Here is a 57,671-nt window from a genome sequence, read left to right on the forward strand (position 1 = left end):
CCGCTTCGCGATCGAGTACCCGCTCCACACCTCGAACCCACGCTGCGCCGACGCGATCGCCGCGTCGATCTCGGCCTGGTCGGCCAACGCGACCTCGGCCCGGACGGCACCGGTAGCGGGGTTGAACACCGGCGCGGTGCGACCCGACGTGGACACGCTCGGCGCGCCGTCGATCCAGTGGGAGATGACGGTGAGGCCCTCGCGGACCTCGCCCCTGGGGGCTTCAGTGACGTTGGTCATGGTGTTTCCTTCGGTTGGGGTCTGTCGGGGTCGGGGTCGGTCAGTCGCCGTGCACGAGCCGCGCGGCCGCGTCCACGGCACGTTCGACATCGCCGTCGTGCGGATAGAGGAGCGTCCGGCCGACGACGAGGCCGTGGACGCCCGGGAGCGCGAGGGCGCCCTGCCAGGATGCGAACGTCGCGTCGGGGTCGCCGTCGGCGTCCCCTCCGAGCAGGAGCGTGGGAAGCGTCGCCGCTTCCATCACGCGTTCCATCTCTGGCACGACCGGAAGCTTCAGCCAGGAGTACGCGGAACTCGCACCGAGCCCCGAAGCGATCGCCACGGAGGTGATCACGGCATCGGCGGTCAGGTCGTTCACGATCCGCCCGTCGACCCAGCTGCTCATGAAGGGCTCGAGCATGATGGGCAGTTCGGCCGCGGCCGCGGCGGTCACCGCACGCGCGGTCTCCTCGAGCGTCCGGGCCGTCCCCGCGTCGCCGAGGTTCACGCGGACGAGCAGCTTCGCCGCGTCCAAGCGGGATCGCACCATCGCATCGACGTCGTACCCGGTGTACCGGTCGTCCATCTCGAACACCGAGCCGCGGAGGCCTCCACGGTTCATCGACCCAACGGCGACCTTGCCGTCGAGGGCACCGAGGACGGCGAGGTCCTCGATGATGTCCGGCGTGCCGAGCACGCCGTCCACGCCGGGATTGGCGAGGGCCGTGGCAAGACGTTCGAGCAGGTCGTATCGGCTCGCCATCGCCATCGACTCGGGTCCGACGCCGAGCGCGCCGCGGGCCGGGTGGTCGGCGGCAACGATGAACAGCCGACCGTCGCCCTGCACGAGGGGGCGTCGGCGTCGCTCCGCGAGCGTCGCCGGAATGGTCGCCGGCGCCTCGTGGCGCACCCGGCGCAGCCGCTCGAAGTCCGCGGCGGCCAGTGCGCGCGCCACGCGCTCCATCTCAGGCGTGGACATCGGCGGTCTCCTCGAGGATCGCCTCGACCTCGGCGGTCGAGGGCATCGCCGTCGAGCACTCGCGGCGGGTGGCGACGATGGCCCCGGCGATGTTCGCGAAGCGGAGCACGCGCTCGAGGGGCCAGTCCTGGAGCAGCCCGTAGCAGAGCGCGCCTCCGAAGCCGTCGCCGGCACCGAGCCCGTTGACCACGTCGACGGGATACGGAGGCACCTCCACGGTCTCGTCGCGGGTCTTGGCCAGGACGCCCTTGGGGCCCTGCTTCACGATCGCGAGTTCGACGCCGCGCTCGAGCAGGGCATCGGCCGCGCGCTGCGGCTCGGTCTCGCCGACCGCGATCTCGCACTCCTCCCGGTTGCCCACGGCGACGGTCACGCGCTCGAGCGCGCGGTCGACCTCCGTCGTCGCAGCCTCGGGCGACGACCAGAACATCGGACGGTAGTCGAGGTCGAGGATGGTCAGCGGAGCGCGACCGCGCGCCTGCCAAGCGGTGTGGTGCGCGGAACGGCTCGGCTCCACGGAAAGCCCCGTCACCGTCGACCAGTAGATCGAGGCGCGGCTGATCGCGTCGAGGTCGAGCCGCCCGCCGGCCAGGACGAGGTCCGGGGCGATCGGCGCCCGGTAGAAGTACAGCGGGAAGTCGTCGGGCGGGAAGATCTCGCAGAACGTGACGGGCGTATTCAGGCCGGGCACCGTGCCGACGTAACGGTCGTCGACCCCGAGCCGCTGGAGCTCGGAATGGGCATAGCGGCCGAAGGGGTCATCGCCCGTGGCGGTGATCACCGCGGTCCGGAGCCCGTGCCGGGCGGCCGCGATCGCGACGTTCGTCGGGCTTCCGCCGAGGAACTTCCCGAAGGTCTCGACCTGCTCCAGCCCGACGCCGTCCTGCAGCGGGTAGATGTCGATGCCGATGCGCCCGATCGTCAGTACGTCGAATCGGCTGTCGCGGGATTCCGTCATTTCGCGCTTCCTCGAGTGAGAGTTTGTTAGGACATTCTAACATATTCCGCCGGGCTGCGCCGAAACGCAACGCAGCCCGGCTGCCGACCATGTCAGGGCGTCGTCTGCACCGGCCCGGTGAGCTCCGCGAGCTCGGCCTCGAGCTCGGCCATGGCCTCGCCACCGGCCATCAGGTCGGTGATCTGCTCGCGTGTGCGCTCGCCCTTGCGGAAGTCGTCCGCTTTCTTGCCGTGGATGAGCACGGCGAAGCGGTCGCCGACCGCCATCGCGTGGGTCACGTTGTGCGTGACGAAGACGACCGCGATGCCCTGGGCGCGCGCATGCATGATGATGCGGAGCACGTGCGTGGACTGCTTCACGCCGAGCGCCGAGGTGGGCTCGTCGAGGATCAGGACGCGTGCGCCGAAGTACACCGCCCGGGCGATCGCCAGCGACTGGCGCTCGCCGCCCGAGAGGGCGCCGGTGAGCCGGCTGCCGTCGGTGACGCGCGTGATGCCGAGCTTCTGCATCTCGCGGACCGTGATCTCGCCGGCGGCCTTCTTGTCGAAGTACTTGAACGGCCACACGCCCTTGGTGGGCTCGTGCCCCACGAAGAAGCAGCGGGCGACCGACATCAGCGGGAAGGTTCCGCCGTATTGGTGGACGGTCGCGATGCCGACGTCACTGGCGGCCTTCGGGCTGTCGAAGACGACCGGCTTGCCCTCGACCTCGACGGTCCCGGATGAGGGCTTGTGCACGCCCGACAGGATCTTGATCAGGGTCGACTTCCCGGCACCGTTGTCGCCGAGGAGGCACAGCACCTCTCCGGGGTTCACCTCGAGCGAGATGTCGGAGAGCGCCTGGTTGGTGCCGAAGTTCTTCGACACGTCGGACAGGGTGAGCAGTGGGGTGGTCATCTCAGGCTCCCTTCGCAGCCGATGCCGCCTTCCGGCCGCCGCCGCTGAGGGCGAGCCGTCGGAAGGTGTTGTTCATGAGCACGGCGACCAGGAGGAGGATGCCGAGGATCAGCTGGGCCCAGTCGGAGTTCCAGCCGGTGTAGTAGATGCCCTGGTTCACGATCGCGAACGTGAGGCAGCCGAGGATGACGCCGGGGACCGAGCCGTACCCTCCAGTGAGGAGCACACCACCGACGACGACCGCGACGATCGAGTTGAAGACGAACGACTGGCCACTGCCGGTCTGCGCGCCGTTGTAGAGCATGGTCTGGATGATGCCGACGAGCGAGGCACCGATCGCGGTGGACATGAAGAGGGCGATCTTGACCTTGGGAACCGGGATGCCCGCTGCGCGGGCGCTCTGCGAGTCGCCGCCGATGGCGAAGATCCAGTTTCCGGCACGGGTCATCTGCAGGATCCAGACGACCACGACCGCTGCGCCGATCGCCCAGAAGATGGCGACCTCGAACTGGCCGTTGATCAGGGTCCCGAAGAGCGCCTTGAACACGGGGTCCGGCGTGAGCGGGACGCTCGTGCTGCCGGCGATCACGCGAGCGAGGCCGAGCGTCAGGCCGGCCAGGGCGAACTGCATCGCCAGGGTCACGATGAACGAGGGGACGTTCGTCCGGGCGACGATGATCCCGTTGACGAACCCGGTGAGGGCGCCGACCGCGAGGGCGGCGATGATGCCGATGATCTGCGGCATTCCATAGACGCCGGAGACCACGGCGAGGGTCACGGAGCTGCTCGCGACCACCGACCCGACCGAGAGGTCGAACTCGCCCGCGATCATGAGGAGCGCGACGGGGAGTGCGATGAGGGCGAGCTCCGAGGCGATGTTGAGCCAGCTCGCGACGCCGCCGGTGGTGAGGAACTGTGCGCCGCCGAAGATCGCGAAGAAGATGAAGACCGTGACGGTGCCGACGAGGGCCCCGGTCTCCGGACGGCGGAAGAGGTCACCGACGGTCCGCTGGGAGCGGACACCTGTGAGGACCATGTTCGACTCGGTCTTGTTGAGGGACTGCTTGCCGCCCGATGGCGGGGCGCCCTGGGGTGCGTGCGTGGTCATGTCCTGCTCTTTCCTTCTGCTTCGTTGCGATGGAGGTGACCCGGGGCGGCCCGGAGGCCGCCCCGGGTCGGGGCTCAGCGGACTCCGAGCTTGACGCCCGCCTCCGCCGTCTCGACGTTGCTCGCGTCGATCAGCGCCGGACCGGTCAGGAGCGGGTCGACCGCGAGCTGGATGCCGTACGCGGCGAGCTGGAACGCCGCGGAGACGCCGTAGTAGCCCTGCGAGTACCCCTGCTGGTCGATGGCGAACAGCTGGGTGCCGTTCTTGATGCGGTCGAGCGACTCGGTGTCGAAGTTCTGGCCGCCGAGGAAGACCTTTCCGGTCGCGCCGGCCTGGTCGATGCCGCTCGCCGCCGCGTTGGTGTCGGACTGGCCGGGCGTGAAGATCGCGTCGATCGTCGGGTCCTGGATGATCGCGCCCTTGATCGCCTGGGCCACCGCGGACGGGTCGCCGAACTGCGAGGTCGGGAGCGCAAGCTCCTCGTACTCCGCTCCGCCCGGCTCCGCGCCCTCCTGGACGCCGCGGCAGCGTGCGTCGGCGTTCGTCGTTCCGGGCAGCGTGTTCACGCACACCACGTGCTTGGCACCCTCGGCGGCGAAGGTCTCGCCGGCGAGCTTGCCCGAGGTGTAGTCGTCCGATCCGATATAGCCCTGGGCGCCGACGGCCTCGACCTGGTCGATTCCGGTGTTGTAGAGGAAGACCGGGATGCCCTTGCCCGTGATGATCGAGATGTTCTCGTTCTGCGCGTCGGGCGCCCAGTCCGGGATGACGGCGGCGCTCGGGTTGAGCGACTCGATGTTGGAGACGAGCTTCGCGGCGTCGGCGTTGAAGTTGTCGTAGTTCGGCATCGCGAGGAAGGTGACGGAGCCGCCGGCGGCTTCGACGGCCTTGGCGGCCGCCTCTCCGCCGCGCTTCACCGTCGACCAGAACGGGTCGTCGGTCGCGCCGCCCATGACGACGATCGAGATGCCCTCGCCGCCGCCGGCGGTGTCGCCGGAGGACGAGTCGCTCGACGCGGTGCCTTCGCCCCCGGCCGAACAGCCGGCCAGGGCGACGACGGCTGCGGAGACGAGCGCGGAGGAGATGAGGAGGCGTCGGCTGGGGCGGCCGGCGCGGACGTTGAGCAGCGAGGACTTCATCCCGCGACTCCCTTCATTGTTGAGCCGCGTTTCGCGGCGGGGATCGTCTGTGATCAGCGTGAGCCGCGTGGGTGCGGGATCGACCTTGATCACCACCGATAGTCCTCCATGTCAGTACATACTGACAATAGGTTGTTTCCTCTCGTTACCTAACCGTAACATTTGGCCCCTTGGGGGTCGAGGTTGACCGCAGCGAATTGTTCGGACATTCTGTCGAATACTCCCCCTTCCACAGACGAAAGGAGCGCCCGTGACGATCCGTGTGGGCCTCGTCGGATACGGCGTCGGCGGACGCCTCTTCCACTCTCCCTACATCCGCGCATCCCGCGAGTGCCGACTCGTCGGCATCGTCGCGCGCTCCCCGGAGCGGGTCGCGAAGGCCCGACGCGACCACCCCGACGTTCGGGTGTTCGCGAGCCTGGGCGACCTCATGGACGCGGGTGTCGATGCAGTCGTCGTCTCGACTCCCCCGCACACGCGGCGCGAACTCGTGCTGGAGTCGATCGGTCGAGGCGTCCACGTCGTCGCCGACAAGCCCTTCGCGCCAACCGCGCAGGATGGCCGGGAACTGGCGGATGCCGCCGAGCGGGCAGGCGTCGTCCTCAACGTATTCCACAACCGACGGTGGGATACCGACATCGTCACTGCACGATCGATCATCGTCTCCGGGGCGTTGGGTCGCATCACGCGGCTCGACCTTCGGTGCGACCAGGACGACCCGGCGACCCTCGAGGGCGGACCCGAGGGTGGCCTCCTGCGCGACCTCGGCAGCCACGTCGTCGATCAAGCGCTTCACCTGCTCGGCCCTGCGCGATTCGTGTCCGCGCAGCTCGACTGGCGGGACCTGCTTGCGGGCCGCACAGACACCGGTTTCACGATCACGATCGAGCACGAGTCCGGCGCGCACTCGCACGTCTCCGCCAGCAAGGTCAACCGGCTATCGTCGCGGGAACTCCGCGTGCACGGCGACCGAGGCTCGTACCGATCCGATTTCGCCGACGTCCAGTTCGAGGCGCTGCGGCGAGGCGAATCTCCGATCGGCGGTCGTGACACCTGGGGGTACGAGTCCGAGGAGCGGTGGGGGGTGCTCGCCGTCGAGAGCGGCACCCGGCGCATCCCCTCCCTCCAGGGCGACTACGCAGCCTTCTACGACGCCTTCGCCGAGGCGGTGCAGGCCGGCGGACCCGGGCCGGTACCGGCGCGCGAGGGCATCGAGGTGCTGGCGGCCCTGGACGCGGCGCGCGCGAGCGCAGCGGAGCACCGGACCGTGCCGGTGGGCTAGCGAGCGGGCCCGGTGGTGCCTCGGACGACGAGCGATGGCTGCAGCGTGCGCGCGACGCCGACCGGCTCTCGACCGGCCATCCGCGCGATGAGCAGGCGGCCGGCCTCCCGGCCCACGCCGAAGCCGCTGTCGTCCACCGTCGTGAGGTGGATGAGGTGCGTCCGCGCGAGCGGGGTGTTGTCGTAGCCGACGATCGAGAGCCCCGCGGGGACGGGAATCCCGAGATCCCGGGCAGCCCCGAGCGCACCGATCGCCATCACGTCGTTCGCGGCGAAGATCGCCGAGATGCCGGCATGGTCCCGGAGCAGACTGCCCGCGGCATCGAATCCGGCGGCCTCGGTCGCGGGACCCGTGTAGTCGGTGGCGACGACCTCGGAGCCCGCTTCGACCGCCGTGGCGATGAAGCTCGCCGCCCGTGCGCGCGCCGCGCCGCCGCCGGCGGCGAGGTGGCCGATCCGCCGATGCCCGAGGCCGATGACATGCAGCGCGGCGAGCCGCGCCCCCGCGCCGTCGTCGTTCGCGACGACGTCGACGCCCACCGGTGCGTCTGTCCGGGTGCCGGCGATGACGATGGGCGATGCGGCCGAGTCCACGAGGGCGCGCGGCACGTCCCTCGCGACGACGATGCCGTCGGCGTGCATCGAGAGCACCCCTTCGACCGGGTCTTCAGCGGTCGCCGCGTTCGCACTGTCCACGACCGTGACCCGGTACCCCGCTGGCGCGAGCACCTGGCCGAGGCCGCGAACCAGTTCGACGAACCACGGGTTGGCGAAGTCGTCGATCAGCACGGCCACGAGCCGCGTGCGACCCGCCGCGAGGTCGGTGGCCGCACGACTCGGCCGGTAGCCGAGGTCGCGGATCGCCGACTCGACCGCCGCCCGCGAGGCCTCGCTGACGCGATCGGATCCACGCAGGACGAGGGACACGAGCGACTTCGACACACCGGCCGCTCGGGCGACGTCATAGATCGTCGGACGTGGTGCGGACATCGACCCACCTTTCCCCAGACACATCCTATTGACAGGACATACTGACACGACTAGTCTCGCCGTTGGAGCGCTCCACATGGAGTCTCTCACCGCACCGGCGCCGTGAGGGGTCGGAACCGTCCCTGTCTGGAGGACCCGTTGTCCATGTCTCCACTCGGTGTCGCCGTCATCGGCGCCGGCATGGCGGGCAAGGCTCACGCCGCCGCCTACCGCAATGCACCGGCCCTGTACGAGAGCATCCTTCCCGAGATCCGGCTGGTGTCGATCGCCGACGCCTACGAGCCTGCCGGCGAGGCCGCGGCGCGCCGATTCGGCTACTCGCGCCACGACACGTCGTGGCAGGCGATCGCCGAGGCGGACGACATCGACGTCGTGAGCGTCGTCGTCGCCAACCACCTGCACCGCGAGATCGTCGAAGGCCTGCTCTCCGCCGGCAAGCACGTGCTGTGCGAGAAGCCGCTCTCGGACACGCTCGAGGACGCGCGGGCGATGGCCGCGGCCGCCGACCGCGCCCCGACCCTCGCCCGCATCGGCCTCACCTTCCGTCGGGCACCGGGCATCGCCTACATCCGCGAGCTCATCCAGTCGGGCCAGCTCGGCCGGGTCCTGCACGTGAGCATCCGGTACTGGACCGACTACGCCGCCGACCCGAAGACCGCCATCAGCTGGCGCTTCAAGGGTCCGTCGGGCTCCGGTGCGCTCGCCGACGTCGGCAGCCACGCCAGCTACCTGGCCGAGTTCCTCGCCGGCGAGGCGACGGAGGTCGGCGGCGGCCGCTTCAGCACCGTGATCGCCGAGCGCCCGAAGCCCCTCGGCGCGGTGAGCGGTCACGGCCACAGCGCGGTCTCCGACGAACTCGACACCGTCGAGAACGACGACTACGCGACCTTCTCGCTCGGCTTCGCCTCCGGCGCCGCCGGCACCATCGAGGTCTCCCGCGTGGCCGCCGGGCACCCCAACGATCTCCAGATCGAGGTCTTCGCCGAGCGCGGCGCCGCGAAGTTCAGCCAGGCCCGCCCGTCGGAGATCCAGCTCTTCCTCTCCGAGGGCCCGGCCGCCCAGCAGGGCTATCGCCGCATCCCCCTCGGCAACCCCCACCCGTACATCGCCGGCGGCATGCCGATCGACGTCTCGGGCGTCGGGTTCGGGCAGAACGAGGGCTTCCTGTACCAGGCGCGTGCCTTCCTCGAGGAGGTCGCTGGACTCGACGAGTCGGCATCGCTCCCCCGGAACGCAGGCTTCGACGAGGGGGTCCACAACATGGAGCTGCTCGCCGCCGTGGCCGAGTCCGAGCGCTTGGGCGGCGCGGTCGTCCGACTCGCGGGCTGACCCCGCAGGTCGCCGAACCTCAGCCCACCAGAACTCCCAGAACTCCGACCGACAAAGGAGAACGATAGATGCGACTCGGACTGTACAACGCGATCCTGCACGACCGGCCGCTTCCGGAGGCCATCGCCGTGGTCGCCGACCTCGGCCTCACCGGACTCGAGATCAACACCGGCGGCTTCCTGCCCGCCGTCCACGTCCCGACGTTCGACGACATCCTCGTCAGCGACGCGGCCCGCGACGACTTCCTCGGGATCTTCGAGGGCACCGGCGTCGAGATCGCCGGCCTCAACTGCAACGGCAATCCGTTGCACCCGAACCCGGTCATCGGCGACGCGCACTCGGAGGACGTCAGGCGCGCCATCCGCCTCGCGGAGCGACTCGGGCAGCACCGGGTCGTGACGATGTCCGGCCTGCCCGGGGGCGAGCCCGGCACGGTCCACCCGAACTGGGTCGTCAACGCGTGGAACTCGGGCGCGCTCGACGTGCTCGACTACCAGTGGGGCATCGCCGCCGACTTCTGGCGCGAGACCGACCGCCTCGCTCGCGAGCACGACGTCAAGGTCGCCCTCGAGCTGCACCCGCAGAACCTCGTGTTCAACTCGGCCGACGTGCACAAGCTCGTCGAGCTGACCGGCGCCACCAACGTCGGCGTCGAGCTCGACGCCTCGCACCTGTTCTGGCAGCAGATGGACCCGGTCGCGGTGGTCCGCCACCTCGGCGCCCTGGTGTTCCACGCCGCTGCGAAGGACGTGCGGATCAATCCGCAGTGGGCGGCGCTGAACGGCGTGCTCGACAACAGCTTCCGCCGGCTCTCGCCCGACGAGCCGCGCGTGAACCTCGGCGGCGACGAGTGGGCCAACGAGTGGCCGAAGGAGTCCGCATGGGACTTCGTCGCGCTCGGCAAGGGCCACGACGTCGCCTACTGGACCGAGTTCCTGCGCGCGCTGCACGAGGTGGACCCCGAGATGATGGTGAACATCGAGCACGAGGACACCGAACTCGGTCGCATCGAGGGCATCGCGGTCGCCGCGGAGGTGCTCCGTGCGGCCGACGCCGCCCTCACCGAGTCGCTGCTCGCCGGCTGACTACGGCCACGACGAGGCGCCCGCCGCAGCCGATCGGCTGCGGCGGGCGCTTCGTCGTGGGGGCAGGGATTCAGGCGTGGGGGCAGGGATTCAGGCGTGGGGGCAGGGATTCAGGGCCGAGGAAGACGGTCGCGCTCGTACGTGATGTCGGAGTATCCGTGCGGCACGGGACGTCCATGATCGTCGACACCGACGAAGACGATCCGGTCGATGGCGAGGATGCGCTCGCGGGTGACCATGTTCCGCACCTCGGCGCGCATGGTCAGCGACGTCCGACCGAAGCCCGTGGCCCGGATCCCGAGTTCGATCAGGTCGCCCTGCCGCGCCGAGCTCGCGAAGTCGATCTCGGACATGTACTTCGTGACCGCCCGGGGATTGCCGAGCTGGAGGATGGCGTAGATCGCCGCCTCCTCGTCGATCCACCGCAGCAGGCTGCCGCCGAAGAGCGTGCCGTGCGCGTTCAGGTCCTCCGGCTTCACCCAGCGGCGCGACCGGAAGGTGACGTCCCCGTCGGTCGTGGGTGTCATACCGGCGGCAGGAGGATGTCTCGGACGACGCGATCGAGCTGCTCGTCGGCCTCGAGGAACTGCCGGAGCGTGCGCACCGTCGCCCCGAAGCGATCGAATTCCTCCGGCGTCATGCCGTCGACCTCGTACGCCCGCCGGAACTCGGAGAGCTCCATGAGTGCGTCGAGGATCTCCGGGTCGACGGGAACGTCGATGCGGTCCTCTGCGACGATGCCGTTCTCGTTGATGCGAAGCTGCCAGTCGAACGGCGGGGAGACCACGAGGTCGCCGCCCTGGAGCTCGGACCAGTGCATGTGGTTCCGGAAGGCGGCGGAGAGCACCCTCGACCGGAATCCGCGCTCGGTGAAGGTCCTGTGCGCGTGCTTCAGCGCGGCGACTCCCGCCCACTCCAGGATGCCCGGGTCGACCAGGATCCGCTGCTTCTGCGTCCAGGCCTTCAGCCAGTCGTCGAGTCGGCCGCCCATGATGGTGACGACGGACCCGAACTCGTGGTCGGGCAGGCCCTCGGCGGCCCGGCGGTCGAGTCCACGCTCGATCGCCTCCGCTGCGGCCACGGCCTGGGGGACGGTGAACGACACCGTCACGTTGATGCTGACGCCGCGATACGTCGCCTCCTCGATGGCCCGGAGTCCGACCGAGGTCGCCGGGATCTTGACGATGATGTTGCGGGCGAGGCCGCTGAAGCGCACCGCCTGCGCGACGAGGGCGTCGGCGTCTCGATGGAGCCGGGGGTCGGTCTGCACCGACAGTCGGCCGTTGCGGCCGCCGCTGGCGTCGAACGCAGGTTCGAGGAACTTCGCTGCTTCGATGGAGAGCTCCTCGACGACCTTCCACCCGAGTTCGGACTCGGAGGCCGTCGGGTACAGTTCGGCGAGCTCGCCGATGCGTGGTCCCCAGACGTCGAGGTGCGCCTTCACCGCGGCGAGCGCGATCACCGGGTTGCACGTGGCACCGACGGCGCCGAACTCGATGGACTTCGCCAGCTCGTCCGGGTCCGCCGAGTCGTTCCAGAGCACGGTCGGGAATCGGTCGGCCGCCTGGCGCAGCGGCAGTGGTTCGGCCAGCACGGTGGTCGCGGACATGAGCCCTCCTGACATCTTTGTTCGGACATAGTGACATTAGCGCATGACACGCCCAGCTGCAACGAGGCGATCGGGCAGGAGAGTGCAATAATTGTCCGGACAATCGACCAATCTGTGTTTCTTGGGGGCTCGCGATGGCGCAGGCGGAGACGGTGCTTCCGTCGGACTTCTTCCTCGACCTCGACCGGTCGAGCCCGGTGCCGCTCTACTACCAGATCGCCACCCGCCTCGAACGCGCCATCCGCGACGAGGACCTGCCGGCGGGTTCCCGCCTCGAGAACGAGATCTCGCTCGGCCAGCGGTTCGGCTTCTCCCGGCCGACCGTCCGCCGAGCCATCCAGGAGCTCGTCGACAAGGGACTGCTCGTCCGCCGGCGCGGCATCGGCACCCAGGTCGTGCACGGGCAGGTGACGCGCAACGTCGAGCTGACGAGCCTCTACGAGGACCTGACCCAGACCGGGCAGGGGCCGACGACCGAGGTCGTCTCACGCGAGGTGCTCACCGCCGACGAGAACGCCGCACGCGAACTCGGCGTCGCGGTCGGCGACCGCGTGCTGCGCATCGTCCGCCTCCGCTATGCGGACGGAGTGCCCCTCGCAGTCCTCGACAACACCCTGCCGAGCGAGTTCGCCGACTTCACCGAGGAAGAACTCGCCGAACGCGGCCTGTACCAGCTTCTCCGCGCGCGCGGCATCACGATCCGGGTGGCGAAGCAGCGAATCGGCGCGCGCAACGCGACCGCCAAGGAGCGCGAGCTGCTCGCGCTGCCGAAGGGATCGGCGGTGCTCACCATGTCGCGCACCGCGTTCGACAGCTCCGGGCGCGCGGTCGAGTTCGGGCAGCACTGCTACTCGCCCGACCTGTACTCCTTCGAGATGACGCTCGTCGACAAGTAGTCGTCCCGTCCCGTCGAAGGGAGCACCGGTGCCCCACTTCACCGGACTCGAGTGGAGCATGCTCGCCCTCGCCGCCTTCGCGGTCGGCGCGGCCAAGAGCGGCATGCCCGCGCTCGGTCCGATCCCGGCCGCGCTCTTCGCCTCGGTCCTCCCCGCGAAGGCCTCGACCGGCGCCGTCCTCGGGCTCCTGCTCGTCGGCGACCTCATCGCGGTGCGGATGTACCACGCCCACGCCGACTGGAAGATCCTCCGCCGCCTCCTGCCGTCGGTGCTCGTCGGCATCCTGGTGGGCGTCGTCGTCCTCTGGGCGGCGAACGACATCGTCGTGCGCCGGATCATCGGCGCGACGCTGCTCGTGCTCGTCGCGCTCAGCGTCCTCCTGATGCTCCGGCGTCGAGCCGACGCTGCCGCCGGGCGGGAGGCACGACCGGTCCCCCGCGCGCTCTCGTGGCTGTTCGGCCCGCTCGGCGGGTTCACGACGATGATCGCGAACGCCGCCGGCCCGGTGATGTCGCTCTACTTCGTGGCCTCCCGACTGCCGGTGCAGGCGATCCTCGGCACCGCGGCCTGGTTCTTCCTCATCGTCAACACGATGAAACTGCCGTTCTCGGTGGGCCTCGGGCTCATCACCCCGGAGTCGCTGCTCCTGAACCTGCTGCTCGTGCCGGCGCTCATACTGGGTGCGTTGGGCGGGCGGATGGCGGCCAGGCGCATCTCGCAGGAGTGGTTCGAGCGCGTCGTGCTGGTGCTGACCTTCGCGTCGGGCGTGTACCTGCTCTGGTGAGCACTCCACCGTCGGGCCGGCAACCGGTCAGCAGCTCACATGACGACGCAGTGGCCCCAGGGATTCCCCGCCCAACGAGCGACGCCTCGGCCCCATCGGGCCGAGGCGTCGCCTTCTCGTGGATGGCTATCCACAGGTCCACTGCTTGATGCTGGAGGTCGCTTCGCAGGCTGAGCGCGATGTCCCATTCCGACTCGGGCGCGGCCAAGCACAGTCCCGGGTCGGCGATGCTGCTGACCGTGAGGCGCAAGTGGACGTCTTACTTCTCCTTCTTGCCGATCGAGAATTCGAGCACCGTGGTGTCACCAAGCGAGTTGGTCGCCTCGATGACGTTGATGCCGCGCACGACCCCCGGGTAGTCGGGCGTCAGCTGGTCGAGATCGAACGACGTACCCGTCGCGGGCCCCTGTTCGACCCCGTTGAGCAGGATGCTCGTGAGTTCGCATGCGGACGTCTCGATCACGTACGACGCCTTGCGGTACACGCCGTCCCCGCCGACGGTCCACTTGGCTCCGTCCTTGACGGTGATCGTCGGGGCGACCGGGACGATCATCCATTCCTGGGTGCCGTCATCCGCACCGAGACGCAAGGCCACGTCGCCGTCGGCCGTGCCGGTCAGGTACAGGTCATCGCTGCCGGTCGCGAGGAACCGTACATGGCCGTCGTCGGCGTCCTGGATGGTCCAGCGGCCGCCGTCGTTCTCGTCGACCCACTGGGCGATGTCCTGTCCGTCGTACGCGCCTCCGCCCCACATCGCCACGGAGCGACCACCGGAACGGTTGAGGAGCTCGACCGTGCCGTCACCCTCGTCGATGACATGCCAGTTCTGCGTGTCCTCACGTTCGGAGCACTGGTCTTCGAGCTGGACGTCGGGCACCCACTTCGGGAAGTCGAACTCGGCGTCGCTGATATTGCCGCCGGTGCCGAGCACCTTCCCGGTGGCACGGTTGACGACCTGGTAGTAGTCACCTTGCGAGTGCCCGAGGTCGACCTCGCCGTAGCGGATGACCGCCCCGGTGAAGGGGCCGCCCCAGGTGCCCTGGAGGATGACGATGCGGCCGGTGCCCTCGACGTACTGGAGGTTGCGGCTGTAGCCGGAGCCCATCGTGGTGTTGTACTGCTGCCAGAGGCCGTCGCTCGCGCCGGACTCGTTGACCCAGACGTCGCCATTGCCGGCGGCGTTGTACACCAGGCGGCCGTCGGGCAGCGCGATCACGACCGGGCTGCCGCCCCACGAGAGTCCTTGGGCGCCGGGGTAGAAGGGCAGGCCCTCCGCCATGTCCTCGTTCCAGCGACTGATCTGCTCGCCGGTGTCGTCACCGTCGGAGAAGAAGTCGAGCGGATCCGCCGAGAGTTCGAAGCGTACGTTCGCCTCTGCCGGCCAGCCCCAGGTCTCGGAGCCGAAGTACTCGTAGGTGAGCACGTAGAGCCCGTCGGTCGTGGGCACGATATTCGTCATGCCGGGTCGACCGTGCCCGATCTGGGGCGAGCCGTTGAAGTCGACCGTCTCGCCGGCCACGTCCACCACGGGTTCGCTCCACTCCCCCTCGCCGTCCCATGTCCGGTGGACCAGGATCTGACGGCCGGAGTCGGGACCGGTCTCGTTGTCGGGCGTGAGCTCGGGTACGCCGGTCACCGGGTCATAGCCGACGTAGTCGTTCTCGTCGGAGTAGTACGTGACGAGGAGACCGTCGTGGACGTGCAGGTGCGGTTCCCAGAGCGGATCGATCTGCGCGTGCTCGTTGGCCTCGGCGATGGCCGAGCCGATGTTGCCGGCGCTGCCACCCTGCCATCCACCGGTCGCGATGATGTCGACCACGTCCCAGCTCTCGGCCTGGTCGGTGCTGGCGAAGAGCGCGATGGCCATGTCGCGGCGGTCGCCGTCGTTGGTGGGCACCCACTCCGGGTCGGCGGCCTTCTGTTCGCGATAGAACTCGTCCTCGCCGGACACGACCGTGGCGAGCAGCAGCGTTCCGGCCTCGAGGTCGCCGACGTCCTCGGGGAGCACGTACAGGTACGGGTTCGTCCAGTTACTGGTGTACGGATCGAACTCGGGGTCGTCGGAGAGGAACGCCGGCGCCTGCACTTCCGAAAGGGGCTGCCAGCTGGACCCGAGGTCGTCGCTCGCGTAGATCGGCATGGTCTGGCCGATCGCACCAGTGGTGTCGTCCTCGTACTCGACGACGGTGGACCGCTCGAAGGCGGCGACCAGCCTTCCGCTCGGGAGCTGGGCCGACTTGGGGTAGACGGCGCAGTTGCCGAGTCCCTTGAGGCAGTCCTGGTCGCCGACCTCGTACAGGATGCCGCCTTCGGGGTCGTAGGCCTGGGCTGGTGCGAGTGGGGCGATCAGGAGCAAGGATGCGACGGCCCCGGCCGCGATCCCCTTCGTCTTCCACGACGACATGAGTTCTCCTTCGACGAGTGATGTGTGCTTGCCCGGGAACCACGGCTGTTCGAGTCGTCCCCAGTGACGGTGCGGGCCACGCTAGCAGGAATGTTGCCGGAAACATACCCTTCTCTGGACAGTTCGTTGCTTCTGCCTGCGAGGTCGGCTCGGCGCGGGCCAGGGGGCCCGTACTCCCGGGCCCCCTGACCGTTTCAGCCGTGGTCGTGCGAGGACTACGGGATGGTGACGGTCGCGACTGCCGACACGTTCCCTGCCCCGTCGGTCGCCCGGTACTGGACGTCGACGCTCTTCCTGCCGTTGAACTTCACCGGCGCGGTGTACTGGGTCCAGTTGGTGGCGCCCGCGGTGCGGTACTGGATCGAACTCACGCCGGAGGCGTCATCGATGGCCGTGAGGGTGAGGGTTCGTCCGTCGACGGACGCGGAGACGACTGGCGGCGTGGTGTCGGCGGGAGGGGTGATGCCTTCCGCGTACAGCTTCCATTCCTGCGTGCCGTTGTCCGCGTATGTCGCGAGGCTGAGCGGTGCCCCGTTCGAACCGCCGGTGAGGTAGAGCGACGAGTTCGCGGTGGACTGGAAGCGCACGTGGTCCCCCGTCGTCGGCACGATGTTCCAGAGCCCGCCGGCCACGTCGTCGACCCACTGCCCGATCGAGGCGCCGGTGTATGCACTGCCGCCCCAGATCGCGGCCGCGCGGCCGCCCGACTTGTTGAGGAGCGTGGCGGCGCCGTCGTCCTTGGTGACGACGTGCCAGTACTGGGTGTCCGCAACGGACGTGGCACCGAAGGCCTCGAGGCGAACGTCCGCGGCGTCGCCGTTGCCGATGTTTGCGTCGGTGATGTTCCCCCCGGTGCCGATCACCTGGCCGCTGGCGCGGTTCACGACGCTGTAGTACGGCCCTGCGGAGCGACCGAGGTCGACGTGGCCGAAGCGAATGGTCGACGGGGTCGTCGCCCCCTCCCACGCCGCCTGCAGGATGACGATCCGCCCGGTGGCCTGGTCGTACTGGAGGTTGCGCGAGTACCCGCCCGGCATCGTGGTCTGGAATTGCGTCCAGACGCCGTCGCTCGCACCTGACGTGTTGACCCAGATGTCGCCGCTGCCGGCTGCGTTGTAGACGAGCCTGCCGTCCGGCAGAGCCTTGAGCACGGGGCTGCCGCCCCACGTGAGGCCCCGTGATCCTGGCGCGAACGGGAGATCTCCCTGTTGGCCGTTGGCGAGGCTGATCTCCCGGCCGTTCGGGTCGCCGTCGGCGTAGAAGGCGAGCGGGTCGTCGACCATCTTGAATCGGACGCTTGCTCCGCCTCCGAAGTACTCGAAGGTGAGCATCCATTTTCCGTCGGTCGTCGGGGCCACGTAGGCCATGCCGGGCCGACCCCCGCCGATCTGCTGTGCGCCGTTCCAGTTGAACGTGTCGCCCGAGACGTCGACGATCGGTCCGCTCCATGCGGCGCTCGCGCCATCCCACGTCCGGTGCGCGAGGATCTGCGCGCCCGAGTCGGGAGCCGTCGCGTTGTTCGGGTCGAGCGTGGGGACGCCGGTGCCGGCATTCATCCCAAGGTAGTCGTTCTCGTCGGAGTAGTAGGCGATCAGCTGGCCGTCGCGTGCCATCAGGTGGGGTTCCCACACGGGGTCGATCTGCGCGTACTGGTTCGCGTCGGCGATGTTCGTGCCGGTGGCCCCGGCCGAACCGCCTTGCCATCCGCCCTTCGCGATGATGTTCTCCAGCTCCCACGTCGTGCCTTGGTCGGTGCTGGAGTACAGCGCGATGGCGATGTCGGAGCGGTCGCCGTCGTTGTTCGGCACCCAGTTCGGATCGGCGGCCGTGTGCTCGAGGTAGTAGTGGTCGTCGCCGGAAACGACGCTCGCGAGGAGCAGCGTGCCGGCGGCGAGGCTCCCGACGTCCTCGGGGAGCACGTACAGGTTGGGGTTGGTCCAGTTGCTGATGTAGGGGTCGTACTGGGGGTCACTCGAGACGTAGGCGGGCGCTTCGACCTCGGTGAGGTGCTGCCAGCTGTCGCCGTGGTCGTCGCTGACGTAGATCGGCAGCGTCTGGCCGTCCGCACTTCCGGAACTCGGGACGATGGACCGCTCGAACGACGCGACGATGCGGCCGCTGGGAAGCTGGACCGACTTGGGATAGATCGCGCAGTTGCCGAGGCCCTTCAGGCAGTCCGTCCCGCTCGGCAGTTGGTACAGCACACCCGGGGTCGGGGTGTACGCCTGGGCGACGACCGGCGTGAACAGCAGGGCGGATGCGAGTGCTGCGGCCGTGCCTGCCCGGAACCGTTTCATCGTCTTCGATGACATGAGCTCTCCTTCGAGTCCGACTCGTTCGGGCAACGTAGCATTAATGTTGCCGGTAACATAGCGTGTTTCGCCGGAGCATCGTCGCGCTCGAACGAATGAGCCTCGGCCCGGTCGCACGACGTGACGCGGCCCTGCGCGGGCGCGGGTACCGTGGGGTACGAGGACAGCACGGAGGAGCGATGGCCATCGAGGAGCACGGAAGCGAGCCGGAGGCCGTTCCCGGCGGCGAAGCGACCACCGGGCCGCGAGTGGCGCGCTCGACGCTGCGGAGGGTCTCGGCCGGTCGCGCAGGTCGAGCGGCGACCATCTACGACGTCGCCCTCGCCGCCGGAGTCTCGCACCAGACCGTGACGCGGTACCTGAACGGTTTCGCCGGAATCCGGCCCGCCACCCGGGAACGCGTCGAGAAGGCGCTCAAGGAGCTCGACTACCGACCGAACCTCGCGGCGCGAGCCCTGAACTCGGGCCGCTCGCAGCGCGTCGGTGCGATCACCCACGAACTCGACCAGTTCGGCCCGAGCAAGATCCTGCAGGGGGCGACGACCGCGGCTCGGGATGCGGGCTTCGTGCTCGACATCGTGACGGTCGACCTCGCCCGCCCTGACGTGCTGAACGAAGCCATCGAGATGCTGCGTCGCCACGACCTCGCCGGCGTTCTGGTCATGTCATCGACCGACACGATGTCCGAAGCACTGGCGACGGCGGACTTCGGAGTGCCGGTCTATCTCGGCGCTGAGCCGGACGACACGAGCGGCACGGACCCGTCCGAACTGACCCAGTTCGGTTTCCCGGCGCTGTTCGATCACCTGGTGGGTCTCGGACATCACACGTTCCTGCACGTCGCCGGGCCGGCGGAATGGTCTGCCGCGCGAAACCGTTCGCGCGCCTACTCGACCGCGCTCGCCGCCCGCGGGCTCTCGTCGGCCGGCGTGCTCCGGGGCGACTGGTCGGCGCGCTCGGGTTATGAGGCGGTGATGGCTGCTCCCGACCTCGCCGGTGCCACCGCCATCGTCGCAGCGAACGACCAGATGGCGCTGGGCGCGATCCTCGCCCTCACGGAGCGAGGTCTGCGGGTCCCGGAGGATGTCAGCGTCGCCGGCGTCGACGACATCCCTGAGGCGGCGTACTTCTCGCCTCCGCTGACGACGCTCCGCGTCGACTTCGCAGCGCAGGGGCGGGCGGCGTTCTCGACGCTCCTCGACCGGATCAGGGGCGAGGCGCACGCGCTCGAACCCGCCTTGCATGCCGACCTGATCGTGCGTCGGTCGACGGCGCGGGCGCCCGGCCCCGAGTGATCAGAGCGGTCCGGTCGGGCTGGTGTGCGCCTCGCGCACGCCGAGCGCTTCCAGGTACTCGTTCGAGAACACGCCGGTCGGGTCGAGTTCCCGGAAGAGCGAGCGCGCGAGCGGAAGGCGCGGGTACGCAGCCGCGATCCGGTCGGCGTCGAACGCGTGCCACTTGCCCCAGTGCGGGCGGACGTCGAAGGGAGCGAGCACCTGCTCGATGCGCGGAAGCAGGGCGCGGACGGCGTCCTCGTCCCGGGCCCAGGTGAAGTGGATCCCGACGCTGTCGCGCCCCGAGGCGGGACCGAGCCAACTGTCGTCCGCGGCGATCGTGCGCACTTCGGTGATGATCAGGTGGGGGTCGATCTCGGCCGCGAGTCCTCGCACCGCCGCGATCGCCGCCGCCGCGCGCGTGCGAGCCACGAAGTACTCGGACTGGATCTCCTCACCGAACGACGGCGTCTCCTCGAGGCGGAAGTGCGGCATCCGCAGCAGCCACGGCCCCTCACTGCCGTCCTGCGGCGTCCAGCTCCGCTGATCGAACCGCTCGTCGGGCTCGGCCTCCCGCGTCGTCGCCAACACGGAGTCGTCGAACGAGGCGTCGGCGCGCTGCTTCACGAGCACCCGTTCGACCGAGGGCGAGCCCCAGTGGGTGAACAGGCTCACGCTCGTGCCGCTCGCCGTGACCTCGTCGAACCGCTCCGCGAGCACGCCCCAGTCCAGGCCGATGTGAAGCCGTTGACGGACCCGGTACGACGGCTGGACCGCGAGTTCGATCCTCGTGACGATGCCGTAGGCCCCGAGCCCGACGAGGAACCCTCCGAATCGCCAGTCGTCCGATTCGACGCGCTGCAGCGCGCCCGCGGCATCCACGAACTCGATCGCCCGCACGGCGTCTGCGAGCATCGGGAGCCGGTCGCCTGAGCCGTGCGTGCCGGTCGACATCGCCCCGGCGACCGAGATGTGGGGCAGCGAGCCCATGTTGTGCAGGGCCAGCCCGTGCTCCTCGAGCCAGAGCGCGAGCTCCCCGTAGCGGATGCCGGCGCCGACCGAGACGCGGTCACCGCCGCCGAGCACGCGCGGCGCCGGCGGGACGTCGAGGACGGAGACGAGCGTTCCGGCGGAGTCGGCGATCTCGTTGAACGAGTGCCTCGTGCCGAGCGCGCGGACGGGGCCCGGTCGGCTCCGGAGGACTTCCTGCACCTCCGGCACGGACTGCGCCGCGATGAGGCGGCGGGCCCCGAAGCGATGCGTCCCCGACCAGGTCTCGCCGACATCGGTCATCCGTCCGCGTCCGTCGGGACGATCGCGACGCCCTGCGGAGGGAGGACGAGCCCGGGGGCGTTCGAGCCGGAGAGCAGGTCGGTCCCCGCCAAGTTGAGTTCGGCGTCGTCACCGCCGTGGTTGATGATCACGACGTACTCGCCGCGACGGACGACCTCGAGCGCTCCGCCCGTGCCAACCGGGTCGGGGCGTGCGATGCCGGCATCCTCGAGGATGGCGGCGGCCAGGCGTGCCAGCGCGTCCGGCTCGGGCAGCGTCGCGACGTACCATCCAGCACCGCCGCCGGAGGCGCGCCGGGTGACCGCGGGCCAACCGGAGAGCGCCCCCTCGGTGAACGTCGCCCGCGCCTCCGCGTCGTCGAGTCGGACGAACTCCGCCCACGTCGCGCCGAGCACATCGCCGCCGAGCACGTCGCCCGTGATCGGGACGGGCGGGGCGTCGCCCTCCCCGGTCGCTCGCAGGTCGGGCGCAGCGGGTGGCGCGAACTCCTCGATGCGGATGCCGAGCGCTTCGCGAAGCGGCGCGCCGAGGTACCCGCCGAGGCGGATGTGCAGGTGCTCGTCGGTGATCGCCGTGCCGAACCCGGCGACCAGCGTGCCGCCGGATCGCGCGAAGGCGGCGAGGTTCTCGACCTGTGCGTCGGTGGCCACGAAGTGGGCGGGCGCGACGACGAGTCGGTAGCCCGACAGGTCGGCCTCGGCTCGGACGAAGTCGACCGTCACGCCGAGCGAGCTGAGCGCACGGTGCCACGCGAAGAGGACCTCGAGGTACGAGACGGTGGTCGGCGAGGCCGGCTGCTCGATCGCCCACCAGCTGTCCCAGTCCATCGCGATGGCGACCTGGGCCGGCACGCGGCTGCCCTCGAGGCCGACCTGATCCGCGGAGAGCCGCTGGAGCTCGGCGCCCAGTGCTTCGATCTCGCGCCACACGCGGGTGTCAGTGCCGCCGTGCGGGACCATCCCGGAGTGGAACTTCTCGGATCCTGCCTCGGACTGCCGCCACTGGAAGAAGAGCACCCCGTCCGCGCCGCGCGCGACCGCTTGGTACGACCAGGCGCGCATCATGCCGGGCGCCTTCGGCGCGTTCCGTGCCCGCCAGTTCACGGCGCTCGGCGCCTGTTCCATGAGTATCCACGGCGCGCCGCCGCCGAGCGAGCGCATGAGGTCGCGGACCATCGCGGCGTACGCCGCGGAGTTCGGATCGGCCGGATCCGGATAGGTGTCGTCCGAGACGACGTCCACCTTGGGCGCCCACTTCCAGTAGTCGACCGGCTTGAAGAAGCCCATGAAGTTGGTGGTGATCGGCACGTCCGACAAGGCGCGGATGACCTCGACCTCGGCGTCGTAGCAGGCGAGCAGTTCGTCGCTGGAGAACCGGTCGAAGTCGAGCAACTGGGTCGGGTTCCGGAAGGTCGGCGCCGCGCGCGGCGGCTCGATCTCGTCGAACGCGTCGTACCGTTGCGACCAGAAGGCGGTGCCCCAGGCCCGGTTGAGCTCCTCGATGGAGCCGTATCGCGCCTCGAGCCAGGTGCGGAAGGCCGCGGCGGAGACGTCGCAGTAGCACCGGCTCACGTGGCATCCGTACTCGTTGTTGACGTGCCACAGTTCCAGCGCGGGATGGTCGGCGTAGCGTTCAACCATCCGCTCGACCAGCCGCCGCGCGTGCTCGCGGTAGACGGGTGAGCTCGGGCAGTACTGCTGGCGGCTGCCGACCGCCAGGCGCACGCCGTCCTCCGTGACGGGCAGCGTCTCCGGGTGCCGCTTCGCCAGCCACGGCGGCGGCGACGCGGTGGCCGTCGCCAGGTCGACTCGGATACCGCCGGCGTGCAGGGTGTCGAGCACGTCGTCGAGCCATCCGAAGTCGTACTCGCCCGGGCGTGGTTCGAGTCTCGCCCACGAGAACACGGCCACCGTGGCGAGGCTGATGCCGCCGCGCTGCATGAGCTGGACGTCGCTGTCCCAGACGTCGCGAGGCCACTGCTCGGGGTTGTAGTCGCCGCCGTACCAGATCGTCATCGTCGCGTCTCCTCGAATGCAGGTTCCGGTTGTCTTGGGGAAGTCCGCAGCGTCATCCCTTCACGCTCCCTGTGGCGAGCCCGGACTGCCAGTAGCGCTGCAGGAACAGGAACGCGATGATCAGCGGCACGATCGAGATGAACGAGCCGGTGATCACGGTGGAGAACAGCGCCTGAGATCCGCCTCCGGCGTTCGCGGCGGCCTGCAGCTGGGCGAGGCCGACCGTGATCGGGTAGAGATCCGAGCTGTTGAGCATGATCAGGGGCAGGAAGTAGTTGTTCCAGGTCCCCACGAGGGCGAACAGGAAGACGGTCACGAGCGCCGGGCCGAGCAGTCGCAACCCGACCTGCCAGAAGATGCGGAACTCCCCCGCGCCGTCGACGCGGGCCGCCTCGATGAGCTCGTCGGGGATCGCGTCGGCCGAGTACACCCGCATCAGGTAGACGCCGAACGGGCTCACCAGCGAGGGGATGATGATCGCCCACGGGGTGTTGGTCAGTCCTGCCTGCGAGAACAACAGGTAGGTCGGCAGCGCGAGCGCGGTCAGGGGGATCATGATCGCACCGAGCGTCGCGCTGAACAGTGCCTTCCTGCCGGGGAAGTCGTACTTCGCGAACGCGTAGCCCGCCATGGCCGACAGCAGCGTCGCGCCGACCGCCGCAGCACCGGCGTACAGGACGGTATTCAGGAGCCAGCGGGTGAAGATCCCGCCGCGAACCGTGAACAGGGTCTGCAGGTTCTCGAAGAACGAGAAGTCGCCGCCGAACCAGAGCCCGAACGTCGTGAACAGCGCCTGGTTGTCCTTCGTCGACGAGACGAGGAGCCACCAGAGCGGCAGGATGAAGTACGCGACGCCCAGCCAGAGCAGCACCGTGAGCAGCGAGCTCCGACGCTTCTCCGGGTCGAAGGCCTTGGCACGGCGGGCTCGCTTCGGGGCGCCGACGGTGACCGCGGCGCGGGTCTCGAGGGAGGTCATGAGGGGGTCTCCGTCTCGGTCAGTGCCCGTCGTTCGCGTCGCTCGGTTGCCAGCTGGAACGCGTAGGACAGCACGGCGATCACGATTCCGAGGAGGAACGCGATCGAGGCGGCGTAGTTCAGTTCGCGGTTCTGGAAGGCGAGGTTGTAGGCGTAGTAGTTCGGGGTGAACGACCGGGTGATCGCGTCGGGTGCGATCGCGTTGAGCAGGCTGGGCTCGGCGAACAGCTGGAACGTTCCGATGATCGAGAAGATCACGGTGAGGATGATCGCCGGGCGGATCGCGGGGATCTTGATGCTCCACGCGATCCGGAACTGTCCGGCACCGTCGATCTCGGCCGCCTCGTACAGGTCGCTCGGAATCGCCCGGAGGGCGGCGTACATGATGATCATGTTGTAGCCGACGAACTCCCAGGTGACGATGTTCATCATCGAGCCGAGGATGTTCCCTGCGGACAGGAAGTCGGGCGTTCCCCAGCCGACCGCACGCGCGACCTGGGCGAGGGGTCCGAAGTCCGGCCCGTACAGGTAGCCCCACATCAGGGTGGCGACGACCGCGGGCACGGCGTACGGCATGAACACGAGCAGTCGGACGCCCTTCGCGCCGCGCGCGCGGCCGCTGTCGAGCGCGAGCGCGAAGAGGAGTGCGAGGCCGAGCATGATCGGGACCTGGACGATGAAGAACAGGCCCATGCGCAGGAGGCTTCCGATGAACGCGGAGTCCTGGATGGCGCGGATGTAGTTGGCGAACCACGCGAACTGCTCGCCGCCGATCAGCTTGCTCTCGAAGAGGCTCAGGTAGCCGGCGTACATGAGCGGGATGACGAGCATCGTGAGGAAGACGAGGAAGAACGGGAGGATGAACAGGTAGGCCGCGCGGTTCTGCCTGCGCTTGTTCGCGTTGCCTCGTCGAGCTGGAGCTGTTGGGTGGCGCTCGGCGGCGAGCGCCGGTGACTGCGACACGATGGTCCTCACTTCGCTGTGATCGGACCGGCGGTTCCCGCCGGCGGGGTGGGTCGGGGCGCCCGTCGTGGGGGTCGACGGGCGCCCCGCGGGCTCACTCGACCGTGAAGCCCTGGCCTTCCGCGTAGCTGACGAGCTGATCCTGCCACTCGTCGAGCGCGGCTGCGATGTCGCCCTTCTCCGCGACGACCGAACCGATCGTCTCCTCGTAGGTGGAGTAGACGTACTCCATGAACGGCACCCACTGGAAGTCGGTGTCAACCGTCTCGGAGATGTCGGCGAACAGCTTGTTCACCTGCTGGCCGCCGTAGAACTCCGACTCCTGGTCGATGAAGTCCGGGTTCTCGAGCACCGAGAGCTGCGGCGGGTAGAGGAACTGCTCGGTCGCGAGCTTCATCGCCGACTCCTCGTCGTGGTTGATGAACTTCGCGAGCTCGTACGCGGCGATCGGGTTCTCGCTGGTCGCGAGGACCGCGTCGGACGATCCGCCCCAGTTGCCCGAGACCTGCTCGCCCGCGCTCCACTGCGGGAGCGGGGCCGCCCGCCAGAGGCCAGAGGTGCTCTCAGCAGTGCCCTGGAGGAAGATCGGCCCCCAGGCTGCAGTCAGCCAGCCGGCGTACTTGCCGTTCGCGAGGCCCTGGTACCACTGGTCGGAGAAGTCCGTGTCGACGGAGATCAGGTCCTGCTGGATCAGTTCGGTCCAGTAGTTCGCGACCTCCTTCGCCGTGTCGTTGTTCACGTCGATGCCGACCGTCTCGGCGCCGTCGTAGGTGAACGGCTGCACGCCGGCCTGCCACATGAAGCCGATCATCTGACCGGCCTGCGTGGCGCCGAGGTTCGAGATGTAGGAACCGGTCTCGTCCTTGACGGCCTTGGCCGCCGCGGCGTAGTCGTCCCAGGTCTCGGGTGCCTCGGCGATGCCGGCCTCGCTCAGGATGTCCTCTCGGTACAGGTTGCCCATCGGGCCGACGTCCTGCGGAACCGCCCACACTTCCTCGTTCGGCGACACCTGGTTCCACGCCCAGCCGACGTAGTCGTCGGCGATGCCGTCGGCACCGTAGGGGGTGAGGTCGAGCAGGGACTCGGTCAGGACGAACGACGGGATGTACTGGTACTCGACCTGTGCGACATCCGGTGCCCCCTCGCCGGCCTCGAGCGCGCTGCGGAGCTTCTGATAGTGCTCGAGGCCCTGGCCGACGTTCTCGACCGTGACGTTGATCGCGGGGTACTGCTCCTCGAACAGCGCCACCTCGTTCTCGATGTCCGGGACCCAGGTCCAGAACGTGAGGTCGGTCGGCGTGTTGAGGGCCTCCTCGCGCTGCTCATCGGTGATGGCGTCGCTGGTCGTCCCACCGTCACCGCCTCCGCTGGGTGCGCAGCCGGTCAACACGAGACCGACGGTGGCAGCGCCGGTGACCAGCGCCAGTGCTGTCTTACGTGCCTTCTTCATCATTGACTCTTTCTGTGGTTGGAGGATCGCACGATCCCTTGGTGCTCACCGGATGAAGGTCCGCGCCGACCAGGCGTCCAGTGAGACATCGGTTCCCGCCGCCAGTTCGGCTCCGGTGGCGGGCTCGGTGACGGTGACCGCGAGCGTGATGGTTCGCGGCTCCCATCCCCAGTTGAAGACGAACCAGGCGCGCCGACCCTCGGGGAGCGATCCGGATGCCACCGTGATCGGCAGCTGGACCTCCCCCGCGAGTGCGTCGGCGTGCCCGGGCCGGTCCGTCGCCCAGCGGACGATGCCGCGGGCCAGTTCGGGGTCGGGCACGCAGCCGACGACGGTGACGCGTCCGTCGCCGACGGCGTGGCTGGTCACGGCCGCGAAGGCCGAGAATCGGGGGTGGTCGTATCGGGCGAGCACATCGGCCTCGTCGGCGATGAGTCCGTCGATCCAGAGCCGGGCCGAGGCGCCGTCGACTGCGGGGCCATCCGGCTCGGCGACCACCGCGACCGGGTGATCGAGGTTGGAGTACTCCTCGTAGCGGGCGCCCGCGAGATCCGCGAGGCGCGGCGGGGCGACGTCAACGCGTGCACGCGCTTCCTCGTCCGCATACGCGGTCCTCGGGCCGAGCACGAGGTGACCACCGCTCGAGACGTAGTCGCGGAGCAGCTCGAGCTCTGCGTCGGAGGTCACGTAGGCCCCCGCCGCGATGAGCACGGGGAACTGCCGCGCCAGCTCGGCCGCGCCGAGGTCGACGGCCTGGTCGAGGTGCAGGAGCCGCGACTGCCGCCCCGACTCGATCGTCCCCCGATGGAACGAGTCCACGATCCGCTCGTACGACTGGACGTCCGGCTCGCCGTCGAGGCGCAGCGGCGGCATGAACTGCAGCGCGAACCGGCTCGGGTTGGACCAGAGGATCGCGACGTCCGCGTCGGGCTCGAACCCGTCGAGTACGTCACCCAGCTTCGCCAATTCGGCGCCGAGCTCCGAAACCTCGCGGTAGACCCGACCGGGGACGAGGCTGTGCGGGAGCACGCCTCCCCAGTAGGTCTCGAAGCCGTACGGGAGGGTGTGCCAGTGCCAGTACTCGATCATCGCGGCGCCGCGCGAGATGAACGTGAACGCCGCCTGCTTGAGCTGGCCGGGGTACGGGGGGAAGTTCGTGTCGGGGGCGCCGATGGACTGCGCGTTGGTCTCGGTGACGAGGTACCGTCCCTGCTTCGAGGCGTACATGCGATCGGCCTGCCGGAAGAGGCCGGGAACGCCGGTCGTCGTCCAGTGGCTGAGCTGCGGGAGCTCGCGCGATGCGTCGAGGTGGTCCTGCATGCCGTAATAGGGGTTTCCCGCGATGACGTCGAGGTCCCGGGCGAGCCGCTCGTCGTCGAGCGCGGGGCGGCCGTACTGCAGGCAGGTCGTGACGAACTGCCCGGGTCGGCGGTACTCCCGCACGAGGTCGGCCTGCCACGCGATGAACTCGGTCGTCAGCTGTGCCTGGTAACGGCGCCACGCGAGGTCGTACTGGGGGAACGTGTTCCCGTCCGGTCGCCAAAGTTCGGTCCAGTCGCTGAGGCGGTGCGACCAGTAGGTGAGGCCCCATTCGCGGTTGAGCGTCTCGACGTCGCCGTATTCCGTCCGCAGCCGGTTCACGAACTCCTCGAACACGTGGTCGTTGTGGAAGATCTCGAGTCCGGGCTCGTTGTCCACCTGGAAGCCGATGACCGCGGGATGGCCGGCGTACCGACCGACGACAGTGCGGATGATGCGCTCGGCGTACTGGCGGAACACGGGGTGCGAGTAGTCGACTTCCTGGCGTGCCCCCCACGGGATCGGCTCGCCGGTGCGGCGCTCGGCCGCGATCTCCGGGTGCGCGACCTGCAGCCAGGGCGGCACGGCGTAGGTCGGCGTCCCGAGGATCACCCGGATGCCACGCCGATGAGCGCCGTCGAGCACCGGCTCCAGCCACTCGAGGTCGAACTCGCCGTCGCGCGGCTCCCACGTGGACCAGACCGACTCGCCGACGCGGATGACGTTGATGCCCGCCTCCACCATCAGGTCGAGGTCGATCTCCGTCCGCTCGCCACGGTGGTACTCGGCGTAATACGCGACGCCGAAGAGCAGACCGCTCATCGGCTGGACGGGGGTACGGGATGTCATCGGTGCTACTCCGTTGTAGTTCGGGCGATTCGATCAGGTCGTGTCAAACCTTGGCGATCTCGTCAATGTTGTCGGAAACATCTTTACTACACAAGAATGTGGTCGATAACATCGATCTGTCAAGTCACATTTGTGTGAAGCTGCGCAACCCGTTCCGCGCCGTTGCCGCAGGGCTCACTCCAGCGCAGAAGGACCCGCGACATGGGCGAATCCACGGAATCGATCGACGCCGACCCGGCGGTCGCGACGCCGCCCCCTGACCCGAACGCGCCCCGGGAAGCGCCCGCACGGGCCGCGACGATCTACGACGTCGCGACCGCCGCCGGCGTATCGCACCAGACGGTGAGCCGGTTCCTCAAGGGCTTCGAGGGCATTCGGCCCGAGACGCGTGCGAAGGTGGTGAAGGCACTCGACGAACTCGGGTATCGCCCGAACCTGACCGCGCGCTCGCTCAAGTCCGGACGCTCCCATCGCATCGGCGCGCTGACGCACGAGATCTCGCAGTATGGACCGAGCCGCATCGCCGAGGGCGCGAGTGCGGCCGCGCGCGAAGCAGGGTACGTCCTCGACCTGGTCTCGCTCGATGCGCACAACCCGAGGGCGATCGAGGAATCGCTCGAGCTGATCACCCAGCACAATCTCGCCGGGATCCTCGCCCTCGCCTCCACGGATGAGATGAAGAGAGCGTTCGAGACGACCGCCTTTCGGGTTCCGGCCTTCATCGCGGCGGAGTCCGACATCCTCACCGACGCGGAGCCGGCCGGGTCGACCGGAGCGGGAATGCCGGCACTGATCGGGCACCTCGCCCTGCTCGGCCATCGTGACGTCGTCCACATCGCCGGTCCGCAGACGTGGTCGGCCGCTCGGAACCGGCTCCGCGCCTACACGGCAGCAATCGAACATGCCGGCCTCCGGTCACGAGCGGTGCTCCGCGGCGACTGGTCCGCGAAGTCCGGATACGACGCGATCGCTGCCCTCGGGGAGCTGCCTGAGGCGACCGCCTATGTGGCCGCCAACGACCAGATGGCACTCGGGGCCATGCTCGCGCTCAAGCAGCGAGGACTGCACATCCCGGACGACGTCAGCGTCGCAGGGGTCGACGACACCCCGGAGGCGGCCTACTTCGACCCACCGCTGACGACGCTCCGCCTCGACTTCGAGGCTCAGGGGCGCGCCGCCGTTCGGGCCTTGCTTTCTCGGATCGAGCCCGACGTCACGGAGCCATCCCCACCGGCATCGCCGCAATTGATGGTGCGGGAGTCGACCGGCCCGGCGAACCAGTCCTGAACGACCTCCTCCCGGACCGCCCGCGAGTCGGTCGACCGAGGTAGTAGATCCCGTCGCGCTTGCGCATCGAGCATCCCTCGTGGAAATGATGCTGTGCCTCGGTCACGACCCCATTGACGATGGAATCCTCCTCGATGGAGATCATGTCGCGATTCAGTCCCAGCAACGTTCGCTGAGAACTGGCCCCAGTAGAGGTAGGCCTGACCGACCGACGCCCGGGTCATGCCTCCAGAACGACCTGAACTGTCGAACAGGAAGCAGGCGGCAGTGTGGCCTCGAGCATGCCGCCGACGACCCGCACGTCGTCGAGCGATCGAGGCGCGACAGCCGCCGGATTCTCAGGCGTGTTGTGCGCGTCGAGACTCGGTGCGGTGAGCACACGCCCGACCACATCGGTGACGGTTGCTCCGCGGAGGTCGATGCGAATCGTAAGTGGATCACTCTCGTGCGCGTTCGTCAGTGAGATGAGAGCGGCTCCATCCGGAGGCCGGTGTCTGCTCATCGAAGCGCACGGGCGCCGTCCGCCGCCAAGACCAATCGGCTGCGGACTCCATACCCGCCGCCTATGGGCCGGGGCCGCCGCGGTCAGGCGCGCTGGTCGCGCGCCAGGCCGCTCAGCAGGTGGGTGAGGCCGAACTCGAACTCCTCGGCGAGCGGCTTCGGCAGGAGCGGTGCGAGCTCGACGAGGTGCGGGTACGCCATCGGGTCGACGGTGAACGATGGCCGCTGCGCACCGTCGTCCGCGGCGGACTGCATCGCGAAGCCGAGGACGTAGCGGCCCAGGGTCGCGACCGCGGCGGCCGCGACCTCCGGGGGCAGGCCACCGCGCAGCAGGGCTCGCGCGATGCGCTCGCGCAGTGCGATGGCGTGCGGGCCGGTGGGGAACCGTTCGATCAGCAGGGTCGCGACGCTCCGGTGCTGCGCGATGGTGGTGAAGATCGCGGTCGCGGTGCGGTGGCAGACGACCTCCCACGGCTGCTCGTCGTCGTCCTCGACGGCGGGAAGTTCGACCTCCCCCAGCATGCGGTCGATCACGAGGCCGATCAGTTCGGACCGGCCGCTCACGTGCCGGTACAGCGTCGCGGTGCTCGACGAGATCCGCTCGGCGACGGCACGAAGGGTGAGCGCGTCGGCCCCCTGTTCGTCGACGATCTGCAGGGCGGCGTCGACGATGCGTTCCCGGGGGATCCGGGGCCGGCCGGGCTTGCGCTTCTCGGTGAGGGTCATGGGTGCCAGGGGTGTCTCGCGGGGTGGACGCTGTGGTCCCTACGCTACCGCCCGGCCCCCATGACCCGGGTGCGACCGGTCAGTGCCAGCCGATCCAGTCCGAGATCCCGGCGCCCATCACCCGCTCGAGGTCCGCGCCGGCGAGCCACGGGAGGTGGTCGGTGAACATCGAGACGCACTCCCCCCAGGTCGCGGTTTGGCGGGTGATGTCGGTCCCCCAGAACATGCGGTCGGGGCCGAATGCGTCGAACGTGCGTCGAAGCACCTCGTGGGCGCTGGCGAACGGGTAGCCGTCGGTCGCGGCACCGGTGATGCCGCTCGCCTTCACGGCGACGTTCGGGTACGCGGCCAGGGCGACCAGCGCGTCGAGGTGGGACGCCGCCCCGGGCAGCGTGTCGAACGGGCCGATCGCGAGGTGATCGAGCAGGAGCCGCATTCTCGGGAAGCGGGGGGCGATGTCGCCGATGAGCGAGAGGTGGTCGGGCATGACCATCAACGCGACCGGGAGCTCGAGTTCGTCGGCTCGGGTCCAGAGCCAGTCCAGCGCGCCGGATCGGAGGATGCCTCCTGCCTCCGGTGCGTAGAGGACGAAGCGCAGGCCGAGCATTCCCGGCTTCGACATCCACTCGTCGACGCGGTGCGGGCCGGCGCTGGCGTCGAGGGGGAACCATCCCATGGTGGCGAACCGGTCTGGGTGGGCCTGCGCCGCCTCGACCGCGTAGTCGTTTGCGTCGGGGTCCCAGATCGCCGGGCAGTTCACGGCGCGGTCGATGCCGGCCTCGTCCATCTCGCGCAGGGCGCGCTCGATGGTGTACGGCGCGCGGTGGTGGTACGGCGGCGCGCCTGCTCCGGTCCAGAGGTGGATCTGCGCGTCCGTGATCTGCATCGCGGTTCCCTTCACTCGGAGTCGGAATCGAAGTCGGAGTGCGAGTCCGCCGCGAGGCGGGCGTGCACCCAGTCCGCGATGAGGTCGTCGCGGTCCGTCCTGTGGTTGTAGATGCAGTGGATGCCGTCGGAGAAGAGCACCATCTGCTTCGACTTGGCGGGCGCGTGGGCGAAGACCGCCTGCGCCATCTCGGACGACACCATCGGGTCGGCGCCGCCCTGGATCACGAGGAGGTCGTAGTCGGCGTTGCCGCCCGGTGCCAGCGGGGTCACCGTCGACCAGACGGCGGTCGCCTGGTCCGGGTCGTCGACGTCGCAGAAGGCGGCCATCTTCGTGAAGAACGTGCCGATGCTCGGGGGCACCATCCAGGGTGCAGGGATGCCACCGTTGTCGACGCACGCCCGGACACGTGGGTCCCCGTTGGCCACAGCCATCGCGAAGCTGCCGCCCATGCTGTTGCCGACGACTCCGATCGGGAGGCCGGGCACCGAGGTCGCGAGGTGGTCGAGCGCCGCGGTGTACGCGTCGCGCCAGGTCGGGGTGAGGTAGACACCGTGCGTGAACCGGCTCTCGCCCTGTCCCGGCCCGTCGAGCAGGAGGGTCTCGATGCCGCGGGCGGCGAGGGCGTCGCCGATGCAGTCGAAGTCCATGGCATACCCCTCGACCCCGCCGATGACGATCGCGGCGCCGACGCGCGGGCCTGTCGCGGGCACCTGCCATCCGACGACGGCGCCTTCCGGCGTGTCGAGGGTGACCCGGATGCGATCGCCGGCGATTTCGGCGGCGCGGAGGTAGAGGTCGCCCGCACGGGCGTAGATCGCGGTCCGCGCCGGGCCGTCCTCGAGCATCATCACCTGGCTCATCCGCAGCAGCGCCGATGCCCGGCGGAGGGCGGTGATCCGGGTCTGCGTGCCGGCCTCGGCCGCGGCGTCGAGGTTGGCGAGGCAGCGCTCGGCGAGCCGGGTCGCCGCGTCCAGCCAGCCCTCCCCCGCCAGGACCCGCGCCGTCAGTTCGATCGCATCGCTGCGGTCCACGCCGTAGCCGATCAGGCGGTCTTCGGAGAACTGGCGCAGCGCCGCCTGGGACTCCGGCGTGAGCGTCTCGGTGCGGGGGTCGGCGCGGGCCGCGGGGGGTTCGAACGTCAGGATGCGAACGTCGTCGCGGGCTGCGGGCATGGATTCGACATCGACCATGGTGTGACACGCCTTCGTGTTGGGGGTGGTTCGGGCTCGGGATCGGTCAGGAGGACGGGAAGACCGGGAGAGCCGGCCAGTCGCGCACGTCGTCGAGCGAGTCGCGTGCGATGGCGGCGACGTAGCCGTCGGGCCGCACGAGCACCGCGCCGTCGCCGAGGATCCCGGTGAATCGGCGGAACGGCTCGTTGGACGAGCCGTCGAGGGGGATCATTCGTACGGGCGCACCGGCGGACGTCCAGGAGAGGTCGCGGCAGGCCTCCGCCGCGCGGTCCCCGATGGCGACCAGCGAGAACGACGGGCCGCGGAACTCGTCGAAGAGCGTCGTTCGAGCACCGTCATCGAGGACGACGGGCGAGTCGGGCGCCCGGTCGCCGGGCTGCAGGCCGGGAGCGTCGAGGTCGCCGGGGGCGAGCGGACCGCCGCGGTACGTCAGGGAGAGCTGCCGCTCCTCGTCACCGCGCTTGGTCGCCGCCAGCGGGCGGTCCCCGAGGTGCGCGTACAGCCCTGACGCGAGGCCGAGCACTCGCGCTGCGACGGGCTGCCGCTCCGACTCGTACGTGTCGAGGAGCGCATCCGGGGCGCCCGCAAGCACCTGGCCGAGCTTCCAGCCGAGGTTGTAGGCATCCTGGACGCCGGTGTTGAGGCCCTGTGCACCGGTCGGCGGATGCACGTGTGCCGCGTCTCCGGCGAGGAACACGCGGCCGCGCCGATAGCGCTCGGCGAGCCGGATGTTCGGCCGCCAGACCGACGACCAGTGGATGTCGTGGACGCGGACCTTCGATCCGCCGACGACGTCGCGGACCATGCGATCGACGGCCGCGGTGTCGAGGTCGGCGGGGTCATTCGGTCGGAGCTTCAGCATCAGCTGGAAGGTGTCTCCGGGCAGCGGGCACAGCGCGACGAAGCGCCCCTTGGAGCGGGGCCAGACATGCCAGCGATCCCGACCGAGCCCCGACACGGCGACGTCGGCGACGATCATCCGGTCGCTCTCGTCGGTCGTCCCCTCGAACGCGATGCCGAGTCCCCGCCGAACCGTGCTGCCACCGCCGTCCGCGCCGACGAGGTACCGCGCGCGGACCGTCTCGGTCCCCGCGCCGGACTCGAGGCTCGCGACGACCCCGTCGGCGTCCTGCTCGAACGCCCCCAGGCGGGTGGCGTACTCCACCGAGCCGCCGAGTTCCTCGAGGCGCTCGCGCAGGCTCTGGTCGGTCGCGTACTGGGGCGCGAGCAGCGTGTTCGCGTGGGGTACGTCCGGCGTCGCGTCGTGCAGCGCGATCATCGTCCGCTTGAGGGTCACCGGGCCGAGGTGGATGCCGAGCGGCGGGTAGAGCGTCGACCGCGACTCGAGGCGGGCGAGCACGCCGAGGTCGTCGAAGACCTCGGCCGAGCGCGGCTGGACACCCTTCGCGCGCGACCCCTCGAACCCGTGCGGCGCCGCGTCGATCAGCCGATGGCTCACGCCTCGCCGCTGCAGGTCGCACGCCAGCGTCAGCCCGGTCGCGCCGGCACCGACGATCAGCACCTCGACCTCGTCGTCTCTCACCATGGAACACACCTCTGAAGTCACTCCGCCCCGATCACCGTTCGCGATGAGGCTTACGGCCACACTGTATCCGCAATGTGCTAGTAATGGCTACGGAATATCCGAATTCACAGCGACAAAGGAGTTGCGATGCCATCCCAGGCCCCCCGCCCCCACGACCCGGCTCCGCCGTGCGCCCTCGATCCCCAGCGGGAGGTGTGACCGTGTCGACACCCGAGACCATGCCCGTGACGAGGCAGGTCGCTGCGTCCGGTTCCCTGCTGTTCTCGATCTGGAGCTCGCAGTTCGGCATCTCACTCGTCTACGGCGCCGTTCCCGGTGTGCTGCTGGCGCTGCAGATCGAGGACCTGGCCGGTGACGACAAGGTCGCCGTCCTCAGCATCTTCACGTTCCTCGGCGCCATCGCGGCGCTCCTCGCCCAACCGCTCGCGGGCATGCTCTCGGACCGCACGCGCACCCGCTGGGGCAGCCGGACCCCGTACGTGCTCGGAGGAACGATCGTGGTGGCCCCGATCCTGTTCTCGATGGGCTTCATCGAGTCGCTCGCAGTGCTCGGCGTGCTCTACGTCGCATCGGAGTTCGTGCTGAGCGCCTCGCAGGGCCCGCTCGCGGCGATCCTCCCCGACCGGGTTCCCGAGAACCGACGCGGCCGGTTCAGCGCAGGGCTCGGACTCGGGATCATGCTCGGCTCGGTCGGCGGAACCATCCTCGGCTCCGTCCTCGCCGACGACCTCGTCGTCGCCTACATGGTGCTCAGCGTCCTGCCGTTGGCGTTCACCGCCACCCGGCTGTTCATCGCGAGGGATTCGGACAATCGCGAGTCCGCCCCGACGCCCGCCTCGGACTCCGCCCGTTGGTGGCGCACCTTCTTCGTGAACCCGCGGACGCACCCCGACTTCTGGTGGGCGGTCGGCAGCCGGACCTTCGTCTACACCGGCTTCTTCATCATCCAGGGCTACGCGCTGTACATCCTCAGCGACTACATCGGTGCCGGTGAAGCCGCCGTCGACTACGTCGGCATCGCCGCCGCGATCGCAGCGGTGTGCATCAGCCTGACCGCCGTCCCCGCCGGACTGCTGTCCGACCGACTCGGCCGGCGCAAGGTCTTCGTGACGGTGGCGAGCATCGTCATGGCCCTGGGCCTGCTCATCCCGCTCGCAGCGCCCACGGTGGAGGGCTACCTGACCATGATGGTCGTCGTCGCGCTCGCCTTCGGTACGTTCGAGGCCGTCGACACGGCGCTCGTCACGCAGGTACTGCCGCGGTCGAACTCGTTCGCACAGGACCTCGGGGTCACGAACGTCGCTGCGATCGCGCCGCAGATCCTTGCACCGGCACTTGCCGGCGTGATCGTCATCGTGACCGGATCGTTCGCGCCGCTCTTCCCCGTCGCGGCGGTGATCGTCGTCATCGGCGGCGTGGTCGTCTTCCGGGTCCGCGGCGTGCGGTGACGGGCATCGCATGCGATCGGTAGAGGTGGCCGCCTTCGGGGCGTCCGACGTGCTTCGCGTCGTCGAGCGCCCCGAGCCCAGCGCCGGCCCGGGCGAACTCGTCGTGGACGTCGCCGCGATCGGCGTGAACTACATGGACGTCTACCAGCGTCAGGGGCTGGGGGCGTTTCGCCCCCACCCCCCGTTCGTCGCCGGGAACGAGGGAGCGGGCATCGTCCGGGCGGTCGGTCCTGATGTCGCGGAATTCACGACGGGCGATCGCGTCGCGTGGATGGGGGCCATCGGCGCCTACTCCGAGGTCGCCGTGGTCCCCGCGGAACGGACCCTTCACGTCCCACGGGGACTGGAACTCGACCTCGCCGGGGGCATCCTGCTGCAGGGTGTGACCGCGCACTACCTGGCGACGAGCGTCCGCGCGATCGCACGAGGGGACGTGGCCGTCGTCCACGCCGCAGCCGGTGGCGTGGGCCTGCTCCTCACCCAGTTGCTCGTCCGGCACGGCGGAACGGTCGTTGCCACGACGTCGAACCGCGAGAAGTCCCTGCTCGCACAGGAGGCGGGGGCGCAGGTCTCGGCGGGGTACGACGACTTCCGAAGTGCGGTGGATCACCTCACGGCGGGTCGCGGCGCCGCCGTGGTCTACGACGGCGTCGGCGAGGCCACGTTCGAGGAGAGCCTGGCCTCGTTGGCGCCACGTGGAACACTGGTCGCGTACGGCTCGACCAGCGGCCCGATTCCCCCGGTCGACGTGCAGCGACTCGCCGAGAACTCCCTTTACCTCACCAGGCCGACGCTCGCCCACTACGCCGGATCGCGCGCGGACCTCGTCGCGCGCGGCTCCGAGGTACTGGCATCAGCAGCCGACGGCTCGCTTCGGCTGCACGTCGGTGCACGCTACCGCCTCGAGGATGCCGCCCGAGCCCATGACGCGCTCGAGTCCCGTTCGACGGTGGGCAAGATCCTCCTACTCCCCTGACAATCGCTGCCGGGCGGACGCGGCGAAACCTCCGGCAGCATGGGCGGACTCTCGTTCGGGCAGCCGCCCGTCCGTACTGGGCGGACAACGCGTATCCAGAGCCCTCGACGGTATGCACCGTCGGCATCCGGTCAGGCCTCGCGACGTGGCCCGGTCGACTCGCGAACGATCAACTTCGTCGCAAGGAGGGCTGGGTCCGCGACACGTTCCTCGCCCTCCATCCGTGCGAGCAGGTTCCGGACGGAGCGCCTGCCGGCGGTCTCGAGTTCGGAGCGCACCGTGGTCAGAGAGGGCGTAATCAGCTCGCTCCCGAAGATGTCGTCGAAGCCGGCGACGCTCAGTTCGTCGGGAATCCCCACGCCGCGTGCGGCCGCGCCCTGCATCAGGCCGATCGCGATCAGGTCGTTGAACGCGATCACGGCAGTCGGGCGGGCCGCGAGCACACGTCGCAGCGCGTCCCTGCCGCCTTGGATCGTCGGCGGATTCGGGCCGATCTCGACGAGCGCGACGCCCAGCGACTCCGACGTCTCGAGCAGTTTCTCCCATCGACGTGCGCTCACCCAAGAGGTCTCGGGCCCAGCGAGGTAGACGACAGATCGGTGACCGAGGCCGTAGAGATGGTCCATCAGGTCCTTCACCCCACGATCCACGTCGGGAAGGATGCTGTCGATGCCCGCTACGGCCCGGTTGATCAGCACAACCGGGCGTCGCGCCGCGATCGACCGGATGGACTCGTCGCCGAGGCGGGTCGTCGCGAGAACGATGCCATCGACGGTGGGCATCAGCCGCTCCACGGTCTCGGCTTCCGTCTCACCAGACTCCTGCGATTCGGCGATCACCAATGTGTAGCCGGCCGCGGCCGCCTCCTGCTCGGCGCCACGCACGATGCCGAAGACGACCGGGTTGGTGATATCTGCCACGACGAGCGCGAACGTGCGACTGCGGCCGGTGTACAAGGCACGCGCGATGGGATTGATGCGGAAGTTCAGTTGCGCCGCAGCGTCGCGAATACGAGCCTCGGTCTTCGCGCTGATGCGGCCGGGCTTGGACAGCGCGCGCGACACGGTAGAGGGGTTGACCTTCGCGAGTTCTGCGATGTCGTAGATCGTGGCGTTTCCCCCGCGGCCGCGGATTCGGTCCGCCATCTCGACCGGAATCTCGTCAGTCCCCGAGTTCGGTTCCTCGGCTCGTCCGTCAACCATTCGAAGTCACCCACTCAGCTGCTCGCTGGGCGATGACCGCAGGAGCGTCTGACACGTCCAGGGTCACTCCCCGTTCTTCTGCATCTAGCGGTTCGAGAGTAGCAAGCTGCGAATCCAACAATGATGCGGGCATGAAGTGTTCGACACGTTCCGAAGCGCGATGAGCGAGAAGCTCACGGGATCCGTGCAGGTGGACGAACACCGCGGTGGGGCAGGCCGCTCGAAGTCGATCGCGATAGTTCCGCCGCAGCGCGGAGCATGCCACGACGATCCCCTCTGCGGCTTCACCCGCGGCGAGCTTCTCGCCGACCGCGTCCAGCCAAGGACGACGGTCATCGTCGTCCAAGGGAATCCCGGCCATCATCTTCTGTCGATTCGCCGAGGGGTGGAGATCGTCGGCGTCGATCCATGGCACGGCCAATCGCCGTGAGAGGGCTTCGGCGATCGTCGATTTCCCGGCGGCCGAGACACCCATCACGACAACGGCGGGAGCGGCAGCCGAAGCGCGTCCCTCGGGGTGGATCATCGTGTCACCAATCGTGCACGGTTCCGTCGAGGAGACGGTTGTACGGCAGGTACGCCTGCTCGTACGGGTACTTCCCGGCATCGTCGAGATTCAGCTCGACGCCGAGCCCCGGCGCATCGCCCGGGTGCAGGTAGCCGTCCGTCCAGGTGAAGGACTGCTCGAAGACCTGGTCGGTCTTCGCACCGTGGCGCATGTACTCCTGGATGCCGAAGTTGTGGATCGACAGCCCCAGGTGCATCGCTGCGGCCATCCCGACCGGGCTGATATCGGTCGGGCCGTGCATGCCGGACTTCACCTGGTACATGGCGGCGTACTCGAGCGTCTTTCTCAGCGGGCTGATCCCGCCCATGTGCGTGACGGCGCCGCGCACGTAGTCGATCTGCTGGTCGCGGATCAGGTCCTTGAAGTCCCAGATCGTGTTGAAGATCTCGCCGATGGCGAGCGGCGTCGTCGTGTGCTGCCGCACCAGGCGCAGCGCCTCCTGGTTCTCGGCCGGGGTGCAGTCCTCGAGCCAGAACAGATCGTACGGTTCGAGGTCCTTGCCGAGTCGGGCGGCCTGGATCGGGGTCATCCGGTGGTGCCCGTCGTGCAGCAGCGGCACGTCGGGACCGAACTCGTTGCGGACCGCCTCGAAGACGCCGGGCAGGTGGTTCAGGTAGGCGCGGGTGTCCCAGTCCTCCTCGACCGGCTTCGCGCCGCGGCGTGCCGGTTCGTGGTCGTACCGGACCGATGCGTCGCCGACGTCGGCGCCCTGCGCCGCGATGCCGTAGATCGCCTTGAGCGTCGGGACGCCGGTCTGCACGCGGATCGCCTTGTACCCCTGCTCCTGGTGGGCGCGGATCGAGTCGAACAGCTCGGGCAGTTCCTTGCCCGACGCGTGCCCGTACGCCATGAGCCCGTTGCGCGATGCCCCGCCGAGGAGCTGGTAGACGGGCATCCCGGCCGCCTTGCCCTTGATGTCCCACAGGGCCATGTCGACCGCGGCGATCGAGGCCATCGTGACCGGCCCCCGGCGCCAATAGGCGCTCCGGTAGAGGAACTGCCAGGTGTCCTCGATCCGGCTCGCGTCGCTGCCGATGAGCAGGGGGACGACGTGGTCCTGAAGGTAGGAGACGACCGCGAGCTCACGGCCGTTCAGCGTCGCGTCGCCGAGGCCGGTCAGGCCGTCGTCGGTCGTGAGCTTCAGCGTGACGAAGTTCCGGTCGGGGCTGGTGACGATGACCTCAGCCTTGTCGATGATCATGATGTCCTCTCAGTCCTCGGCTCCGGGTTTGCTGTTCCCGATGCCTCGCCAGCGTTCACGCAGTGCGAATGCCGCGGCCTTGGGCCTGCGGTCGCGGGTGAATACGCCCTTCTTGTTGCCGCCGACGCGGTGGATGCCGAGCGACGTCTCGAAGTCGGCGAAGTTCCAGACCTGTTCGCCCACGAAGGAAGGGATCCGATCGAAGATGCGATGGTGCATCGCCAGGTAGTCCCGCTGGTACTCCTCGGTCCATGGGACGTCCCATACGGAGTGCTGCCCCGGCATCGTGTCGGCACCGTATTCGGTCATCAGGATCGGCTTGCCGTGTGTGTCCGCCCAGGCTCGAAGGTCCATCTCGAGGTACTGCGCGGCGGTCTCGAGGTCTCCGGTGGCGACGTACCAGCCGTAGTACCTGTTCAGGCAGATCACGTCGAGGAGGTCTGCGACCTTGTCGTTCTCCGATGTCGCGAACATCACCTCGGCGATCGTCACGGGCCGGGTCGGATCGAGCTCTCGTGTCAGTTCGATGAGCGGTTCGAAGTACTCGCGGGCGCCATCCTCGTTGCTCGCAGGCTCATTCGCGATGCACCACATGACGACGCTCGGATGATTCTTGTCGCGGGCGATGAGCTCGCGCAGGTGCTGCGCGTGCGCATCCCGCGTCTGGTCGTTGCAGCCTTCGGGCGAGAAGGTCGGCGTCGCCGGTGCTCCGGTGAGACCGCCCATCACACCGAGGTTCAGGCCGACAGCCGCGGTCTCGTCGATCACGACGAGGCCGTGACGGTCGGCGTACTCGAGCACCTCCTCCGCGTACGGGTAGTGCGACGTGCGGAACGAGTTCGCGCCGATCCAGTTCATCAGCTCGAAGTCGTGCACGAGGTACGCGTTGTCGTGGCCCTTGCCGCGCACGGCGGTGTCCTCGTGCTTGCCGAACCCGGTGAAGTAGAACGGCTCGCCGTTGATGAGGAACTCGGTGGCGGTGACCTCGACGGTGCGGATGCCGACAGGCAGCGTGTACGTGTCGGCGACCGCGCCGTCCTCGACGATCTGCACCTCGAGCTCGTACAGATACGCGGCCCCGGGCTGCCAGAGGGTGGCGTCCGGAACCACGAGCCGGCCGTTCGCGCCGTCGCCGGCGGTGACCTGTCCACCGTCTGCATCGCGGAGGATCACGCGCACGGTTCCGGATGCCTCCACCCGGTAGTCGACCGTGCCGTTCGCCCCCTCGCGACCCGTCGTCACGGTGACGCCCTCGATGAAGCGAGACGGGGTGCTGTAGAGCCACACCGACCGCGCAAGACCGGCGTAGTTGTAGAAGTCGTGGAGGTAGCTCTGCTTCTGCCGACCGTCGGGACCCGTGGTCACCGTTCCGGGCGGGATCGTGATGTTCGTAAGGCGGTTGTCGACGCCCACCGTGAGGCGGAACTCCCCGCCTGCCGTGACGACGTCTGTGACGTCCGCTTCGAAGGGGGTGTATCCGCCGACGTGCTCGGCGACGAGGGTGTCGTCGACGTAGACCGCGCCGGCGTGGGTGGCGGCGTCGAGCCGCAGAACGATCCGCTCGTCCTTCCAGCCGCGCGGGACCCGCACGTTCCGCTGGTACCAGACGAGGCCGACGTGGCCCCGGATGGCAGGATCGACGAACTGGTCGTTGAAGCTCGCAGGCACCGCGACCTCGAGCGATCCCGGCAGCGTCGCCGCCCACGGGGCATCGCCCACCATGGGGTCGGTGGCGAAGCGCCACACACCGTCGAGGTTCACGAGCTCGCGGGTCGGGGTCGTCTGGGGCTTGAGCATGGAGTCTCCTGTTCGAACGCGTCGGCGCGATGCGGCTACGCGGTTTCGCTCTCCGTGAGGAGGGCCTTTGTCGTGAGGTCGGCAACGGCGGCATCGACGCGCGCGCAGAAGGCCGCGTCGCCCCCGAGAACGGGGTCGAGGTCGGCGACCTGTCGCGCGGTGCGGCTCTCCGCTGCGGCGCCGCGGGTCTCGACGGCATCGTGGCCGGCGAGTATCCACGCCGCCACGGCCGCCGCACAGCCGGCCGCGGAGCGTCCCGCCGCTCGTTCGAGGCGCGCCACCGGGACGATGCGCACGCGCATCTTCGTGGTCGCATCGAGGGCGATCTGGGCCAGGCGATGCTCGATCCGTGGGTTGCGGAACCGTGCGAGGAGATCGGCCGCGTAGTCGTCGACCTCGACGCCTGTGAGGTGCCGCGCGTCCTCCTCCCAAAGGGCGGTGACCAGATCGCGGCAGACGGGATCGTCGATGGCCTCGCTGACAAGCGCATGCCCCCGCAGCGGGCCGGAGGCGGCGAGCAGAGTGTGAGCGCCGTTCAGCATCCACAGCTTCCGCGCCTCCCACGGCGCGATGTCGTCGACGAAGCGGGCGCCGGCGGTCTCCCATGCGGGCCGGCCGGAGGGGAAGTCTCCGGCAAGCACCCAGTCCGAGAACGGTTCGGTCACCACCGGTGCACGGTCCGCGACACCCGTCGCGTCGAGGACGAGTTGCGCGTCCTCCGGCGTCCCGCGCGGCGTGATGCGATCGACCGACGTCGACACCACCGAGATGCCGGAGTCGAGCCACGCAGCCAGCGTGCTGCTGGTGGCGGTCGCCAGCGCGCCGAGCGCCTCGCGGACGACGTGCCCGTTGTCGGGGATGTTGTCGCACGGCACGATCGCGAGCGCCGGGGTGCTTGTGCGACGGCGCTGTTCGAGCGCAAGCAGCACCCGCCCGAGGGCGGTGCGCGGATACTCGAAGCCGGGCAGAGCTGCCTGTGCATCGAAGAGGCGGCGAAGCAGCGCGACGTCGGCTGCGACATCCGGATCCGTGAGGTCGAGTCGACCATCGGCACCGAGTCGGTAGCCGGCCTCGGTGATCGTGAGGGTCAGGATGGCGACGGGCTCGGATGCCGCCAGCTCGACGAACGCGGCGACGTCGGTGCCGGGGATCGCGCGGACTACGCTGTCGACGACCTCGAACGAGTCGCCTTCGGGTCCTCGGACCACGAGGGTGTACTGCCCGTCCTGGTCGGTGAGCTGCGCGGCGATCTCCGTGCTCCGGCCGGTGAAGGCGGCGATGCCCCACTCCGCGGCATCCGTGGCGTGCGCGGTAAACCAGGCCTGGTGCGAGCGGTGGAACGCGCCGAGGCCGAGGTGGACGATGCGGACGGGCGGCACCGCGGCTCCGGGCTCACGGTGCAGAGGTACGGGAGAGTAGAGGTTCGTCACAGCTTGAACACCTCCCGCGGGATCGCGTCGACGAGGTCGTCGGCGATGCGTTCGGCAGTCGCCAGCGCGATGCGTCCTTCGGTGACCAGACGCGCGAGATAGGCGGCATCCGCACGCCGGGCCGCATCATGGCGCGCGGGAATCGAGAGAAACGCGCGCGTATCGTCGATGAAGCCGGACGTGCGGTAGAAGCCCGCCGTCTCGGTGACGGCCGAGCGGAAGCGCCCGATCGCGTCGGGGGCGTCGAGGAACCACCAGGGCGCGCCGACGTAGACACTCGGGTAGAACCCCGCGAGCGGTGCGAGCTCACGGGAGAACGTGGTCTCGTCGACGGTGAACAGCACGAGGTGGAAGTCCTTCGCGAGACCGAACCGCTCCAGCAGCGGCCTCATCCCCCGCGTGAAGGTGGTCGGCAGCGGAATGTCGTGCCCGGTATCGGCCCCGAAGCGCTCGTATGTGGCGCTGCTGTGGTTGCGGTGGACACCGGCGTGCACGGTCATCACGAGACCGTCGTCGACGCTCATGCGCGCCATCTGCAGCAGCATGTGGCCGCGGAAGGCGCGCCGCTGCCCGGCATCCGCCGTCCCAGCGAGGACCTCCTGGAACAGAGCCTCCGCCTCGTGGGGCGCGAGCTCGATCGTGAACGGCTCCTCCACTCCGTGGTCGGCAGACACGGCGCCGTGGCGGATGAAGTGCTCGCGCCTCGCCTCGAGGCCCGAGAGATAGCCGGCGAACGTCGCGGGCTCGCTGGTGGCGGCGAGGAGCGTGGACACGGAGTCGCCGAATCCGACCGCGTCGGGGTCGAGGTATGCGTCGGGGCGGAACGTGGGCAGCACGCGGCCGCCGAGGTCCAGACGAGCCAGCGCATCGTGATCCCCGAGGTCGTCGAGCGGATCGTCCGTCGTCGCCAGGACACGAATATCGAAACGGCGGAACAGAGCCTGCGGCAGGAACGCCGGATCGGCGAGGCGCTCGCCCACGAGGTCGTAGATCTCGTGCGCCGTCCCGGCGTTGATGGGCAACCGGATGCCGAGCACCTCGGCGAGTTCGGTCTCGAGCCAGTAGCCCGACGCGGTTCCGGCGAACCGATGCCAGTTCGCCGCGACCAGACCCCACGTGCGGCGGGGGTCGGCGCCCGAGAGCTCCGCGAGGTCGACGCCCGCGGCATGCAGCATCCGGGTGACGTAGTGGTTCTTCGTCACGAACAGCTCGGCCGCGTTCTCGAAGGACGCATCGTCGAGCAGCATCCGTGCGGGAACATGACCGTGGGGCGAGATGATCGGGGCATCCGCGACGCGCGCGTACAACTCCTTCGCCACGTCCCGCGTCGCCGCGTCCGCAGGCAGCAGTCGTTCGGAATCGCGTCCTTGCGTCGCTTGCATACTCCTCATCCAACCTTCTCGGGCAACATTTGTCAATCGGTTGCCAGATTCACCCACGGAACCTCACCATGGTGGCCGTGACGATGCCTCCGACTACCGCGAGGGCACCGGAAGCGAGGTACAGGACGGTGTACCGGGCCTCTGCGACCGGAGCCAGGCTCATCACGAGCGGGGCGGCCAGGGGCGCTACGGCGCTCGGGATCCTCTGCGAGAACCCGATGATCGCCGAGAAGCGTCCCGCCTGCGTCTCTCGATGCGGCATCACATCGAGGACCAGCGCCTGGCCGACGGACCCGAACGCGGCGATGCCGACGTTGGAGATCATTGCGCCGGCGATCAGCCCGGGGAGCGTCCACGAGAGGGCCGAGACGATGCATCCGACCGCGAACAGGGCTGCGGCGGTCGCGGTCCACATGCGGCGCGACCCCCATCGGTCGGAGATCCATCCCGCCCCCAGCGCGCCGACGGACGCTGCGGCGATGCCCACCGCCGAGATCGCGGCCATGACGGTGGCGACGTCCTCGACCGGGACGCCGAGCCGCTGGGAGTAGAAGTACGTGCCGTAGGGGATCGTGAGCGACAGTCCGAAGAAGAACAGGAACCTCCCCACCCAAGCCCATGCGAAGGCGGGGTGCCGGCGGGGGTCGAAGGCGAGGCTCAGCACGAACCTCGCGACGGTCAGCGCATCCGCGAAGCGCAGGTGCCGCGAGTCGCCCTCGTGGACGAACAGCGCGAAGGCGAGCACCATCAGCGCACCGAGCAGTGCGGGGACGAGGAACAGCAGCAGTGAGCTTCCGGTCACGAGACCCGCGAGCAGGATGCCGAGCACCGGTGCCACCTGGCCCGCCAGATTCACCAGGCCCGAGACCTGGCCCCGCTGGCGCTCGGGGAGTGTGTCGGCGAGCAGGTTGCCGATCGATCCGCCCGCGGTGCCCCACCCGATGGAGGTGAGCAGCCAGCCTGCCGTGAGGACGGGGATGTTCGGGGCGAACGCGAGCACCGGCACGGCGGCCAGCCCGATTGCGACCCCGAGCACGGTGAACGGTCGCCGCCGTCCCCATCGGGATCGGGTGCGATCGCTGATGATACCGGTCAGAGGAGCGGCGACCAGTGAGCAGACCGCGCCGATGCCGAGGATGTAGCCGAGAACGCTCTCCTGTCCGGGCGCCAGGTCCGCCAGTCGCAGCGCCATCGAGTACGCCATCGGAACCACGAGCGCGAGACCGGCGCCGAACGCGCCGACGAAGATCAGCGCGACGGTGCGTCGCGGCACCCGTCGCTCGGCGGGGTCCGTCTGCGGAGACCCGGGGGCTGACGGCGACAGTGCGTCCACGGCGACGGTCTCGGCGAGGATCACGTCGGTCCGCTCGGGCGATGCTCCCCCCATCCCCCGCACGGCGTCACGATCCTGCGTCATGACGTGCGAGGTGTGAGAGTGAGCTCCCAGCTCCAGGCGTAGTGATCGCCCGCGAGACGATGCACCCGCTGGGTGTCGGGCCCGAGCAGCGCCGTCCCCACACCGCGATGGGCGATGTCGAGATGGACGATCGTGCGCGAGCTGTCAGGGAGCTGCCACCAGTGGGTCGCGTCCTCGAGTTCGTCGAGGGTGTGTCGCGAAGCGCTGACGTGCAGCGGCTGCGCCGACGTCACCGTGACGACGCCCGCCGGTCCCGAGATCTCGAGATGGTCGACGCCGCCTCGCGTGCCGTTCTCCTGAGGGATCAGGTAGGGCGTCGCGAGGTCGTCGATGGAGCTCGCCCATCGCCCCAGCAGGGCGGAGCTGTGGCGGTCGGGGTAGTTCTCCCACGGGCCGAGTCCGACCCACTCGGCGTCGTCGAAGCGTCCCTCGAGTTCGAAGCGGACTCCAACCCGGAGCCCGTCGCGCGTGCCCTCGGGAAGGGAGACCTCTTCATCGATGCGGTAACCGCCGGCGACCTCCGAGATGCGGCGCCGGTGCACGACCTCGTCGTCCCATGCGGTGGCGTACCGGATGGTGACGAGTGTGGCGTCGTCGGTCTTCTCGACCTCGACGGACGACTGGGTCAGGGAGAAGAAGCCGGATCGGACGAAGCGCTTGTCGAGTGCGAACGAGTTGTCGTTGTCGACCATGGCGCGCCACAGGCACAGTTCGGGCGGTGCCGCGAGCAACGGATGGGCGATCGCGCCGTCGTCGGTGACGTCGGCAGGCTGGCCCGCCTCGCGCAGCGGTCGCGGAGTCCGGGGCAGCACGACCTGTTCCACGCTCAGCTCGGTCCCCGCGGGCGCCCAGATCGCGTCGCGCGCGGTCCGCACGCTCAGCGAGAGCGCGAGCGCGTCGTCCCCTGCGAGGCTCGAGGCGACCTCTGCGGGGAGGGTCAGCGCGGTTTCCTCACCGGGTTCCAGGTTCAGCGAGATCGGCGTGCTGCTGACCGCGCCGTCTCGCGTTTCGACACGGAGCTCGAACGCGAGATCGCTGAGATCGGCGAAGTGACGCCGGCTGCAGACGCGGATCGTCCCGGCGAGCGCGTCGGCGGCATCCGACGTGATCCGCACGGGGCTGAAGATGCCGCGCATCTCGAACATGGCGGGCTTGGGGGTGGCATCCGAGAACGCGATGCCGTTGAGCATCGTGGCGCCGTCGTGGGCGGTGTCGTCGAAGTCGCCGCCGTAGCGGAAGGTCCCGTCGCCCTCGATGTCGAGGGCGTGGTCGGTGAACTCCCAGATGAAACCGCCCTGCAGAGCGGGGAGGGTTTCGAAGAGGCGCCAGTACTCGGCGAGTCCGCCGGTGGAGTTCCCCTGCGAGTAGGCGTACTCGCACAGGATCAGCGGGCGATCCGTTCGCTCGTCGTTCGCGTAGCCCTCGAGCGCGGCGAACGACGGGTACATCGGCGCCACGATGTCGGTCGCGCTGCGTCCGCCGTGCCAGTCGGTGGCGATGGCGCCTTCGTAGTGGACGGGACGGGACGGGTCGGTGCTGCGCACCCAGGCCGCTGCGGCGTCCTGGGCGGCGCCGTGTCCGGACTCGTTGCCGAGCGACCAGGCGATCACGCACGGGTGGTTGCGGTCGCGCAGCACCATGCGCTGGACGCGCTCGACGATGGGGAGGAGGTAGTCGGGATCGTCCGGGATCCGGGAGGCGAAGGCGTGCGCTTCGACGTCAGCCTCGTCCACGACGAGGAAGCCGACCTCGTCGCACAGGTCGAGGAACACCGGGTCGTTGGGATAGTGCGCGGTGCGGATCGCGTTCACGTTGAAGCGCTTGAGGAGGCTCAGCTCCTTCAGCATCCGGTCGCGGCTGATCACCCGTCCGGTGCGCTCGTCGATGTCGTGCCGGTTCACCCCCTGGATGAGGACGCGTGCGCCGTTCACGAGAAGGTCGCTGCCGACGATGCGGACGGTGCGGAATCCGACCCGCAGCGAGACGGCGTCGATGTCGGCGCCGTCGGGGTCGACCAGTGTGACGCGCACGTCGTACAGGGCGGGGCGCTCGGGAGACCACGGCTGCACATCGATGTCGAGCAGTTCGGCCTTCGCGGTCCCGGCGATGCCGAAGGTCGGCATCGCCATGGATCCGAGATTGGGGATAGCACGGAACTCGGTCGGGATCGGCGCGCTGGCCGCCTTGATGCTGAGAAGGTCCATCACGTCGTCGGGGAGCATCGGCGCGGGGCGGCTGTCGCGCTCCTTGGCCGGCTTGGGGAGTGTCGGCGCGGCGACGCGTGCGGCGATGTCGGCCTCGGCGGTGTGCTCGGCTGCCTCGACTCGGACCTTGTAGCCGCCGTCCCGGCGCTGCGCGAGGCCCGCGGTCTCCACATCGAGCCGGAGCGATCCGATCGCGCGTTCGTGATCCCAATCGGCGTGTACGACGACATCCGCGATCCGGATCTCGGGAACGATCGAGATCCACACCGACCGCGAGATGCCGGACTGCCACCACTGGTCCTGGTCTTCGAGATAGCTCTCCTCGGACCACTTGGCGACGGCGAGCTCGATGGTGTTGTCGCCGTCCACGGCGACGTCGGTGATGTCGAAATCCGCCTCGAGATGGGAGTCCGTACTCGGCGCGTAGGCGTGGCCGTTGACGGTGACGGTCAGCTGCCCCTCGGCCGCGCCGACATGGAGGATGATCCGCGTCCCCGGCTCGGGGCGGAGAGCGACGAGGCGTCGGTAGAGGCCGGTGGGGTTGTCGGCCGGGACGGTCGGGGGCATCTCGTCGAACGGCATCGGCACGTTCGTGTAGAACGGCCGGTCCTGCGGCGAGGACATCGTCCACAGCGACGGAACCTCGGCGGTCTCCCATGCGTCCGAGTGCTGGGCGTCGGGTGTCGGGAGCAGCTGGAAGTCCCAGGTCCCGTCGAGGGGCATGTCTGCCGGGCGCCGGACCGCGCGCATGGTCTCGCGCTTCATCGGGCGCCTCCGTTCAGGCTCGCGCCGCCGGTGCGGGCGACGTCGCCGAGCCACGTGAAGCTCGGCTTGGGGGTGCGGGCGAAGGTCTCACGGTCCACGGCGATGAGCCCGAAGGTCGGGTCCCAGTGCCCCCACTCGTAGTTGTCGAGCAGGCTCCAGTGCAGGTAGCCGCGGATGTCGACGCCGTCGGCGACCGCGCTCGAGACGGCCTCGAGCGCGCCGCGCGTGTAGGAGATGCGCTGTTCGTCGTCCTTGGTGGCGATGCCGTTCTCGGTGATGAGGATCGGCACGCCGCCGGTGACCTCCCACGCGTGGCGGGCGGCGATCCCGACCGCGTCGGGCCGGTAGGGCGTGCCGACGAGGGTGTCGTCCGGCTGTGGCGTGTGCGGGACCGGACCGTCCGGGCCGACGGGGATCGTCGAGTACGACTGCACGCCGATGAAGTCGTCACCGCGTGCGGCTTCCAGGTAGAGGTCCTCCCACACCCAGCTCAGTTCGCGGGCCGCCTGCTCACCGCCGGGGAGCACCTCGTAGGCGCGGTTGGCGACCGTCCATCCGACCTTGGCGTCGGTGCGCTCGTGCAGGATCTCGCGCGCGGCGTGGTGGGCCCGGATGAAGCGCCGGCCGATCTCGGGATCGGGCGGCGGCAGCTGCGGGCGCGGGCGCTCGGTGTCGCCCTCGATCGTGGGGCTCGTCCATTCCTTGGCCGCCTCGGGGTCGGCGGCGAGGCGTGCCATTCCGGTCATCATGGCGAGCATGTTGGGCTCGTTGATCGTGGCGATCCAGTCGACGCCCTCGAGGATGCCGGTCACGGCCCCGACGTACGAGCGGTATCGGTCTACGGCGGAATCGGCGAGCCATCCGCCCTCCTGCGCGAGCCACTGCGGATTCGTGAAGTGATGAAGCGTCACGACCGGAGTGAGACCGGCCTGCTGCACGGTCTCGATCATGCGGCGGTAGTGGGCGAGCTGCGCCTTCGAGATCATTCCCGGTCGCGGTTCGATCCGCGCCCACTCGATCCCGAACCGGTACGCGGTGTATCCCGCGTCGGCGAGGAGGCGGACATCCTCGCCGTACCGGTGGTAGCTGTCGCAGGCGTCCCCGCTGAATTCCATCCCCGGCATGCGACCTTCGTTCGCCCAGAAGTCGCTGGCCGTGTTGTTACCCTCGGTCTGGTGCGGGGCGGTGGACGCTCCCCAGAGGAAGCCGTCGGGGAATGTGGTCATCATCGATCCGTCCTTGTGGTGAACGAGCACGAGCGTAACATCAATTTCGCAATCAGTTGCAGTTTTCGAAGGAGCACTCCATGAAGCGAGGTGCCGAACGAGGTCCCTACGCCAAGACCGCGGACGTCCGGCGGAAGATCGTCGAGGCGTGCATGGAGACCTTCGCCGCGACCGGCTTCCAGGCCACGACCATGGCCGAGGTCGCCCGCCGGGCAGGCATCAGCCACAACGGACTCCTCCACCACTTCCCCACCAAGGAGGACCTGCTCCTTGCCGTGATCGAACGTCGCGACTCACAGATCGCCGCCACACTCGCCGGCGCCGGCGCCCCGGACGCCGAAGCCGATCCCCGCGAGATCCTGGCGAGCTCGATCCGCGCCACCGCGCCGGAGAAGTGGTCGGTGGCGGACCTCGAACTCGACGCCGTGCTGTCCGGCGAGGCCGCAGTTGCCGAGCATCCCGCACACGCAGCGATCGCGGAGCGCTACGAAGGCATCCGCCACTTCTACGCGCGCCTTCTCGGTCAACTGAGCGATCAGGGCCAGCTTCGGACTGACGGCGGCGACCCGGACGCTCTGGCGACGATGTTCCTCGCACTCGCCGAGGGACTCCGGCAGCAATGGCTGTTCGACAAGGATGGCGTCGATGTGGCCGCGTCGATGGACCTGTTCTTCGATCTCATCGTCGCGGACGAGCAATCCTGAGCGTCACCTGAATTTTGCAACGGGTTGCGAAATTCGTTTGAGGGTGCTTCACTGGTGCCTGGAGCCGCGCGGCTTCGAACCGCGCGCAGTGCTTGAACCACGATGGCGCGGATGGAGACCCGACGATGACGCACCCTGATCCCCTTCTGCCGACGGCGGCGCGATTCATCGGCGCTCCCGAGGCACTCGGCGACGCCGCTCCGTATCTGCGATTCGCATTCACTCTCGAGGAGCAGCCGGTCGCCGCCACGCTGCGCACCACGGCGCTGGGCATCGTCGAGCCGTGGCTCAATGGCGCCCGCGTCGGCGACGAGCTGCTCGCACCGGGGTGGACCTCGTACCGTCACCGCGTGATCGTGTCCGACCACGACGTCACCGAGGCCATCCACGCGGGAGAGAACGTCGTCGGCGCGATCGTCGGCCGCGGCTGGGCTGCGGGCCGGCTCGGCTGGGACGGTGCAGCCCAGTACTACACCGATCGACCCGCCGCCTGGATCGAACTCCGACTCGAGTTCGCCGACGGCTCGCAGCGCACGATCGACAGCTCGGACCGGTTCCGCGTCGCCACAGGCGCCGTGCTCGCGGACGATCTGTACGACGGCGAGACGTACGACGCGCGACTCGAGCCCACGGGCTGGTGCGCACCGGGCTTCGATGACTCGGCCTGGGTTCCGGCCGAGGAGCGCGAGTGGGATCTTGCCACTCTCGAGCCGCGCACCGCGGAGCCGATTCGCGCGACCGAGGTGCTGCATCCGGTCGAGATCACGACCAGCGCGAGCGGTGCCCGAATCATCGACTTCGGGCAGAACATCTCAGGGTGGGTGCGGCTGCGCGTCGACGGCCCCTCCGGCACCGAGCTCACACTCCGACACGGTGAGCTGCTGACCCCCGACGGCGAGCTCGAGACCGTGAACCTGCGCAGCGCCCAGGCCGTCGACCGGTACGTCCTCGCCGGATCCGTCGTCGAACAGTGGGAGCCGCGCTTCACGTTCCACGGCTTCCGCTACGCGGAGATCACCGGCTGGCCGGGGGCGCTCGCGCCCGAGGACGTCGACGCCGTCGCCATCCACACCGACATGACCCGCACGGGCTGGCTCGAGACCTCCGACGAGCTGCTGAACAAGCTGCACGCCAACACGGTCTGGGGCATGCGCGGCAACTTCGTGGGCCTTCCCACAGACTGCCCGCAGCGCGATGAGCGACTGGGCTGGACGGGCGACGTCAACGCCTTCGGCCCGACCGCCGCGTTCCTGTACGACGTCCGCGGGGTTCTCTCCTCGTGGCTCGCGGACGTCGCCGCCGAGCAGACCGAGCTCGGGTACGTCCCGTGGTACGTTCCGCAGATCACCGGTCGCACGCAGGCGCCGACGGCCCTGTGGGGCGACGTGGTCGTCAGCCTGCCCTGGGCGATGTACCAGGAGTACGGCGACCTCGACCTGCTCGACCAGAGCTACCCGTCCGCCGTCGCGTTCGTGGACCAGGTCGAAGAGCTCCTCGACGACAAGGGACTCTGGTCCAACGGGTACCAGTTCGGCGACTGGCTCGATCCCGACGCGCCCGGCGAGCGGCCCGACCTGGCGAAGGCCGACCGGTTCCTGGTCGCGACGGCGTACTTCGCGCGCGTCTCGCGTGAGATCGCCGACATCGCCTCGGCACTGGGGCGCGCCGCCGACGCCGAGCGGTATCGCACGCTCTCCGCGCGGGTGCGAGGCGCCTTCCTCCACGAATACGTCGCGCCCTCGGGCCGCATCGTCGACGAGTCCCCCACCGCCTACGCCCTGGCCATCCGCTTCGGCCTTCTGGAGGGCGACCGGAAGGCCCGCGCAGGAGAGCGCCTCGCCGCCAAGATCGCCGAGAGCGGATTCCGCATCTCGACCGGCTTCGCCGGCACCCCCCATGTCCTCGACGCCCTCGTCGAGACGGGGCACGCCGACGTCGCCTACCGGCTCCTCATGCAGCAGGAGAGCCCGTCGTTCCTGTATCCGGTCACGATGGGCGCCACCACGATCTGGGAGCGCTGGGACGCGGTGCGCCCCGACGGCACCCTTCACCCGTCCGCCATGACATCGCTCAACCATTACGCCCTCGGCGCGGTCGCCGACTGGATGCGCCGCCGCATCGGCGGGCTCACGGCTCTGGAGCCCGGCTACCGGCGCGTCGAGATCGCTCCCCTCCCGGGCGGCGGGCTCACCTCGGCATCCGTCTCGCACGACACGCGCTTCGGGCGCATCGAGGCGGCGTGGCGCATCGACGGGACCGCCGCGACCCTCACGGCGACCATCCCCGACGGCGTCACCGCCCTGGTCTCGCCGCCGCTGCACCCCGATGCGCTCACCCAGGAGGTGACGGCCGGCAGCCACACGTGGACCTACGAGCTCACCGTCGCCGAGATGCCGGAGTTCGACCTGGATACCCCCATCAGCGAGATCGTCGCGTTCCCCGACGCCTGGGACGCGGCATTCGACGCGATCCTGCAGCACCACCCGTTCCTGAAGGACTACATGCCCGAGCCGCCGCCCGCGGGGACGCCGGAGGGACAGATGTCGCTGCGATTCATGCTGAGCCAGATCCCCGGATCGGGCCCGACCGTCGAGGCGGACGTGTACCGTGCCCTACAGGACGCCCGGGCCCGCTCGCTGCCCGGCGCCCTCGTCTGACCGGAGAACGAAGAATGGTCGACCTCGCACCGCACGTCAGCTCGGCTCACGGGCGCAATCCCGTTCTCCCGCTGGACGTCCACATCCCGGACGCCGAGGCGCGTGCCATGCCGGACGGACGGCTGTACCTGTACGGCAGCCTCGACGAGCGCGAGGACCGCTACTGCAGCGGTCGGTACCGCGTGGCCTCGACCGCCGATCTGCGCGAGTGGACGATGCATCCCACGTCGTTCACCACCGACGACGTGCCTTGGGCGGGTGTCGTCCCTCCGTCCGGCCGGTCGTTCCTCGACGGGGTGACGTCGTACGACGAGCTTCCCGAGTACGCGCGCGCGATGCTCCCACCCGGAGCGATGGACGTTCCGTTCGAGGAGTTCGCCGCGGGTGTGCGCGCGGCGACGGCCCAGCGCCAGCCGACCGAGCCCCTGCTCTACGCGCCCGACGCGATCGAGCGCGATGGCCGGTACTACCTGTACTTCTGCATGTCGGACGACAGCGAGGGCGTCGCGGTCGCCGATGGCCCCGCTGGGCCGTTCGGCGATGCCACACGCCTGCCGATCTCGCAGATCGACCCGGCGGTATTCGTCGATGACGACGGCCAGGCCTATCTGTACTGGGGGCAGTTCTCGGCGAACGTTGCGCGCCTGAACCGCGACATGATGTCGATCGATGAGTCCTCGATCGTCAACGGTCTGATCACCGAAGCCGAACACCACTTCCACGAGGGCTGCTCGATGCGCAAGCGCGACGGCGTCTACTACCTCGTGTTCGCCGACACCTCCCGCGGCAAACCCACCTGTCTCGGCTACGCCACCAGCACGAGCCCGCTCGGCCCGTTCGAGTACCGCGGCGTCATCATCGACAACGCCGACTGCGATCCGGAGAGCTGGAACAACCACGGCTCGATCGAGTGCGTCGACGGCCAGTGGTACGTCTTCTACCACCGCTCCTCGCGCGGGTCCTCGAGCATGCGACGCGTGTGCATCGAGCCCATCCGGTTCCTCCCCGATGGGAGCATCCCGGAGGTCCCGATGACCTCGCAGGGCGCCGGCGCCCCCTATGGACCCGGCGAGACGATCCCCGGCTCGTCGGCGTGCTCGGTCACGGGAACCGCCCGGATCGCCCCCGTCGCGGAGGGCGAAGCCGTCGTCGGGTTCGCCGACGGCGACACGGCGATCTTCCGCTACGTCGAGAGCGAGGTCGCCATGCGCACCGTCCACGTCGACCTGCGCGGTACGGGCCGGATGCTCGTCCTCGCAGACGGGACGCCGCTCACCGAGGTCGACGCGGGCGCGGCCCCGACTCCGATCGACCTCGCGCCGGGCCGCCATGAGATCACCGTCCAGGCCCGCGACCCCCGGGATCTCGAGTTGATCGGGCTCCGCTTCGATCGGTGACCAGCGCGCTCTCAGACGCCCGCGGGTAGCGTTGCCTGGCCCCCAACCCACGCATCACGTTGGTCACACGAATGACCGCGGCGCTCGTGGTCAAGATCCCGTACCACCGCTGGCAGCCGGTGCACATCGTCACCATGGTGGTGTTCTCGCTGCTGACCGTGCATGCGCTTCTCGCCTCGAAGGGATTGGGGGCGACACCGGCGTTCGCGATCTCGGCAGGGATCTTCGCCGTCGTCGGAACCCTGAGCATGGCGGTCAGACTCGTCGACAAGGCGCGCGGCGGCGCCGAGTACGAGGTCATCGCGACCACACGGACGGCGCGCGAGGTGGAGATCTCCCTCTCCCCCGCGGGACCCCGGACCATCCTGCCCCCGACGGCCGGCCAGTTCGCGTTCCTCACGGCCAGCCCTGGCGGAACGCGCGAGACGCACCCCTTCACGCTCAGCAGCGCGGCCGGAGGCCGCGAGCTCTCCTTCGTGATCCGCGCTCTGGGCGATTGGACCTCGCGCGTGCAGGACGGGCTCGCCGTCGGCGACCGCGTGCGGGTGGACGGACCGTTCGGAGCATTCGCCCCCAGCCGGAACGTCGTTTGACCTTGGTACCGGGCCCGCTCCCGTGGCCCCTATCGCTCTGAATCCGAGCTCGGAAGCGCATCCTGACCGGACGCGGCCACGGCGGCGGCGGGGACCGCGAGGTCGTCGCGCTTCCGGGTGATCGCCCAGCCGAAGATCGGGATGACGAAGAACTTCAGCACGGTGTACGCAGCGGCGGGCACGGCCAGGAGCGGCTCGTTCAGCACCGAGATGGCGACGGTGATCGCGAGCGTCTCGGTGTGGATCCCGAGCTCCATCGTGATGGCGATGGATCGCGCACGACTCACGCGGAGGAGTCGCGGCACGAAATAGCCCACGGAGAGGTTGACGATGCAGAACACGATCGCGATGATCGCGATGCTGCCGAGATAGGGAAGGATGTCGCGGCTCTGGACGATGAGCGCTCCGACGAAGACGACCAGGAGAATGACGATCGAGGCGACGCGCATCGGACGGTCCAGCCGTGCGGAGAACTGCGGCGCGCGGGAGCGGACCAGCATGCCGAAGGCGATCGGCACCAGCGCGATCACGAAGACCTGCAGCGTGTCCAGCGGCTGCAGGCCGATGGAGGTGTCGTCGGCCAGGAAGTACGCGAACGAGAGATTCGCGATGAGGGGGAAGGTGAACACCGAGATCACGGAGTTGATCGCGAGCACGGTGACGTTGAACGCCACGTCTCCGCGGAACAGGTGGCTGAACAACGACGCGGACGCGCCCCCCGGGCAGGCGGCGATGAGCATCATCCCCGCGGCGAGATAGGGACCGGCCTCGCCGGCGTTCTGCAGGCCGGTCGCGAGCACCAGCGCGAAGCAGAGGGCGGGGAGCAGGACCAACTGGCACCCGAGCGCGATCAGCACTTCGCGCGGCTGCCTCGCGGCGCGCGCGAAGTCGGCGGGCGTGAGCGACAGCCCCAGGCCGAACATGAGGAGTCCGAGCGCGAGCGGGAGGAGGAGGCTGAGCATGGTGACGTCGGCCCCGGTCACGCGGGGCGCTCATCCGCCGACGAGGGCTCCGGCAGGTCGAGCATCACCTTGATCGCTCCGCCGCGTCGTTCGATGTACGTCGCGAAGGCCTCATCGATCCGCTCCAGCGGGAAGCGATGGGTGATCAGTCCGCCGAGCGGCAGACGACCGCGCGTTGCGAGGGCGACGGCCCGAGCCACCGACCCACTCCCTTCCCCACGGACCGTGCGCAGTGTGATCCCCGAGGTGACCGCGCGGTTCAGATCGGCCGTGACCGGCGCGCCGAAGAAGCCGACCAGGACGACGTCGCCGCCGCGCTTGCACATGAGCAGCGCCGGGTCCACCGCCGCCGCGGCTCCGGAGCATTCGAGGACGATGTCGGCACCGACGCCGCCGAAGGCCGCGCGCACCCGCTCCACCGCATCCGGAAGGCGACCGTCGACCACCATGTCGGCGCCCAAATCTGTCCCGATCAGCAGACGCTCCGCCCGGGTTCCGACGAGCACGACCTTCGCCGCCCCGAGCTCCCGGGCGATCTTCACGGCGATCAGTCCGATCGGGCCGGGCCCGATCACCGCCACGGTCGCGCCGACGAGCATGCGCGGCACGACGTCGAAGGCGTGCATCACCGTGCCGGCCGTCGTGAGCAGCACCGCCTCGTCGAAGCTCACCGCGTCGGGCAGCCGGGTCAGCGTGGAGACGTGGTTGAGGGCGTACTGAGCGAATCCCCCGTTCACCGTCATCCCCTGGGCCCGATGACCCTTGGACCGGTCGCCGTAGTTGAGGCAGTCGGTGTACGCGCCGCGCAGGCAGTTCGCGCAACGCATGCAGCCCCGATGCGCTTCGGTGACCACTCGATCTCCGGGCGCGAACTCGTCGACGGAGCTCCCGACCTCGGCGACGACCCCGGCGTACTCGTGCCCGGGGATGAAGTCGGCGCTCGGAGGTCGCCCGCCGTCGAAGAAGGCATGGCTGCGGATCTTCACATCGGTGCCGCAGAGGGACGCCCGCCGCACCTCGACGAGGACTTCGTCGGGACCCGGCACCGGCCTCGGAACCGTGCGCACCTCGATCTCACCGGGGTCTCCCAGCACCGCTGCCGTCATCGTCGTCGAAGCCAAGGCATCCTCCGTCTGCGCATCCTTGCGAACCCGTTCACAGAACCACGAGCACGATGGCGGCGTCCAAGATGCAGATCGCGCGCCGGTCATAGTCATCGTCTATGGGCTCGTCGTCACGCCCTCAGGACCAGCACGTAGGCCCTCTCGATCGGCTTTCCGCCCCGGTCGCCTAGGCTGTGCCGATGAGGTTGCGTCAGCTCGAGTACTTCGCGGCGATCTGCGACCAGGGATCGTTCACCGGTGCGGCGCAGGCACTGTTCGTCGCCCAGCCGTCTCTGTCCCAGCAGATCCGTGAACTCGAGCGCGAGCTCGGCACTGCGCTGCTCGAGCGAAGCCACCACGGCGTCTCGCTCACGCCTGCGGGCCGTGCGT

The 57,671-nt window shown here is 69.3% G+C and carries 47 protein-coding genes (1 of these 47 running past the window's edge); 14 read left to right on the forward strand and 33 right to left on the reverse strand.

All coding sequences use genetic code 11. The features are described from left to right. The 6 genes from GJR97_RS15795 to GJR97_RS15820 all read right to left on the reverse strand — a co-directional run. Positions 1–240, reverse strand: a 240-nt coding sequence (locus tag GJR97_RS15795; protein ID WP_154347750.1) for an aldehyde dehydrogenase family protein, incomplete at its 3' end; no start/stop codon positions are given. Positions 241–280: 40 nt separating this feature from the next. Next, complete coding sequence (locus GJR97_RS15800) at positions 281–1,198, reverse strand: class I fructose-bisphosphate aldolase (RefSeq protein ID WP_229276343.1); 918 nt, start codon at positions 1,196–1,198, stop codon at positions 281–283. Then, complete coding sequence (gene iolC, locus GJR97_RS15805) at positions 1,185–2,156, reverse strand: 5-dehydro-2-deoxygluconokinase (protein ID WP_154347751.1); 972 nt, start codon at positions 2,154–2,156, stop codon at positions 1,185–1,187. Before iolC ends, GJR97_RS15800 begins: the two co-directional genes overlap by 14 nt. A 92-nt stretch (positions 2,157–2,248) precedes the next feature. After that, on the reverse strand, positions 2,249–3,052 hold the full coding sequence (locus tag GJR97_RS15810; protein WP_154347752.1) for an ATP-binding cassette domain-containing protein: 804 nt from the start codon (positions 3,050–3,052) through the stop codon (positions 2,249–2,251). A 1-nt stretch (position 3,053) separates the two neighbouring features. Beyond that, the gene (locus GJR97_RS15815) at positions 3,054–4,160 is read right to left on the reverse strand and encodes an ABC transporter permease (RefSeq protein ID WP_229276344.1); all 1,107 of its coding nucleotides are present in this window, start codon (positions 4,158–4,160) and stop codon (positions 3,054–3,056) included. A gap of 74 nt (positions 4,161–4,234) precedes the next feature. Then, positions 4,235–5,299 carry a substrate-binding domain-containing protein gene (locus tag GJR97_RS15820; protein ID WP_154347753.1) on the reverse strand — a complete coding sequence of 355 codons (1,065 nt, stop codon included), beginning with the start codon at positions 5,297–5,299 and terminating at the stop codon, positions 4,235–4,237. A gap of 250 nt (positions 5,300–5,549) precedes the next feature. Here GJR97_RS15820 and GJR97_RS15825 point away from each other — a divergent pair, with 250 nt between their 5' ends. Further along, on the forward strand, positions 5,550–6,581 hold the full coding sequence (locus GJR97_RS15825) for a Gfo/Idh/MocA family protein (RefSeq protein WP_324613597.1): 1,032 nt from the start codon (positions 5,550–5,552) through the stop codon (positions 6,579–6,581). Here the strand turns inward: GJR97_RS15825 and GJR97_RS15830 are convergent. Then, positions 6,578–7,570 (reverse strand): LacI family DNA-binding transcriptional regulator, encoded by a 993-nt coding sequence (locus tag GJR97_RS15830; protein ID WP_154347754.1) that lies wholly within the window; start codon positions 7,568–7,570, stop codon positions 6,578–6,580. The two genes, GJR97_RS15825 and GJR97_RS15830, sit on opposite strands and share 4 nt — an antisense overlap. Before the next feature lie 144 nt (positions 7,571–7,714). Here GJR97_RS15830 and GJR97_RS15835 point away from each other — a divergent pair, with 144 nt between their 5' ends. Next, the gene (locus tag GJR97_RS15835) at positions 7,715–8,899 is read left to right on the forward strand and encodes a Gfo/Idh/MocA family protein (RefSeq protein ID WP_154347755.1); all 1,185 of its coding nucleotides are present in this window, start codon (positions 7,715–7,717) and stop codon (positions 8,897–8,899) included. Between the two features lie 68 nt (positions 8,900–8,967). Further along, on the forward strand, positions 8,968–9,984 hold the full coding sequence (locus GJR97_RS15840) for a sugar phosphate isomerase/epimerase family protein (RefSeq protein ID WP_154347756.1): 1,017 nt from the start codon (positions 8,968–8,970) through the stop codon (positions 9,982–9,984). A 110-nt stretch (positions 9,985–10,094) separates the two neighbouring features. On the opposite strand, the gene GJR97_RS15845 is transcribed toward GJR97_RS15840, so the two are convergent. Further along, entirely contained in the window at positions 10,095–10,511 is a 417-nt protein-coding gene (locus GJR97_RS15845) for an acyl-CoA thioesterase (protein WP_154347757.1), read from the reverse strand. Beyond that, positions 10,508–11,593, reverse strand: a complete 1,086-nt coding sequence (locus tag GJR97_RS15850) for a transaldolase family protein (protein WP_229276345.1) — start codon at positions 11,591–11,593, stop codon at positions 10,508–10,510. Before GJR97_RS15850 ends, GJR97_RS15845 begins: the two co-directional genes overlap by 4 nt. A gap of 134 nt (positions 11,594–11,727) precedes the next feature. Between GJR97_RS15850 and GJR97_RS15855 the strand changes: the two genes are divergently transcribed. Together GJR97_RS15855 and GJR97_RS15860 are read left to right on the forward strand one after the other, a co-directional pair. Then, complete coding sequence (locus tag GJR97_RS15855; RefSeq protein ID WP_154347759.1) at positions 11,728–12,489, forward strand: GntR family transcriptional regulator; 762 nt, start codon at positions 11,728–11,730, stop codon at positions 12,487–12,489. Between the two features lie 28 nt (positions 12,490–12,517). Then, positions 12,518–13,273, forward strand: coding sequence for a sulfite exporter TauE/SafE family protein (locus tag GJR97_RS15860; RefSeq protein WP_324613598.1), 756 nt, complete (start codon positions 12,518–12,520; stop codon positions 13,271–13,273). A 259-nt stretch (positions 13,274–13,532) separates the two neighbouring features. Here GJR97_RS15860 and GJR97_RS15865 read toward each other — a convergent pair whose 3' ends face one another. Together GJR97_RS15865 and GJR97_RS15870 are read right to left on the reverse strand one after the other, a co-directional pair. Next, the gene (locus GJR97_RS15865; protein ID WP_154347760.1) at positions 13,533–15,677 is read right to left on the reverse strand and encodes an RICIN domain-containing protein; all 2,145 of its coding nucleotides are present in this window, start codon (positions 15,675–15,677) and stop codon (positions 13,533–13,535) included. A gap of 215 nt (positions 15,678–15,892) precedes the next feature. Beyond that, complete coding sequence (locus tag GJR97_RS15870; RefSeq protein WP_229276346.1) at positions 15,893–17,989, reverse strand: RICIN domain-containing protein; 2,097 nt, start codon at positions 17,987–17,989, stop codon at positions 15,893–15,895. A gap of 179 nt (positions 17,990–18,168) precedes the next feature. Here GJR97_RS15870 and GJR97_RS15875 point away from each other — a divergent pair, with 179 nt between their 5' ends. Beyond that, positions 18,169–19,284, forward strand: coding sequence for a LacI family DNA-binding transcriptional regulator (locus GJR97_RS15875; RefSeq protein ID WP_195760740.1), 1,116 nt, complete (start codon positions 18,169–18,171; stop codon positions 19,282–19,284). On the opposite strand, the gene GJR97_RS15880 is transcribed toward GJR97_RS15875, so the two are convergent. The 6 genes from GJR97_RS15880 to GJR97_RS15905 all read right to left on the reverse strand — a co-directional run bounded on the left by GJR97_RS15880 (position 19,285) and on the right by GJR97_RS15905 (position 28,107). Next, positions 19,285–20,556: a D-arabinono-1,4-lactone oxidase gene (locus GJR97_RS15880; protein ID WP_154347762.1), complete on the reverse strand. Its 1,272-nt coding sequence runs from the start codon at positions 20,554–20,556 to the stop codon at positions 19,285–19,287. Then, positions 20,553–22,571, reverse strand: a complete 2,019-nt coding sequence (locus tag GJR97_RS15885) for a beta-galactosidase (protein WP_154347763.1) — start codon at positions 22,569–22,571, stop codon at positions 20,553–20,555. The genes GJR97_RS15880 and GJR97_RS15885 overlap by 4 nt, the downstream gene beginning before the upstream one ends. A gap of 52 nt (positions 22,572–22,623) precedes the next feature. Further along, on the reverse strand, positions 22,624–23,547 hold the full coding sequence (locus GJR97_RS15890; protein ID WP_154347764.1) for a carbohydrate ABC transporter permease: 924 nt from the start codon (positions 23,545–23,547) through the stop codon (positions 22,624–22,626). Then, positions 23,544–24,509, reverse strand: a complete 966-nt coding sequence (locus tag GJR97_RS15895; protein WP_324613599.1) for a carbohydrate ABC transporter permease — start codon at positions 24,507–24,509, stop codon at positions 23,544–23,546. The genes GJR97_RS15890 and GJR97_RS15895 overlap by 4 nt, the downstream gene beginning before the upstream one ends. A 94-nt stretch (positions 24,510–24,603) precedes the next feature. Further along, the gene (locus GJR97_RS15900; protein ID WP_229276347.1) at positions 24,604–25,959 is read right to left on the reverse strand and encodes an ABC transporter substrate-binding protein; all 1,356 of its coding nucleotides are present in this window, start codon (positions 25,957–25,959) and stop codon (positions 24,604–24,606) included. Positions 25,960–26,004: 45 nt separating this feature from the next. Then, positions 26,005–28,107 (reverse strand): beta-galactosidase, encoded by a 2,103-nt coding sequence (locus GJR97_RS15905; protein WP_229276348.1) that lies wholly within the window; start codon positions 28,105–28,107, stop codon positions 26,005–26,007. A gap of 201 nt (positions 28,108–28,308) precedes the next feature. Here GJR97_RS15905 and GJR97_RS15910 point away from each other — a divergent pair, with 201 nt between their 5' ends. Further along, on the forward strand, positions 28,309–29,394 hold the full coding sequence (locus GJR97_RS15910) for a LacI family DNA-binding transcriptional regulator (RefSeq protein ID WP_154347765.1): 1,086 nt from the start codon (positions 28,309–28,311) through the stop codon (positions 29,392–29,394). Between the two features lie 220 nt (positions 29,395–29,614). Here the strand turns inward: GJR97_RS15910 and GJR97_RS15915 are convergent, their stop codons facing one another. The 5 genes from GJR97_RS15915 to GJR97_RS15935 all read right to left on the reverse strand — a co-directional run bounded on the left by GJR97_RS15915 (position 29,615) and on the right by GJR97_RS15935 (position 34,249). Beyond that, positions 29,615–29,983: an alpha-L-arabinofuranosidase C-terminal domain-containing protein gene (locus tag GJR97_RS15915; RefSeq protein ID WP_229276361.1), complete on the reverse strand. Its 369-nt coding sequence runs from the start codon at positions 29,981–29,983 to the stop codon at positions 29,615–29,617. Continuing rightward, positions 29,980–30,621, reverse strand: coding sequence for a TetR/AcrR family transcriptional regulator (locus GJR97_RS15920; RefSeq protein ID WP_154347766.1), 642 nt, complete (start codon positions 30,619–30,621; stop codon positions 29,980–29,982). Before GJR97_RS15920 ends, GJR97_RS15915 begins: the two co-directional genes overlap by 4 nt. Positions 30,622–30,700: 79 nt before the next feature. Continuing rightward, the gene (locus GJR97_RS15925; RefSeq protein WP_154347767.1) at positions 30,701–31,507 is read right to left on the reverse strand and encodes an amidohydrolase family protein; all 807 of its coding nucleotides are present in this window, start codon (positions 31,505–31,507) and stop codon (positions 30,701–30,703) included. 11 nt (positions 31,508–31,518) lie between these two features. Next, positions 31,519–32,700 carry an alpha/beta hydrolase gene (locus GJR97_RS15930; RefSeq protein ID WP_154347768.1) on the reverse strand — a complete coding sequence of 394 codons (1,182 nt, stop codon included), beginning with the start codon at positions 32,698–32,700 and terminating at the stop codon, positions 31,519–31,521. A 46-nt stretch (positions 32,701–32,746) separates the two neighbouring features. Next, entirely contained in the window at positions 32,747–34,249 is a 1,503-nt protein-coding gene (locus GJR97_RS15935) for an FAD-dependent monooxygenase (RefSeq protein ID WP_154347769.1), read from the reverse strand. 200 nt (positions 34,250–34,449) lie between these two features. Between GJR97_RS15935 and GJR97_RS15940 the strand changes: the two genes are divergently transcribed. Next, a complete protein-coding gene (locus GJR97_RS15940; RefSeq protein WP_195760741.1) occupies positions 34,450–35,697 on the forward strand; it encodes an MFS transporter in 1,248 nt (415 codons plus the stop codon). A gap of 10 nt (positions 35,698–35,707) precedes the next feature. Continuing rightward, the gene (locus GJR97_RS15945) at positions 35,708–36,673 is read left to right on the forward strand and encodes a quinone oxidoreductase family protein (protein WP_154347771.1); all 966 of its coding nucleotides are present in this window, start codon (positions 35,708–35,710) and stop codon (positions 36,671–36,673) included. Between the two features lie 131 nt (positions 36,674–36,804). On the opposite strand, the gene GJR97_RS15950 is transcribed toward GJR97_RS15945, so the two are convergent. From GJR97_RS15950 to GJR97_RS15990, 9 genes are read right to left on the reverse strand one after another with little or no spacing between them, the layout of a single operon-like run. Further along, positions 36,805–37,875 (reverse strand): LacI family DNA-binding transcriptional regulator, encoded by a 1,071-nt coding sequence (locus tag GJR97_RS15950; protein WP_154347772.1) that lies wholly within the window; start codon positions 37,873–37,875, stop codon positions 36,805–36,807. Continuing rightward, positions 37,868–38,401, reverse strand: a complete 534-nt coding sequence (locus tag GJR97_RS15955) for a gluconokinase (protein WP_154347773.1) — start codon at positions 38,399–38,401, stop codon at positions 37,868–37,870. Before GJR97_RS15955 ends, GJR97_RS15950 begins: the two co-directional genes overlap by 8 nt. 4 nt (positions 38,402–38,405) lie before the next feature. Further along, positions 38,406–39,644 carry a D-mannonate dehydratase ManD gene (gene manD, locus GJR97_RS15960; RefSeq protein ID WP_154347774.1) on the reverse strand — a complete coding sequence of 413 codons (1,239 nt, stop codon included), beginning with the start codon at positions 39,642–39,644 and terminating at the stop codon, positions 38,406–38,408. A 9-nt stretch (positions 39,645–39,653) separates the two neighbouring features. Continuing rightward, the gene (uidA, locus tag GJR97_RS15965; protein ID WP_154347775.1) at positions 39,654–41,441 is read right to left on the reverse strand and encodes a beta-glucuronidase; all 1,788 of its coding nucleotides are present in this window, start codon (positions 41,439–41,441) and stop codon (positions 39,654–39,656) included. Between the two features lie 35 nt (positions 41,442–41,476). Next, entirely contained in the window at positions 41,477–42,820 is a 1,344-nt protein-coding gene (locus tag GJR97_RS15970) for a mannitol dehydrogenase family protein (protein WP_324613600.1), read from the reverse strand. A 47-nt stretch (positions 42,821–42,867) separates the two neighbouring features. After that, positions 42,868–44,253, reverse strand: coding sequence for a glucuronate isomerase (gene uxaC / locus GJR97_RS15975; RefSeq protein WP_154347776.1), 1,386 nt, complete (start codon positions 44,251–44,253; stop codon positions 42,868–42,870). 49 nt (positions 44,254–44,302) lie between these two features. After that, positions 44,303–45,670, reverse strand: coding sequence for an MFS transporter (locus GJR97_RS15980; protein WP_154347777.1), 1,368 nt, complete (start codon positions 45,668–45,670; stop codon positions 44,303–44,305). Then, complete coding sequence (locus GJR97_RS15985; protein WP_154347778.1) at positions 45,667–48,639, reverse strand: glycoside hydrolase family 2 TIM barrel-domain containing protein; 2,973 nt, start codon at positions 48,637–48,639, stop codon at positions 45,667–45,669. The genes GJR97_RS15980 and GJR97_RS15985 overlap by 4 nt, the downstream gene beginning before the upstream one ends. Next, positions 48,636–49,868, reverse strand: a complete 1,233-nt coding sequence (locus GJR97_RS15990) for a glycoside hydrolase family 1 protein (RefSeq protein ID WP_324613601.1) — start codon at positions 49,866–49,868, stop codon at positions 48,636–48,638. Before GJR97_RS15990 ends, GJR97_RS15985 begins: the two co-directional genes overlap by 4 nt. Before the next feature lie 77 nt (positions 49,869–49,945). Between GJR97_RS15990 and GJR97_RS15995 the strand changes: the two genes are divergently transcribed. The 4 genes from GJR97_RS15995 to GJR97_RS16010 all read left to right on the forward strand — a co-directional run bounded on the left by GJR97_RS15995 (position 49,946) and on the right by GJR97_RS16010 (position 55,216). Continuing rightward, entirely contained in the window at positions 49,946–50,569 is a 624-nt protein-coding gene (locus tag GJR97_RS15995; RefSeq protein ID WP_154347779.1) for a TetR/AcrR family transcriptional regulator, read from the forward strand. A 125-nt stretch (positions 50,570–50,694) separates the two neighbouring features. Continuing rightward, positions 50,695–53,226, forward strand: coding sequence for an alpha-L-rhamnosidase (locus GJR97_RS16000; RefSeq protein WP_154347780.1), 2,532 nt, complete (start codon positions 50,695–50,697; stop codon positions 53,224–53,226). Positions 53,227–53,333: 107 nt separating this feature from the next. Continuing rightward, on the forward strand, positions 53,334–54,623 hold the full coding sequence (locus tag GJR97_RS16005; protein ID WP_229276349.1) for a family 43 glycosylhydrolase: 1,290 nt from the start codon (positions 53,334–53,336) through the stop codon (positions 54,621–54,623). 71 nt (positions 54,624–54,694) lie between these two features. Next, on the forward strand, positions 54,695–55,216 hold the full coding sequence (locus GJR97_RS16010) for a ferredoxin reductase domain-containing protein (protein ID WP_154347782.1): 522 nt from the start codon (positions 54,695–54,697) through the stop codon (positions 55,214–55,216). A 29-nt stretch (positions 55,217–55,245) separates the two neighbouring features. Here the strand turns inward: GJR97_RS16010 and GJR97_RS16015 are convergent, their stop codons facing one another. Continuing rightward, positions 55,246–56,199, reverse strand: a complete 954-nt coding sequence (locus tag GJR97_RS16015) for a bile acid:sodium symporter family protein (protein WP_324613602.1) — start codon at positions 56,197–56,199, stop codon at positions 55,246–55,248. Continuing rightward, complete coding sequence (locus tag GJR97_RS16020; protein WP_195760742.1) at positions 56,196–57,389, reverse strand: zinc-dependent alcohol dehydrogenase; 1,194 nt, start codon at positions 57,387–57,389, stop codon at positions 56,196–56,198. Before GJR97_RS16020 ends, GJR97_RS16015 begins: the two co-directional genes overlap by 4 nt. Positions 57,390–57,481: 92 nt before the next feature. On the opposite strand from GJR97_RS16020, the gene GJR97_RS16025 reads away from it, so the two are divergent. Next, positions 57,482–57,671, forward strand: the 5' end (the start) of a protein-coding gene (locus GJR97_RS16025) for a LysR family transcriptional regulator (protein ID WP_154347784.1). It continues 713 nt past the right edge of the window; the window shows 190 of its 903 coding nt (coding positions 1–190); its start codon is at positions 57,482–57,484; the stop codon falls past the right edge of the window.

The organism is Agromyces kandeliae (assembly GCF_009674665.1).
Lineage (GTDB): Bacteria > Actinomycetota > Actinomycetes > Actinomycetales > Microbacteriaceae > Agromyces > Agromyces kandeliae.

What these genes read in the sequence shown, in the direction of transcription:
- GJR97_RS15800 (WP_229276343.1), bottom strand. Translation starts at nt 1,198, where the DNA reads ATGTCCACGCCTGAGATGGAGCGCGTGGCGCGCGCACTGGCCGCCGCG.
- iolC (WP_154347751.1), bottom strand. Translation starts at nt 2,156, where the DNA reads ATGACGGAATCCCGCGACAGCCGATTCGACGTACTGACGATCGGGCGC.
- GJR97_RS15810 (WP_154347752.1), bottom strand. Translation starts at nt 3,052, where the DNA reads ATGACCACCCCACTGCTCACCCTGTCCGACGTGTCGAAGAACTTCGGC.
- GJR97_RS15815 (WP_229276344.1), bottom strand. Translation starts at nt 4,160, where the DNA reads ATGACCACGCACGCACCCCAGGGCGCCCCGCCATCGGGCGGCAAGCAG.
- GJR97_RS15820 (WP_154347753.1), bottom strand. Translation starts at nt 5,299, where the DNA reads ATGAAGTCCTCGCTGCTCAACGTCCGCGCCGGCCGCCCCAGCCGACGC.
- GJR97_RS15830 (WP_154347754.1), bottom strand. Translation starts at nt 7,570, where the DNA reads ATGTCCGCACCACGTCCGACGATCTATGACGTCGCCCGAGCGGCCGGT.
- GJR97_RS15835 (WP_154347755.1), top strand. Translation starts at nt 7,715, where the DNA reads ATGTCTCCACTCGGTGTCGCCGTCATCGGCGCCGGCATGGCGGGCAAG.
- GJR97_RS15840 (WP_154347756.1), top strand. Translation starts at nt 8,968, where the DNA reads ATGCGACTCGGACTGTACAACGCGATCCTGCACGACCGGCCGCTTCCG.
- GJR97_RS15845 (WP_154347757.1), bottom strand. Translation starts at nt 10,511, where the DNA reads ATGACACCCACGACCGACGGGGACGTCACCTTCCGGTCGCGCCGCTGG.
- GJR97_RS15850 (WP_229276345.1), bottom strand. Translation starts at nt 11,593, where the DNA reads ATGTCCGCGACCACCGTGCTGGCCGAACCACTGCCGCTGCGCCAGGCG.
- GJR97_RS15855 (WP_154347759.1), top strand. Translation starts at nt 11,728, where the DNA reads ATGGCGCAGGCGGAGACGGTGCTTCCGTCGGACTTCTTCCTCGACCTC.
- GJR97_RS15865 (WP_154347760.1), bottom strand. Translation starts at nt 15,677, where the DNA reads ATGTCGTCGTGGAAGACGAAGGGGATCGCGGCCGGGGCCGTCGCATCC.
- GJR97_RS15870 (WP_229276346.1), bottom strand. Translation starts at nt 17,989, where the DNA reads ATGTCATCGAAGACGATGAAACGGTTCCGGGCAGGCACGGCCGCAGCA.
- GJR97_RS15875 (WP_195760740.1), top strand. Translation starts at nt 18,169, where the DNA reads ATGGCCATCGAGGAGCACGGAAGCGAGCCGGAGGCCGTTCCCGGCGGC.
- GJR97_RS15880 (WP_154347762.1), bottom strand. Translation starts at nt 20,556, where the DNA reads ATGACCGATGTCGGCGAGACCTGGTCGGGGACGCATCGCTTCGGGGCC.
- GJR97_RS15885 (WP_154347763.1), bottom strand. Translation starts at nt 22,571, where the DNA reads ATGACGATCTGGTACGGCGGCGACTACAACCCCGAGCAGTGGCCTCGC.
- GJR97_RS15890 (WP_154347764.1), bottom strand. Translation starts at nt 23,547, where the DNA reads ATGACCTCCCTCGAGACCCGCGCCGCGGTCACCGTCGGCGCCCCGAAG.
- GJR97_RS15900 (WP_229276347.1), bottom strand. Translation starts at nt 25,959, where the DNA reads ATGAAGAAGGCACGTAAGACAGCACTGGCGCTGGTCACCGGCGCTGCC.
- GJR97_RS15905 (WP_229276348.1), bottom strand. Translation starts at nt 28,107, where the DNA reads ATGACATCCCGTACCCCCGTCCAGCCGATGAGCGGTCTGCTCTTCGGC.
- GJR97_RS15910 (WP_154347765.1), top strand. Translation starts at nt 28,309, where the DNA reads ATGGGCGAATCCACGGAATCGATCGACGCCGACCCGGCGGTCGCGACG.
- GJR97_RS15920 (WP_154347766.1), bottom strand. Translation starts at nt 30,621, where the DNA reads ATGACCCTCACCGAGAAGCGCAAGCCCGGCCGGCCCCGGATCCCCCGG.
- GJR97_RS15925 (WP_154347767.1), bottom strand. Translation starts at nt 31,507, where the DNA reads ATGCAGATCACGGACGCGCAGATCCACCTCTGGACCGGAGCAGGCGCG.
- GJR97_RS15930 (WP_154347768.1), bottom strand. Translation starts at nt 32,700, where the DNA reads ATGGTCGATGTCGAATCCATGCCCGCAGCCCGCGACGACGTTCGCATC.
- GJR97_RS15935 (WP_154347769.1), bottom strand. Translation starts at nt 34,249, where the DNA reads ATGGTGAGAGACGACGAGGTCGAGGTGCTGATCGTCGGTGCCGGCGCG.
- GJR97_RS15945 (WP_154347771.1), top strand. Translation starts at nt 35,708, where the DNA reads ATGCGATCGGTAGAGGTGGCCGCCTTCGGGGCGTCCGACGTGCTTCGC.
- GJR97_RS15950 (WP_154347772.1), bottom strand. Translation starts at nt 37,875, where the DNA reads ATGGTTGACGGACGAGCCGAGGAACCGAACTCGGGGACTGACGAGATT.
- GJR97_RS15955 (WP_154347773.1), bottom strand. Translation starts at nt 38,401, where the DNA reads ATGATCCACCCCGAGGGACGCGCTTCGGCTGCCGCTCCCGCCGTTGTC.
- manD (WP_154347774.1), bottom strand. Translation starts at nt 39,644, where the DNA reads ATGATCATCGACAAGGCTGAGGTCATCGTCACCAGCCCCGACCGGAAC.
- uidA (WP_154347775.1), bottom strand. Translation starts at nt 41,441, where the DNA reads ATGCTCAAGCCCCAGACGACCCCGACCCGCGAGCTCGTGAACCTCGAC.
- uxaC (WP_154347776.1), bottom strand. Translation starts at nt 44,253, where the DNA reads ATGCAAGCGACGCAAGGACGCGATTCCGAACGACTGCTGCCTGCGGAC.
- GJR97_RS15980 (WP_154347777.1), bottom strand. Translation starts at nt 45,670, where the DNA reads ATGACGCAGGATCGTGACGCCGTGCGGGGGATGGGGGGAGCATCGCCC.
- GJR97_RS15985 (WP_154347778.1), bottom strand. Translation starts at nt 48,639, where the DNA reads ATGAAGCGCGAGACCATGCGCGCGGTCCGGCGCCCGGCAGACATGCCC.
- GJR97_RS15990 (WP_324613601.1), bottom strand. Translation starts at nt 49,868, where the DNA reads ATGATGACCACATTCCCCGACGGCTTCCTCTGGGGAGCGTCCACCGCC.
- GJR97_RS15995 (WP_154347779.1), top strand. Translation starts at nt 49,946, where the DNA reads ATGAAGCGAGGTGCCGAACGAGGTCCCTACGCCAAGACCGCGGACGTC.
- GJR97_RS16000 (WP_154347780.1), top strand. Translation starts at nt 50,695, where the DNA reads ATGACGCACCCTGATCCCCTTCTGCCGACGGCGGCGCGATTCATCGGC.
- GJR97_RS16005 (WP_229276349.1), top strand. Translation starts at nt 53,334, where the DNA reads ATGCCGGACGGACGGCTGTACCTGTACGGCAGCCTCGACGAGCGCGAG.
- GJR97_RS16010 (WP_154347782.1), top strand. Translation starts at nt 54,695, where the DNA reads ATGACCGCGGCGCTCGTGGTCAAGATCCCGTACCACCGCTGGCAGCCG.
- GJR97_RS16020 (WP_195760742.1), bottom strand. Translation starts at nt 57,389, where the DNA reads ATGACCGGCGCGCGATCTGCATCTTGGACGCCGCCATCGTGCTCGTGG.